At 63.4% G+C, this 57,671-nt stretch carries 38 protein-coding genes and 1 pseudogene; 18 read left to right on the forward strand and 21 right to left on the reverse strand.

The annotated features are described in order from the left end of the window. Positions 1–451: 451 nt before the first annotated feature. Together ACWIVK_RS07545 and ACWIVK_RS07550 are read right to left on the reverse strand one after the other, a co-directional pair. Positions 452–1,198, reverse strand: coding sequence for a YebC/PmpR family DNA-binding transcriptional regulator (locus tag ACWIVK_RS07545; protein ID WP_448576035.1), 747 nt, complete (start codon positions 1,196–1,198; stop codon positions 452–454). A gap of 237 nt (positions 1,199–1,435) precedes the next feature. Continuing rightward, positions 1,436–3,016 (reverse strand): DEAD/DEAH box helicase, encoded by a 1,581-nt coding sequence (locus ACWIVK_RS07550; protein ID WP_448576095.1) that lies wholly within the window; start codon positions 3,014–3,016, stop codon positions 1,436–1,438. 330 nt (positions 3,017–3,346) lie between these two features. Here ACWIVK_RS07550 and ACWIVK_RS07555 point away from each other — a divergent pair, with 330 nt between their 5' ends. The 3 genes from ACWIVK_RS07555 (at position 3,347) to folE (ending at position 5,940) form a co-directional block, all read left to right on the forward strand. Continuing rightward, on the forward strand, positions 3,347–4,132 hold the full coding sequence (locus tag ACWIVK_RS07555; RefSeq protein WP_448576036.1) for an HpcH/HpaI aldolase family protein: 786 nt from the start codon (positions 3,347–3,349) through the stop codon (positions 4,130–4,132). Further along, positions 4,077–5,036: a CDP-alcohol phosphatidyltransferase family protein gene (locus ACWIVK_RS07560; RefSeq protein WP_448576037.1), complete on the forward strand. Its 960-nt coding sequence runs from the start codon at positions 4,077–4,079 to the stop codon at positions 5,034–5,036. Before ACWIVK_RS07555 ends, ACWIVK_RS07560 begins: the two co-directional genes overlap by 56 nt. Positions 5,037–5,316: 280 nt before the next feature. Further along, positions 5,317–5,940 carry a GTP cyclohydrolase I FolE gene (gene folE / locus ACWIVK_RS07565; protein ID WP_448576038.1) on the forward strand — a complete coding sequence of 208 codons (624 nt, stop codon included), beginning with the start codon at positions 5,317–5,319 and terminating at the stop codon, positions 5,938–5,940. Between the two features lie 13 nt (positions 5,941–5,953). On the opposite strand, the gene ACWIVK_RS07570 is transcribed toward folE, so the two are convergent. Further along, a complete protein-coding gene (locus tag ACWIVK_RS07570) occupies positions 5,954–7,129 on the reverse strand; it encodes an NAD(P)/FAD-dependent oxidoreductase (RefSeq protein ID WP_448576039.1) in 1,176 nt (391 codons plus the stop codon). Positions 7,130–7,331: 202 nt separating this feature from the next. Here ACWIVK_RS07570 and hemC point away from each other — a divergent pair, with 202 nt between their 5' ends. From hemC to ACWIVK_RS07600, 6 genes are all read left to right on the forward strand, one after another. Further along, positions 7,332–9,014 carry a hydroxymethylbilane synthase gene (gene hemC / locus ACWIVK_RS07575; protein WP_448576040.1) on the forward strand — a complete coding sequence of 561 codons (1,683 nt, stop codon included), beginning with the start codon at positions 7,332–7,334 and terminating at the stop codon, positions 9,012–9,014. Beyond that, positions 9,011–10,033, forward strand: a complete 1,023-nt coding sequence (gene hemB, locus ACWIVK_RS07580) for a porphobilinogen synthase (protein WP_448576041.1) — start codon at positions 9,011–9,013, stop codon at positions 10,031–10,033. The genes hemC and hemB overlap by 4 nt, the downstream gene beginning before the upstream one ends. A 13-nt stretch (positions 10,034–10,046) precedes the next feature. Further along, complete coding sequence (gene hemL, locus ACWIVK_RS07585) at positions 10,047–11,333, forward strand: glutamate-1-semialdehyde 2,1-aminomutase (protein ID WP_448576042.1); 1,287 nt, start codon at positions 10,047–10,049, stop codon at positions 11,331–11,333. Between the two features lie 2 nt (positions 11,334–11,335). Further along, positions 11,336–12,550, forward strand: a complete 1,215-nt coding sequence (gene hemA, locus ACWIVK_RS07590; RefSeq protein ID WP_448576096.1) for a glutamyl-tRNA reductase — start codon at positions 11,336–11,338, stop codon at positions 12,548–12,550. Between the two features lie 137 nt (positions 12,551–12,687). Then, a complete protein-coding gene (locus ACWIVK_RS07595) occupies positions 12,688–14,595 on the forward strand; it encodes a glycosyltransferase family 2 protein (RefSeq protein WP_448576043.1) in 1,908 nt (635 codons plus the stop codon). Further along, a complete protein-coding gene (locus tag ACWIVK_RS07600; protein ID WP_448576044.1) occupies positions 14,540–16,042 on the forward strand; it encodes a hypothetical protein in 1,503 nt (500 codons plus the stop codon). The genes ACWIVK_RS07595 and ACWIVK_RS07600 overlap by 56 nt, the downstream gene beginning before the upstream one ends. Positions 16,043–16,143: 101 nt before the next feature. Here the strand turns inward: ACWIVK_RS07600 and ACWIVK_RS07605 are convergent, their stop codons facing one another. Genes ACWIVK_RS07605 through ACWIVK_RS07615 form a run of 3 tightly spaced genes read right to left on the reverse strand, consistent with a single transcriptional unit; the run spans position 16,144 to position 21,420 of the window. Beyond that, positions 16,144–18,498: a penicillin acylase family protein gene (locus ACWIVK_RS07605; RefSeq protein WP_448576045.1), complete on the reverse strand. Its 2,355-nt coding sequence runs from the start codon at positions 18,496–18,498 to the stop codon at positions 16,144–16,146. Continuing rightward, the gene (locus ACWIVK_RS07610; RefSeq protein WP_448576046.1) at positions 18,495–19,478 is read right to left on the reverse strand and encodes a DMT family transporter; all 984 of its coding nucleotides are present in this window, start codon (positions 19,476–19,478) and stop codon (positions 18,495–18,497) included. The genes ACWIVK_RS07605 and ACWIVK_RS07610 overlap by 4 nt, the downstream gene beginning before the upstream one ends. Next, entirely contained in the window at positions 19,459–21,420 is a 1,962-nt protein-coding gene (locus tag ACWIVK_RS07615) for an acetate--CoA ligase (protein WP_448576047.1), read from the reverse strand. Before ACWIVK_RS07615 ends, ACWIVK_RS07610 begins: the two co-directional genes overlap by 20 nt. A gap of 96 nt (positions 21,421–21,516) precedes the next feature. Here ACWIVK_RS07615 and ACWIVK_RS07620 point away from each other — a divergent pair, with 96 nt between their 5' ends. After that, positions 21,517–23,424, forward strand: coding sequence for a putative nucleotidyltransferase substrate binding domain-containing protein (locus ACWIVK_RS07620; RefSeq protein WP_448576048.1), 1,908 nt, complete (start codon positions 21,517–21,519; stop codon positions 23,422–23,424). Further along, positions 23,421–24,107, forward strand: a complete 687-nt coding sequence (locus tag ACWIVK_RS07625) for a 3'-5' exonuclease (RefSeq protein ID WP_448576049.1) — start codon at positions 23,421–23,423, stop codon at positions 24,105–24,107. The genes ACWIVK_RS07620 and ACWIVK_RS07625 overlap by 4 nt, the downstream gene beginning before the upstream one ends. On the opposite strand, the gene ACWIVK_RS07630 is transcribed toward ACWIVK_RS07625, so the two are convergent. The 3 genes from ACWIVK_RS07630 to ACWIVK_RS07640 form a co-directional block, all read right to left on the reverse strand. Then, on the reverse strand, positions 24,094–24,354 hold the full coding sequence (locus ACWIVK_RS07630; protein ID WP_448576050.1) for a hypothetical protein: 261 nt from the start codon (positions 24,352–24,354) through the stop codon (positions 24,094–24,096). The two genes, ACWIVK_RS07625 and ACWIVK_RS07630, sit on opposite strands and share 14 nt — an antisense overlap. 87 nt (positions 24,355–24,441) lie before the next feature. After that, complete coding sequence (locus ACWIVK_RS07635; protein ID WP_448576051.1) at positions 24,442–26,358, reverse strand: sodium:solute symporter family protein; 1,917 nt, start codon at positions 26,356–26,358, stop codon at positions 24,442–24,444. Positions 26,359–26,365: 7 nt separating this feature from the next. After that, complete coding sequence (locus ACWIVK_RS07640) at positions 26,366–26,644, reverse strand: DUF4212 domain-containing protein (protein ID WP_448576052.1); 279 nt, start codon at positions 26,642–26,644, stop codon at positions 26,366–26,368. A gap of 645 nt (positions 26,645–27,289) precedes the next feature. Here ACWIVK_RS07640 and mutS point away from each other — a divergent pair. Further along, on the forward strand, positions 27,290–29,878 hold the full coding sequence (gene mutS, locus ACWIVK_RS07645) for a DNA mismatch repair protein MutS (RefSeq protein ID WP_448576053.1): 2,589 nt from the start codon (positions 27,290–27,292) through the stop codon (positions 29,876–29,878). Here mutS and ACWIVK_RS07650 read toward each other — a convergent pair. Beyond that, complete coding sequence (locus ACWIVK_RS07650; RefSeq protein ID WP_448576054.1) at positions 29,842–31,104, reverse strand: MFS transporter; 1,263 nt, start codon at positions 31,102–31,104, stop codon at positions 29,842–29,844. The two genes, mutS and ACWIVK_RS07650, sit on opposite strands and share 37 nt — an antisense overlap. 329 nt (positions 31,105–31,433) lie before the next feature. On the opposite strand from ACWIVK_RS07650, the gene ACWIVK_RS07655 reads away from it, so the two are divergent. Both ACWIVK_RS07655 and ACWIVK_RS07660 read left to right on the forward strand, forming a co-directional pair. Then, entirely contained in the window at positions 31,434–32,726 is a 1,293-nt protein-coding gene (locus ACWIVK_RS07655) for an ammonium transporter (RefSeq protein ID WP_448576055.1), read from the forward strand. After that, a complete protein-coding gene (locus ACWIVK_RS07660) occupies positions 32,723–33,073 on the forward strand; it encodes a P-II family nitrogen regulator (protein WP_448576056.1) in 351 nt (116 codons plus the stop codon). The genes ACWIVK_RS07655 and ACWIVK_RS07660 overlap by 4 nt, the downstream gene beginning before the upstream one ends. Positions 33,074–33,158: 85 nt before the next feature. On the opposite strand, the gene gltB is transcribed toward ACWIVK_RS07660, so the two are convergent. Continuing rightward, positions 33,159–37,685 (reverse strand): glutamate synthase large subunit, encoded by a 4,527-nt coding sequence (gene gltB / locus ACWIVK_RS07665; protein WP_448576057.1) that lies wholly within the window; start codon positions 37,683–37,685, stop codon positions 33,159–33,161. Positions 37,686–38,539: 854 nt separating this feature from the next. Between gltB and ACWIVK_RS07670 the strand changes: the two genes are divergently transcribed. Next, positions 38,540–39,934, forward strand: coding sequence for an aminotransferase family protein (locus ACWIVK_RS07670; RefSeq protein WP_448576058.1), 1,395 nt, complete (start codon positions 38,540–38,542; stop codon positions 39,932–39,934). 64 nt (positions 39,935–39,998) lie between these two features. On the opposite strand, the gene ACWIVK_RS07675 is transcribed toward ACWIVK_RS07670, so the two are convergent. From ACWIVK_RS07675 to ACWIVK_RS07695, 5 genes are all read right to left on the reverse strand, one after another. After that, a complete protein-coding gene (locus ACWIVK_RS07675; protein ID WP_448576059.1) occupies positions 39,999–40,619 on the reverse strand; it encodes an SCO family protein in 621 nt (206 codons plus the stop codon). Then, positions 40,616–41,179: a hypothetical protein gene (locus tag ACWIVK_RS07680; RefSeq protein ID WP_448576060.1), complete on the reverse strand. Its 564-nt coding sequence runs from the start codon at positions 41,177–41,179 to the stop codon at positions 40,616–40,618. The genes ACWIVK_RS07675 and ACWIVK_RS07680 overlap by 4 nt, the downstream gene beginning before the upstream one ends. A gap of 13 nt (positions 41,180–41,192) precedes the next feature. Beyond that, entirely contained in the window at positions 41,193–42,632 is a 1,440-nt protein-coding gene (locus ACWIVK_RS07685) for a 4Fe-4S binding protein (protein ID WP_448576061.1), read from the reverse strand. An 11-nt stretch (positions 42,633–42,643) separates the two neighbouring features. Further along, positions 42,644–43,105 (reverse strand): FixH family protein, encoded by a 462-nt coding sequence (locus ACWIVK_RS07690; RefSeq protein WP_448576062.1) that lies wholly within the window; start codon positions 43,103–43,105, stop codon positions 42,644–42,646. Positions 43,106–43,601: 496 nt separating this feature from the next. Continuing rightward, positions 43,602–44,339, reverse strand: coding sequence for an aspartate/glutamate racemase family protein (locus ACWIVK_RS07695; protein ID WP_448576063.1), 738 nt, complete (start codon positions 44,337–44,339; stop codon positions 43,602–43,604). Between the two features lie 245 nt (positions 44,340–44,584). On the opposite strand from ACWIVK_RS07695, the gene ACWIVK_RS07700 reads away from it, so the two are divergent. Beyond that, positions 44,585–44,878, forward strand: coding sequence for a putative quinol monooxygenase (locus tag ACWIVK_RS07700; RefSeq protein WP_448576064.1), 294 nt, complete (start codon positions 44,585–44,587; stop codon positions 44,876–44,878). Between the two features lie 59 nt (positions 44,879–44,937). Here ACWIVK_RS07700 and ACWIVK_RS07705 read toward each other — a convergent pair whose 3' ends face one another. The 4 genes from ACWIVK_RS07705 to ileS all read right to left on the reverse strand — a co-directional run bounded on the left by ACWIVK_RS07705 (position 44,938) and on the right by ileS (position 51,251). After that, entirely contained in the window at positions 44,938–46,128 is a 1,191-nt protein-coding gene (locus ACWIVK_RS07705; RefSeq protein WP_448576065.1) for a diphosphate--fructose-6-phosphate 1-phosphotransferase, read from the reverse strand. Between the two features lie 17 nt (positions 46,129–46,145). Continuing rightward, positions 46,146–47,132 carry an amidohydrolase family protein gene (locus ACWIVK_RS07710; RefSeq protein ID WP_448576066.1) on the reverse strand — a complete coding sequence of 329 codons (987 nt, stop codon included), beginning with the start codon at positions 47,130–47,132 and terminating at the stop codon, positions 46,146–46,148. Positions 47,133–47,313: 181 nt separating this feature from the next. Next, complete coding sequence (locus tag ACWIVK_RS07715) at positions 47,314–48,075, reverse strand: class I SAM-dependent methyltransferase (protein ID WP_448576067.1); 762 nt, start codon at positions 48,073–48,075, stop codon at positions 47,314–47,316. Beyond that, entirely contained in the window at positions 48,072–51,251 is a 3,180-nt protein-coding gene (gene ileS, locus ACWIVK_RS07720; RefSeq protein ID WP_448576068.1) for an isoleucine--tRNA ligase, read from the reverse strand. The genes ACWIVK_RS07715 and ileS overlap by 4 nt, the downstream gene beginning before the upstream one ends. Before the next feature lie 620 nt (positions 51,252–51,871). On the opposite strand from ileS, the gene ACWIVK_RS07725 reads away from it, so the two are divergent. Both ACWIVK_RS07725 and ACWIVK_RS07730 read left to right on the forward strand, forming a co-directional pair. Further along, positions 51,872–53,134, forward strand: a complete 1,263-nt coding sequence (locus ACWIVK_RS07725) for an MFS transporter (RefSeq protein WP_448576069.1) — start codon at positions 51,872–51,874, stop codon at positions 53,132–53,134. Then, a complete protein-coding gene (locus tag ACWIVK_RS07730) occupies positions 53,131–53,898 on the forward strand; it encodes a heparan-alpha-glucosaminide N-acetyltransferase (RefSeq protein ID WP_448576070.1) in 768 nt (255 codons plus the stop codon). Before ACWIVK_RS07725 ends, ACWIVK_RS07730 begins: the two co-directional genes overlap by 4 nt. Positions 53,899–53,958: 60 nt before the next feature. On the opposite strand, the pseudogene ACWIVK_RS07735 reads toward ACWIVK_RS07730, so the two are convergent. Next, positions 53,959–57,486 (reverse strand): annotated as a pseudogene (locus ACWIVK_RS07735) (HD domain-containing phosphohydrolase); the annotation flags it as partial. Between the last annotated feature and the right edge of the window lie 185 nt (positions 57,487–57,671).

A 57,671-nucleotide genomic window follows, 5' to 3' on the forward strand; every position in this document is an offset into this window, starting at 1 on the left:
AGCGGGGGAACACGGGACCAGGCCTAGCTGAGCGACGGATTGCCGAGGGAGAGGGCGCCGCTTGGAATGCTCTCGCCGGGCAGGGAGGAGCCTGTCCACGTGCATCATAGCGGGCCGGAGCTGATGAGCTGTAAGAAGCGAGAAGGCGAGATCGAACACCGTGATCTGGTAGAGTTATTCTCTACTGAGTAGTCGCAATACGAGTATGTGAAGGATGGAGATCGTCAGACCACGTAGGGTGATTTCCAGCACTGGTATTGGGCAGATTTCACATCTCAACAGGTCCCCGTCGAAGCGAAAACGGACGACGAGTACTTCTTCGTACGTTGGCAGCTGAGGCATCGTAGCGGATCAGGTGATAACGTGGCGTTGTTGTCTTTCGAGAGGCGAACAGCGCTCGGTGCAGACACCGAGCGCTGTTGCACGAGCCGGTCCCGCGAGACGGCGATGATTACACGGCGCTGCGCACTTCGGCAGGAAAACTGGCGTTGGTGTAGACCTCCTGCACGTCGTCCAAGTCCTCGAGCGCTTCGAGCAGCTTGAGGGCGCTCTGCGCCTGACTGCCCTCGAGCTCGACCGTCGTGGTCGGGATGCGTTGGATGTCAGCCTGGCGGATCTGGTAGCCGGCTGCCTCCAACTTCTCCGCCACGTCGGTCAGCTGGTCCGGATCGGTCGTGACGATGACCGAATCGTCCTCCACCTCGAAATCGCGAGCGCCTGCGTCGATAGCAGCGAGCGCGATCTCCTCAGGATCATGACCGTCAGTGGCGACGACGATCTGCCCAACGGTTTCGAACTGCCAGGCTACCGAACCGGTCTCGCCGAGCGAACCGCCGTACTTTGAGAAAATGTGTCGAACCACCGAGGCTGTCCGGTTGCGGTTGTCCGTCAAGGCGATGGCCATGATGGCGACGCCACCTGGCCCGTACCCTTCGTAAACGATCGTCTCGTATTCAGCTGCCCCGCTAGCCGCACCGCTCGCCTTGGCGATCGCGTTCTCGATCGTATCCTTTGGCATACCCTCGCGCCGTGCGCGCTCGATCGCCATGCGCAGCCGCACGTTCGTTTCCGGGTTCGGACCGCCTTCACGCACTGCCACATGGATCTCGCGCGCTAGCTTGCTGAAGATCTGCCCCTTGCGGAAGTCCGCGGCCTGCTTCTGTCGTTTGATCTGGGCCCACTTAGAGTGGCCAGCCATGGATCTCACCTTCCCCCGTCAACGTCTTTGACCATTGTGGATGACGACGGCAGTTCGATCCGCTGTGCCCCGCGATGCCGGTCATGGTTTGCTCATCGTTTGGGAAAGGAACGGGGCACCAGAGCGAATGCCCGCGGGCCAGTCACATTACCGTGTTACCGTGCGAGACCGACCGCGAAGCGTCGACTTTTCCCAATAAGTGTGCCAAGGAGCAGCCGAATCGGGCAAGGTGACAGGTCACCGGATGCTGTCGAGTCGACGAACGACGACTGCCCGGCCGCGCAGGCGCGTGCGGCTGAGGGCAGCGATGACCCGGTCGGCCACGCGATTAGGCACGTCGACGAGCGTGTACCGGTCGGCGATCTCGATCTGCCCGATTTCCTTACCAGGTATGCCGGCCTCGTTGGCGATGGCACCGACGATATCGCTCGGGCGAATACCGTCGCGTCGTCCGAGTTCGAGGCGCAGCCGAACCATACCGGGCTCCGCTCGCTCGAACTCCGTCAGGTCGCCGGCGCGTTCCGGGCTGACGTTCCGAGCTTCCAGGAGAAGCAGAACAGCGGCTGCCGCGATATCGACCGCATCGTGATCCGGGAGCAGCTGATCGACGATCCTGCGCCCGAGTTCGAGATCGCGCTGCTCGATCACTTCCGAGAGCGATGCGCCGAGAAGCTCGCGTTGGCGACGCGCGATCTCCTCGCGGGTCGGGATGCGCTTCGGGATGAGTCGCTGTCCGATCGCTCGTTCGATCGTGCGCAAGAGCCAGCGTTCCCGTGGTTCGATCAACGTGATCGCCGTGCCCGTAGCCCCTGCACGCCCGGTGCGACCGATCCGGTGCACGTAGGATTCGGGATCGCTGGGGATATCGAAGTTGATGACATGACTGACCGCAGGAATGTCCAATCCACGTGCCGCGACGTCGGTGGCGATCAGCAGGTCGACTTGTCCGGTGCGGAAGCGCTGCATAGCACGGTCGCGCATGGCCTGGCTGAGGTCGCCGTGGATCGCCTCGGCAGCGTAGCCGAGCGACTGCAGTTTATGGGCTAGTTCATCGGCACCGCTCTTGGTGCGCACGAAGATGATCGCGGAGGTTGGCGCCTCGAAGTCGAGAATCCGGCTCAGCGCCTCGAGCTTGGCGTGTGCAGCCACCTCGTACACCGCCTGTGCGATGGACGGGACAGTCACCCGTTCGGGATGGATGGCGATGGTCACCGGTGCTCGCAGATAGCGCTGAGTCAGCTGGCGGATCCGGGGCGGGATCGTGGCTGAGAAGAGGGCGGTTTGCCGCTCGCGCGGTACATGCTCGAGGATCCACTCGACGTCCTCGATGAAGCCCATATCCAGCATTTCATCGGCTTCGTCCAAGATGACGACACGAACCTCATCCAGTCGCAGCGTCTCGCGGCGCAAGTGATCCATGATACGGCCCGGAGTGCCGACGATGATGTCGACCGGGTGCCGGAGGGCACGCAGCTGCCGCTCGATCGGCTGACCACCGTAGAGTGCGAGGACGCGGGCATCGAGATAGCGGCCGAGACGGTGGATCGCTTCAGCCACTTGGATCGCGAGTTCGCGCGTCGGAGTGAGAACGAGCGCTTGCGGGCCATGCCCGTTCGGGACCAATCCCTGCAGAATCGGTAAGGCGAATGCTGCGGTTTTGCCTGTTCCCGTGTGGGCTTGCACGATAGCATCGCGCCCGCTCAAGAGAACGGGGATCGCTTCTGTTTGGACCGGCATCGGTTGCTCGAAACCGACATCGCGGAGGGCAGCGAGTAAGGCCGGAGAAAGCCCGAGTGCGGCGAATCCGCTCGGGTTCATCACTGTCAGGGTCGAGTTGTTCACGAGTACTCCTCTAGAATCGAATCGTTCATCGGTGCGACCGCGGGGTTCGACCGAGGTGCAACATCTGAACTATACCAGCTCGCCGCCGTCCACGTCGCCAGTCCATACCGTGGCGTCCCTGCGCTCGTGGCGCCGAAAGTTCGGATCTTCAGGCATCCGTGGCCCGGTCCGATGGACGCGCGACCCTGCTGGGCGATGGATCGGAATGGTTGCCGAGCGTGGAGAAAATGCTCGTGGAACTTCACGGGATCCGACGGCTCGGGTATGGTGACATGGGAGAGCGATGATGACCCGGGGGGCAGGAGCATGCGGGAGAACCACGCGAAGCGGAAGATGTTGGCTGGCCAGCCGGCCTTCGGCTATACGCTGCAGCTCGGCGCACCGCTCGTCGCAGAGGCACTGGCTAATTGTGGCATCGACTTCATCTTGATCGATACGCAGCATGGTACCTTCGGCTCGGATACGGTCATCGCCACGCTGATGGCGCTTTCCTGCGGGCGCGCGGTGCCCATGGCTCGGGTCGCGCGCAACGATTACACACTCATCGGGCGCTTACTGGACGATGGGGTGCTCGGCATCATCGTGCCGCTCGTCCACACCAGAGAAGATGCGCGAGCGGTCGCCGACGCGTGTCGCTTTCCGCCGCGCGGCATGCGCTCGTGGGGATGGGGACGCGCTCGCGTCTACGGAGCTGATTACCCAGAATGGATCGACGAGGAGCTCTTCGTCGGTGTGCAAATCGAAAGTGCCCAGGCAGTGGAGAATGCCGAGGCGATTCTCTCGGTTCCCGGTATCGACGGTTGCTGGATCGGACCGGGTGATCTTGCTCTGTCTCTCGGCATCGACCCGCGTCGAGCAGCTGGTGACGAACGGCAGGAGCGCGCGATCGAACGCGTGCTGGAAGCCTGTCGCAATACGGGCAAAATCGCAGGTTACGCCGCCTATAGTATCGAGGACGCCTTGTACCGAGCGCAGCAGGGTTTTCGATTCGTGACGGCTGGCAGCGATATCGGCTTCCTCGTGCAAGGAGCGCTGCGTGGCGTCGAACAGCTCGGTCTCACCGCACAGGTCGGGCGAGGATATGGGGAATGAGAAGGGACACGGGCGGAACCGGCCAACATTGCTCAGTGCGTTCCAGGCGAGTCTGAAGGTCCGGCCGGGTCTCGAGTATGTCAATTTGGTGATCTTCCGGCCACTCGGATTCGTCGTGGCCCGTGCCCTGTTGCCAACGCGAGTCAGACCCGAGCAGGTCGTCATCGCTCATACCGGACTCGGACTCCTGGCAGCTGGGTGCCTGGCTCGTGGCTGGGAGCGAGCGGCAGCAGCGCTCCTGCAGGTGGTGACCGTTCTCGACAATGCCGATGGTCAACTGGCTCGCTTGCGACGGCAGGAGAGCGAACTGGGCCGCTATCTCGATACCGAGCTCGATACAGTGGTCAATGCGGCGCTTTTGGCAGCGATCGGATACCGGACACGACGCTGGCGGGCGTCGCTCGCGGCACTGTTGGCCTTGACCGGTCTTCTGAGCTGGGATTTCAATCTCGAGTACCTGTACCGGCGAGCGAGGGGAGAAGTCTTCCGATCGGAAGTGCGCGATCCGGATGGTCGGGCGGTCCGGCTCGCTCGCGCCATCTATCGCTTCGTCTTCGCACCCCAGGATGCGATGATTCGCTGGCTAGAAGAACTCGGCTTGTGGCTATCCGCTGGACACCATGCCCGCGAAGAGTGTGTCGGACGCTCCTGGTGGCATCCGGTAGTCGTCACGGCGGCAGCGAACTTGGGTCGCTCGACGCAATACCTGTGGCTGGGGATCTTTGCGTGGCGCAGGCGTTTGGCTTCCTACCCGACGTTCGTCTTGAGTCAGCTTCTGATCCCTCTCCTCATGACGATCTGGCGCTGGTCCGCTGTCCGGCGTCAGGTGAGCGGTGGGCGTGAGGGGGTTGTCGGACGCAGGAGCGAGAACCGCGCGCGCTTTCCGGTCGCGGGTCATGGATAGCCGGTAGGACGTCGCGCAGACAGTCCGTGCTCCCCCGGGGCTGCCATAGGCGGCTCTGTGATGGAGCGTGCGGGGCCTTGCGATGGGTGGCGCGAAACTGCGTCGGCGCTCGTGCAACCCCAACGAGGGCCGTCATGACCAACCCGACAGGATGGTGCCAGCGCTTGATCGGTTGCGGGCCATGCGGTATCCTCTATCGCGCGCTGTGCCGGTCAGAAGGTGTACTCGAGCGCGATGGGAACAGGATCCGTAGAGCAATGATTTGGTAAGCGAGGCTGCGATGCACTATCATGAAGAACTCGTCCATCTCGAGGATACAGGCCTGGAGTTCACGACGACCTGTGATCTGGAACGTCTGCGGTCGTTGGTTTCCCAGTGGCTGGAAGTCATCGGCGAGGATCCGCACCGGGAGGGATTGGCGCGGACACCGCAGCGCGTCGCGGAGGCATGGGCATTCCTGACCCGGGGCTATCGCCAGAATCTCCACGAGATCGTCAACGGTGCGATCTTTCATGTGGAGCAGGATACTATGGTCGTCGTCAAGGGGATCGAGTTTTACTCGATGTGCGAGCACCATCTCCTCCCGTTCTTCGGTCACGTGCACATCGGGTATCTGCCACGCGGCCGCATTCTCGGTCTGAGTAAGTTCGCCCGGATCGTCGACCTCTATGCGCGACGGTTACAAGTGCAGGAGCGTTTGACGCACCAGATCGCGGAAGCGATTACCGAGCTGCTCGATCCCCAAGGTGTCGCGGTCGTGGCCGATGGCATTCACCTCTGTATGATGATGCGCGGTGTCGAGAAGCAGCACGCGCGGACAACGACCAGCGCCATGCTCGGAATCTTCCGCGAGTCGCCAGCAGCCCGCGAGGAGTTTTACCGTCTCCTCTCCTCGGGTGCCTGAGTCCAACCACGAATCAATGACGCCGTGCCGGATCTTGGGCGAGCCAGGCGGCGAGTTCCTGTTGCATCTGGGCGAAGCCTTCCGCGCTCGGCGGCTGGAAGGTGACTTTGGGCTGGGGCTCGGCGAGGAAGTCACCCTCGATCGCACCTGCGATTCCGCGACCCGCCAGGAACCAACAGCGACCGTAGGCCCGGATTTCCGGTTCGGGGGCTGTCCGACCGAGCCACCGCGCCAGATCGCGCGCAGCTACTTCCGCTTGCTGCTGGGCGAAAACTGCCGCCTTGGGAACGAGGAGCGTGTCCCGAATGCGCACTGCCGCGACATCGCCGATCGCCCAGATTCCCTCGAACCGGGTGCGCAAGCTCCGCAATTCTGCGGGAACCCAGTCGCCGTCAGCGAGGCCAGCTTCCCCGAGGAAAGACGGGGCACGATGGGGCGGGACAACGATGAGGAGATCGAAGAGTTCGCGTCGGCCAGAGGCGAACTGGGCTTCGCGGTGCCGACCGTCCACGGCAACCAGTTGTTCACCAGTGAGCACGGTGATGCCCTGCTGGTTCAAGAGCGCGACGAGTTCCCGCCCGACCTCTGGACCAGCCACCGCGAGCGGTGATTGCTCCGGTGTGATCACCGTGACCTCGACCGAGTTGCCGATCCCGCGCTCCGCTGCGAGGTCGCGCACGAGAAGAGCAGCTTCGTAGGGAGCCGGTGGACACTTGTAGGGAAGCCTCGTCACCACGATCAGGACGCGGCCTCCGGCGAGGCAGCGCAAGCGTTCGCGAAGGTGGAGTGCCGCGGGCAGCGACCAGCAGTGTCCCGCTGACCCATTTTCCAGCGCCGTCACCAGACCCGGTACCGTTTCCGGGACGAGCTCAGCGCCAGTCGCGACGATCAAAGCGTCGTACTCGAGCACTCCCGTGGTCGTCTCGACGCGTCGGTTGACCGGATCGATGCGCGTCACCTCGGCGATCACGAACTCGGCGATGCCGGCGAGGACACGCGATGGTCGAATCGTCACGTCTTCCGGTTCGTGCCAGCCGCGCATGATGGATAGCAGCGTCACCCCGAGCCGTTGCTCGTCCTGGCGGTCGATGACGATCACGCGATCCTCGGCTGCCAAATATTGCCGAACGGCACGAGCGGCAGCGACACCGCCAGGACCAGCGCCGATGATCACCACCGTGTGGCTCATAACCTCTCTCCTCAGCCGGATCGTCTCTCGCTGTCGAGCATTGTACCCAGGAGCTGGAGATCGGGGTACGAGTGTCACTCGATAGCTTGCAGTCGAGGAGTCTCGTGAGTAGAATCGCCGCGACGACAATGTGTGAGCAGATTCGATCAGATTTTGTAGAAAATGGCTGACTCGGTTCGGGTTACCGGCGGGGGCGGATTCGATGACAGAGCGAATTCGGATCGGATCGCGAGGGAGCCCGCTAGCCCTCGCCCAGACCGAGGAGGTCGTCGAGCGGCTTCGTCGCCTCGTTCCGGAGTGTTCGGTGACGGTCGTCCCCATCGTGACGACGGGTGATCGCGATCGGGCAACCTCGCTCACTGTTCTCGGCGGGAGCGGCGTGTTCGCGAAGGAACTGCACGAAGCGCTCCTCGCGGGGACGATCGATCTCGCCGTGCATAGTGCCAAGGATCTCCCGACTCGGCTTCCCCCTGGCCTGGTTCTCGTCGCCGTTTTGGCTCGAGAGGATGCTCGCGACGTGCTGGTTACCTTTCCGCCGCGGAAGCTCGGGGAGCTACCGATGGGCGCGCGGGTGGGAACGAGTTCGCGGCGACGACAAGCATTGCTTCTACGAGCACGGCCCGATCTGGTCGTCGTCGATCTTCGGGGCAATGTGGACACTCGCTTGCGCAAACTGCGTGAGGGGATCGTCGATGCCCTCGTGCTCGGAGCTGCCGGTCTGCGAAGACTCTCGCAGATCGATCTCGTGGCCGAGTATCTGGATCCGGATGAGTTCGTTCCAGCACCGGGGCAGGGAGCTTTAGCGGTCGTCGCGCGTGAAAACGATGGACGACATGAGCTTTTCCGCCAACTCGACGAAGCGGTGGTTCACGAAGCGGTCGCGGTCGAGCGCGCGTTCCTCGCAGCGTTCGGATCCGGCTGCTCTGTGCCGCTCGGTGCCTACGCGACGATCGTAGAGAACCGGTTGCGTTTTCGTATCGCCGTCCTTCTCCCCGATGGTCGATTCGTCCGTGAATGTCTGGATTGGTCGCGCGAGGAAGCGATCGAGCGCGCGCAGGAACTCGGGCTCGTGCTGGCGAGTCTGGGAACGACCCGTGTTTCGCAGCGAACGACCGATCCTCTGCGGGGCCGCCGCGTTCTTTTGGTACGCCCGGCTGGGCAGGAACAGTTTCTCGTCGAGCGGCTGCGTGCTCTCGGGGCTGAGGCAATCGTCCATCCGCTCATCCGCATTCTGCCGCCGAAGGATTGGGGCCCTTTGGACGCTGCACTGGCCGATCTGGCGCGTTTCGATTGGATCGTCTTTACCAGCGCGAACGGGGTACGAGCGACGCTCGATCGACTGCGGTTTCTCGGCGGTGGATGGGAGCTGCTGCGGGAGAGACGACTCGCTGCCATCGGTCCGGCGACTGCTCGTGCGTTGCGCGCGTTCGGATTGGAGCCAGACCTCGTACCGGACGAATTCGTCGCCGAGGCAGTCGCTGCACAGATGATCGCGCGCGGCGTGGCAGGGGCACGCGTCTTGATCGCGCGGGCGGCAGAAGCACGCGAGGTCCTGCCGCGGCGGCTCGAAGAGGCAGGGGCCACGGTCGTCGTCGTTCCGGCCTATCGGACAGAACTGCTTCCACTCGACGAGGCGATACGGGCGGCTCTCGAGGCGGGGACCATCGACTGGATCTTCTTGACTGCGAGTTCGACCGCGCGTGCGCTGGCCGTCGCGCTCGGCGACACCAGACGATTGTCAGATCGTGTCCGTATCGCCGCGATCGGTCCGGTCACGGCTGAGACCGCTCGAGAGCTCGGATTGCACGTTGATGTCGTTGCCGATACCTACACAGCTGAAGGATTGATCGAAGCGGTGGTGCGAGCGGAAAGGAGCACGGGGTGAGCGTCGAGCGAGGGCGGTTTCGTCGGTTTCGCCGGCTGCGGCAGACGGAGGGTCTCCGTCGTCTGGTCCGCGAGACGCGTTTGAGCGTGGAGGACTTCATTTATCCCTTGTTCGTCGTGCATGGTCGGGGCGTCCGGCGTGAGGTGCGGTCGATGCCGGGCGTTTACCAATTGAGTGTCGATCAGCTGGGACGAGAAGTCGAGGAGCTCCTAGAACTCGGTATCGGCGCGGTTTTAGTCTTCGGTATTCCTGCCCAGAAGGATGAACTGGCCAGTGAAGCCTACGCTCCGGATGGTATCGTGCAGCGCGCCGTCAGAGAGCTGAAACGGTGCGCACCCGATCTCGTCGTCATCACCGATGTCTGCAACTGCGAATACACCTCACACGGGCACTGCGGGATCGTTCGTGATGGATGCATCGTCAACGATCCTACACTGGAACTTTTGGCACGCACCGCGGTCTCGCATGCCGAGGCGGGAGCCGACATGGTGGCTCCGTCCGATATGATGGACGGACGAGTTCTGGCTATCCGTGACGCTCTCGATCGGGCTGGCTTCGTCGAAATTCCGATTCTCTCCTATGCGGCTAAATACGCGTCGGCCTTTTATGGACCGTTTCGTGAGGCTGCGGAGTCGGCCCCAGCGTTCGGCGATCGCCGTTCCCACCAGATGGATCCTGGCAACCGGCGGGAGGCCCTGCGCGAAATCGCGACCGACATCGAGGAGGGGGCCGATGCGATCATCGTCAAGCCGGCTCTTGCCTACCTCGATGTGATCGCCGCTGCGCGTGAACGGTTCGAGGTACCGATCGCCGCCTACAACGTGAGCGGTGAGTATGCGATGGTCAAGGCGGCTGCCCGCAACGGTTGGATCGACGAGCAGCGGGTGGTTCTCGAGCTGTTGACGGGGATCCGCCGAGCCGGTGCGCAGATGATCATTACCTATCATGCGAAGGATGTGGCGCGCTGGCTGCGGAGCGGACGGATCGGCACCGCACTCGAGCAGGCTCTCCTCGGCTGAGAAAGGGGTGATGATGGAAAAGTCTCGTTCTCTCTGGGACGCTGCTCGGCACCTCTTCCCGGGCGGGGTGAACAGCCCAGTTCGAGCTTTTCGGGCAGTCGGTGAGGAACCGGTCGTCGCAGTGCGCGGCGAGGGTGCTTACCTCATCGACGCGGACGGAGGGCGCTTCCTCGATTACATCTGCTCGTGGGGTGCTCTGCTCGCTGGGCATGCCCATCCGCATGTCGTCGAGCGTCTTTCGGAAGCCATCCAGCGGGGAACGAGCTTCGGTCTTTTGTCGCCGTACGAGGTCGAGTTGGCGCAGGCAATCGTTGCGTCTGTTCCCGCGATCGAGCTCGTGCGCTTCGTCAATTCGGGAACGGAAGCCACGATGAGCGCAATTCGCCTGGCTCGGGCGGTCACCGGTCGGAGTCTCGTCGTGAAGTTCGCTGGCTGCTATCACGGCCACGTCGACGGCTTGCTGGTCGCTGCCGGTTCAGGCGTCCTGACATTCGGGTTGCCTGGGACGCCAGGCGTGACGGAAGGGACGGCGCGTGACACCCTCGTTCTACCCTACAACGATCAGCAAGCAGTGGAAGACGCGTTCGCCCAGCTCGGTGACCGTATCGCGGCGGTCATCGTAGAGCCGGTTGCCGGGAACATGGGAGTGGTTCCACCGGCTGCTGGCTTTTTGTCTCGCCTGCGCGAGTTGACGCGGCAGGCTGGCGCACTCCTCATTTTCGATGAGGTGATCACCGGTTTTCGATTAGGACTCGGTGGAGCTCAGGAACGGTTCGGTATCAGGCCAGACCTCACCTGTTTGGGAAAGGTCATCGGCGGAGGTCTTCCGGTCGGTGCCTACGGTGGCCGGCGCGACCTGATGGAGCACGTGGCGCCGAGTGGTCCGGTGTATCAAGCAGGGACCTTAGCGGGTAATCCACTTTCCATGGTCGCAGGACTCGCGACACTCGAACTGGCTCGTGAACCAGGGGCCTACGATCGTCTGGAGACTTTGGCTGCGCGGCTCCAGCGAGGACTCGAGGAAGCGATCCAGGAGTCCGGTCTCCCGGCGCACGTCCAGCGCGTCGGCTCGATGCTCACGCTTTTCTTCAGCCAGCAGCCGGTCACTGATGCGCGAACGGCCGAGCGCTGCGATACGGCCCGCTACGCTGCGTTTCACCGGGCCATGCGCGCGCAAGGCATTCTGCTGCCGCCCTCCCAGTTCGAAGCCTGGTTCGTCTCACTCGCTCACCGGGAGGAGGATATCGATCGCACGATCGAGGCGGCGCGGAAGGCCTTGGCTGAGGTGGTGCGGGGGTGACGATGACGCTTTTCGTGGTTGCTGTGACGCATCGAACGGCGCCGGTCACGATCCGCGAGCGATTGAGCTTGCCGATAGAGCAGCAGTACCAGTGGCTCCAGCGCTGGGGAAGCCAGGTGCCTGAACTCGTGCTCCTCGTCACGTGTCACCGTACCGAGGTTTATTGGCTCGACGGTGAAGAAACTGCCCATCGCGGTGTGGAATGGTTAGCTGAACTCGGTGGACTGACGGTCGAAGAACTCCAGCGTTGGGTCTTGCAGCATCGCGGCGTGGAGGCGGTTCGTCATGCGTTCTGGGTCGCTGCTGGCCTCGACTCGCGTGTCGTCGGTGAGCCGCAGATCCTCGGACAGGTACGCCGTGCCCGGGAGCTCGCTCGGGCGGCAGGAACACTCGGTCCGGTTCTCGACCGGCTGTTTTCTTGGAGTCTGGCCACCGGACGAATGGTTCGGGTTCGCGCAGGCTGGTCGACCGGCAAGCGGTCGCTCGCACGCGTGGCGGTGCGCGAGGCAGCGCGGCTCTGCGGTGATCTCCGGGCGGCACGGGTTCTCGTGCTGGGAGCAGGCGAAACTGGTCGAGACGTCATCGCTGCATTGGGCCGTTGCCAGCCGTCAGTGGTGTGGTGGACCAATCGGTCACCAGGGAGACTCGCCCGCGTCCCATCTGGGGAGCCTGTGCGGATCGTCGACTGGAGCGAGTGGCCTCGACTCGTCAGCGAAGTGGATGTGGTTTTCGTCACGACGCATGCGCCCGAACCGGTCGTTCGACTGGAGCACGTCGCTCGCCATGCTGGCCTACCGCGCGTCCTTGTCGATCTCGCCGTGCCACGCAATATCGATCCGGCCATCAGCGACGTGCCTGGGATTCGGGTGGTGACGATCGACGATCTTCCAGCTGATCCTGCTCCTGTCGCAGCATGGCAGAGCGCAGCGGTCGAGCCATACGTCGAACGGGCTGTGCAGCGCTATCTTCGTTGGTCGGCGGCCCACTCGATAGCCGCTGAGATCCGTGCCGCACACGAAACGCTCCAGTCGATGCTGGAGCGCGAACTCGAGAAGGCGTTGCGGTTGGCTCTCCGTGATCCTGCACGGGCTGGCGAGGTGAAACGAGCGGCTGCAGCGAGCATGGCCCGCAAAGCATTGTCTCCCCTTTTCTGCGCGCTCGAGTCAGAACCTCACCGAGTCTCGCTCGCCTTGCGTCTGCTCGCTCAAAACCGCTGACTAGCCCGTCTTTCCTGTTCTCGTGTAGGATAATCGGTGAGTCACGTCGGGGACAGGGGTCTCGCGGCGACCCTCGTCGCTCTGTCGATGATTGCCGGTGAGTGAACTGTTTCTCGTGGTCGTGGCGAGGAGACTCGATGCTCGTTCGTACGTACCGAACGCACCAGCCGCAAGTGACCCGCTCGCGGGAGCGGGTCGGTGAGGCGCTGGTTTCTCGAGGTCTCTTACGTCCAGAAGACCTGGAACGAGCGCTCGAGTACCAGCGTCGAACGGGTGATCGGATCGGCCGCATTCTGATCGCACTCGGTTTGGTCAAGCGACAGCAGCTCTACCGGGTGCTGGCTGAGCTCTGGGGATATCCATACGTCGATCTTTTGCGCGAGCCGCTGGATGCTCGGCTCGCGCGACTTTTCGACCCCGAGGAACTCGTGCAACGACGGTGTTTCCCCGTGCGGCGCGTCGGAAACGAGGTATTCGTCGCCACGGCTGAGCCGCCCGGTGCCGAGCTCGAGGAGTACATCCGTTCCGTTCTGGGGCCGATAACGGTGCGACCGCTCGTGACGAGCGAGTGGGATATCGACTACGCCGTTCGAACCATCTTTCGTGACCTCGTGCTGGATCGGGCAGCCTTGGGCCTGTACTACCGGAGTCCGGACGAGAGTGCGCGGAAGGTACTCGTCCGGTGGCAAAAGATCGCGCTCGCGCTCCTGCTGATGCTGGTCTTGGCCGGTTTCTTGATCGTGCCGACACTCACGGCGGTCACCGTTTCAGCACTCGTCAATGGCGTACTCTTCGTTTTCGTGCTCTTTCATTTCGTGGTGGCCATGGCCGGAGCGAAGCACGAGCACGTGCAGGCGATCTCCCCGGAAGAGGTACAGGCACTACGCGACGACGAGCTTCCAATGTACACCGTGCTCGTGCCAGTCTATCGCGAGGCCAACGTCGTGCCGCATCTCATCGAGAATCTGCGCCGTCTTGACTATCCGGCGAGCAAACTCGAAATCTTGCTCTTGATCGAAGAGGACGACGAGGAGACACTCGCTGCGGCCAAGGCAGCACGGCCACCGGAAACGGTCACGTTCATCGTCGTCCCCAATGGACTACCGAAGACGAAGCCGAAAGCGTGCAATGTCGGCTTGCTCTTCTCTCGCGGTGAGTTTCTCACGATCTACGACGCTGAAGATCGCCCGGAACCGGATCAGCTCAAGAAGGCGATCGTGGCCTTCCGCAAAGGTTCTCCGGAACTGGTCTGCGTTCAGGCGGCGCTGAACTATTACAACGCGACCGAGAATCTGCTCACCCGCATGTTCACGCTCGAGTACTCGTATTGGTTCGACTATGTTCTGACGGGGCTGGATCGCTTGCGTTTGCCGATTCCGCTCGGTGGGACGAGCAACCATTTTCGGGTCGATCGCCTGCGGGAACTCGGTGGGTGGGATCCGTTCAACGTGACCGAGGACGCCGACCTGGGTATCCGTGCAGCGGCCCGCGGTTACCGAGTCGGGGTGATCAACTCCACCACCTGGGAGGAAGCGAACAACCACGTCGGCAATTGGATCCGCCAGCGTTCGCGCTGGATCAAAGGCTACCTGCAGACGGTTCTGGTGCACACCCGGCATCCGCTGCGCCTCGTCCGCACAGTTGGCATCCGGAATACGTTCGGCTTCGTGTTGTTGATCGGTGGGGCGCCCTTTGCCTTTCTCGCGCTCATTCCGCTTTGGTCGTTGACGCTCGTGTGGATCGTGACGCGTACCCACGCGTTCGATGTCTTGTTTCCGCCGGTCGTGCTGTACATCAGCCTGTTCAATCTCCTTATCGGGAACGGTGTGATGATCTATCTCGGCATGCTCGCCGGATTCAAGCGGCGTCGCTACCAGCTCATTCCGTTCGCGCTGCTCAACCCGTTCTATTGGATCCTGCACTCGATCGCATCCTACAAGGCGGTTTGGCAATTGATCACCAAGCCCTTCTACTGGGAGAAGACGCGTCATGGCCTCAGCCGTTATCTCGAACCCGGTTCCGCAGCCGGCGTCGCCGCCGAGTGACGAGCTCCGCCTCGTCGAGTTGAGTTGGCGCGCTCATCTCGTGCGCGTCCTCCTTTTCGGTCTTCCTTTCCTGGCGCTGGCGCTGGTGACGTATCGGTATGGGTTTTTGACGAATGCGCACGCGCATGTCACTGCCAAGGCCTTGCTGGCCGCTGACCGTTTGCGCTTGGAGGTCATCGGTTTCCTGTATCCGCCGCTCCCGTTCCTGCTGGTGCTCGCGTTCCCGCGGCCGTGGATTCCGAGCGTGCTGGCGAGTCTCGCGGCAGGGGCGACTGCCTGGCTCGTCTGGTACGACTTGGGACGCGTTGGGTTGGCTCGCCTTTGGCGGATGCTCCTGCTGGCGGTCGTCGTCGTCATTCCTTCAAATGTCTTTCTGGCTACGCAGGCGTATCCGGACATGTTGACGCTGCACTTGATCCTCGTGGCCTGGCACTACTACATCAATTTCGTGCGCTATGGACACACCTTCAGCGGTTTCGTCGCAGGCCTGATACTCGGACTCGCCTTTTACGCGAACTTCTATGCGCTCGTCTATGCGCTCGCGCTGGCGAGCCTGGTACCGCTCTTTCGCCGGTCGGAAGCAAGCACGGGACAGCGCGGGGAAGGGGCTACTCTGAGCCAAATGCTAGTGACGGCTTTCCCCGCTCTCTGGGCCGTGGCGAGCTGGACCTACATCAACTGGGTTTTCACCGGCAACCCGATAATGTATCTGACGGACCCGGCTGCTGCGGTGATCGATCCAGAGCGATGGGGAGTGCCGCTGGCCGAACGCTGGGAGTGGCTGGCAGGGTTCGGTCGCGAACTCGTCATGCAGCCGCTGCTTCTCGGGGTCTTCGCGGCCAATCTCTGGCGGACGCCCCGACGCCTCGTACCGCTCGTCGTTCTCGCGTTCGTGCCCAGTCTGTTGCGGTTTCTCGGGTTCGCTTATCCGTTGCCGCTGGTCCTGGCAACCTATACCGTCCTTGCGCTGATCGCATTGCCGGAGCGTTTACCGCGCTGGGTGGGACCGGTCGTCGTCGTGCTGGCGCTCGGACAAGTCGCGACTACGACAGCGTTGCTGAGGCATGCAGGCGAAGTTCGGCAGTGGCAGCAGGTTCTCGTCACTGGTATCCCGCGAGCGAGCGATGAGGAAGAACGGGTGCTCGGCCAGCGATTGCGAGCGGCTCCACGGTATGCGATTCTCGCCGATGATCGGAGTGCGTATCGCATCATCGCGCGTGCGGAGACAGCGCGACCGTTCCTGCTGCCAGCCGATGCGTCGTTCGGGGCGGCGCTCGCCGAGCCAGACCGCTTGGTCGGGTATATCCTCGTGACGCAGGAGCCGCTCGGCCGCGATCTGGTCAGCGAGCGGTTCGCAGACGATCCGCCGGACGGCTTCGTGGTCGATGGACAGCTGGGACCATGGATACTCTACCGGCGGATCGATCAACCGACTCTCCTGCAGTGAAGCGAGCACTGGTCGCGACGCGTTCAGCTCCGTGCTCATCGCTCCTGACGGTTGTTCTCGATCGGTGACCGAGGCGTCATGCCTGCCCAGCGACGCTTCCCTCAGCGAGCCGGCAAGAGCAGCAAGTGGTCGCGCGCGACGCGGCCGATCGCGTCGTCGCTCCAGACGAGGGGTACCGTGTCGCCGCGGAGCCAATAGGCGAGCAGATCGTCGTAGTGGGACGAGAACGGATGGCCCGATTGTCCGCCAGGCAGGGAGATGCGAGCGCGATCCCAGGAACCGACTTCCACGACGAATCGAAGCGAGGCGATGAACTGGACCGGACCGAGGGGATCGTGAGCGGAAACTCCTCCCGGATTCACGGTGTTTTCGTCACCGCCGATCGGGAATGGGCCCCGATCGAAGAGCCAGCGGAGTCCTCGGATCGTTCCCAGCGGGTGCCGGAGATGGAGCGGGCGTACCTTCCCCCACGCCCAGTCGGCGACCTCGTCGCCAGCGACACGCTCCAATTCCTCGATTGCCTCCTCGAGGACCTCAGCGACCATCTCTAGCCATGATCCGTTCGGGGGTGCGGGTGAACTGCCGGTCAAAGCTCGAACCAAGTGGGCGATGCGTCGGACACCCCAGCTGGTTCCATCGACGAGATCGTGGAATCCAGCGCCGATGACCCAGCGCCAGCTGCGAGGGGCATAGGCTCTGGCCAACTCCTGGGCGAGGCGATGGATGGCGAGTTCGAACACGGTGGCGGCGGGATTTGCGGCATCGACGGTCCCGTTCCACTCCCGCAGGAGCTCGAGCGCTCGCTCAAGGCGTGAGGTCGTCGGTTCGATAGCGAGCACGATATCCCGCAGCTCGCGCCAGGGAAGCGCAATCGTATCGAGTTGGAGGGAGAGCATATCTTCGATCGCCCAGTCGGTGCGGCTCCCCAGCATCTCGGTGATCCGTGCGATCCGGTAGGGATCGAGATAGTCAGCGCCGAGGAATGGCGCGTCGCCGGGAACCGCCGGTCGGTCGTTAGCAGTAGCCAAGAACCCCTCTGGCGGATCGATGCGGCAGGGCATCCGATCGGGGGACACGTAGCCGATCCATGGCTCGGGATTCTCCCAGCCTAGGAGAGGGAACAGCCCAGTGGAGCAACGACGCTGCGGAACAGTGCCCGCGAGTAGCCAGCCGATCTGGCCCGAACAGTCAGCGTAGACGACATTCAGGGGGAGATGCGGCCAGTCCGCGAAAAAAGCGCGACAGTCATCGAACGAGCGGGCGCGGTGCATCGACAGGAGGCCGCGAACCGGCAACGGATCGAGCCAGACGGCACGCAGGGATACCGCCCAGGGTACCCCGCGCAGGACAGGGCTGACGATCGGACCGCGGCGACTTTCCAACACGAGGTCGGTCACCATGCCGTGCTCGCGAACCGCGATCGACTCCTGGTGAACGAGGCAGGGAACGAAATCGTCTCGTTCGCGGACGGAGCGTCCGTCGGCTCCGACCATTTCGAGAGCGAGATCGGTGTTGTCGCTCAATCCGGCTGTCACGCCCCATGCGGCGTAGCCATTATGACCAGCGAGGAAAGCAGGTGTCCCGATGAGGGTCGCACCGGCGATCGACCATTCCGGAGTAGAAAGGTGCGCGAAGTACCAAAACGACGGCAGCAGGGGTGACCAGTGCGGATCGTTGGCGAGCAGTGGACGCCCGCTCCGCGTGCGCGATCCAGCGACCACCCAATTGTTGGAAGCAGCCGTGCCGACGAAGCTTCGTAATCGATCGAGTTCAGCCGAAACGAGCTCGAGCCACTCGCTGCGAAGTTCTGCAGGAAATGCCGGTAGGTCAACGAGTTCGGGAAGCGAAGGATCGAGTGCGCGCAGGGCATCTGGGCCATCGTCGAGCAGCACGCGCAGGCGAACGAGTTCGGACGTCCAGTTCGAGGCGAGGACGAAGGAGAGAAACTTGACGAAGGCGAGGACATCAGCCGCGTCCCACGGTCGCGGTTCCGTGCGCAGGAACAGGAATTCGATCGGGCGTGCTCGTAGACCGTAGTCGAGCCCAGTGCGCATGCCAGCGAGGAAGGCTTCGACCTGGTCGCGAACGTCGCCGGCAATCGTGGCAAGCTGGCGCAGTGACGCACGGCGAAACCCGACGCGACGAGCGAGACGATCGAAGGGCAGACCAGCGGGACCGATCACAGCAGCCAGTTCTCCACGCACGAGACGTCGGATGAACTCGAGTTGGAACGTTCTGTCTTGTGCCTGGCAGAATCCGAGTGCGAACCACGCATCGTGACTAGTCGAGGCTCGCACGTGCGGGATACCCCAGCGATCTCGTATGATCGTGAGTGGACCTTCGAGTCCCGGCAGTTCCAGCTGCCCGCGCGTGATAGGCGACAAATGGCTCAGGATCGGTCGGAGGAGAAGTCTGGCCAGGACGTGACGAGAAGCGACACTGCGCAGAGCCGTCATGACGTTTGCTCCTCCCGCACCTGATCGGCCGGAACAGTCGAAGTCTCTCGGGGGTGGACCGGCTCGCCGAGTGCGACGAGGCTGAGTCCAGCGACGAGACTCGCGACCCCGATGAGTTGTTGGCTCGTGAGTTCCTCCCCAATCACGAGAACAGCGAGCAACGTCGCGGTGAGCGGTTCGGCGAGCGATACTGTCGCGACAGTGGCGGAACTGGTACCGGTGACGCCGCGGGCGAAGAGTCGATAGGACACAGCGGTGGCGACGATACCCAGGTACAGTGCGGCGAGCAATCCACCCGGAGCGAGCAGCCAACCCACCGGCCGCCAGAAGAGAAGCGGAATGAGGAGAACAGCCGCAGCGACGAACGAGCAGGCGATGACCTGCTGTGCGGCCAGACCAGTGCGGACGGCGCGGCGGGTCGCGAAGACGAAGAAGGCGTAGGATGCTCCCGCGGCGAGACTCGCCAGCGATCCTATCGGCGTAAGCTGCAGCGTCCTTCCCGCATGAAGCAGCAGACCGAGCCCGAGCAGCGCGAGAGCGGTCGCGAAGAGCCAGCGCATCGATGGCGGTTGCCGATCGGAAAGCATTTCCAGTGCCGCAGCGAGGAGAGGAGCGCTCCCGAGAGCGATCAGCGTTCCGATCGCGACCCCATTGGTCCGAACGCCGAGGAAAAAGGCCGGCTGATAAGCGGCGACCGCCAGACTGGCGACTGCCAAGGGACGCCAAGCGGCGAACAACCGGACGCGCGGAAACCGGCTCGTCACGAGGAGGAGCGGGCCGCCGAGCGCGAGGCGCAGCGCACCGAGAACGAGCGGATCGGTTTCCGGCGGTGCGAGCGCCAGCGTGGTCCCGGTCGTGCCCCACAGGACGGCGGCGGCCAAAACCCAAAGAGGGGCCCCGACGAAGGCCCCTCCGCTGAAGCCACGGCGCTCTGAAGCGGCCTTGTCGTCAAAGCCCGATCTAGTCGCTACCGGCCGCATCGACGCCGGTCGGTTGGGGCTGTTCGAGATAGACGCCGACGCGGAGCATTTCCTTGAGCTGGAGCCAAGCGGCGCGGGCTTCTTCGACACTACCCTCTTCTTCGATCGTCGAGATATCACCCGGATCGCGGTCCAGGATCACCGCTTTGAGGACCCGCCGCATGATCTTACCGCTCCGCGTCTTGGGAAGTGCACGGACGAAATTGAGTTCGCCGATCACTGCGACCGGACCGAGTTCGCGACGGACCGTTTCGATGAGTTCGCGCTCGAGTTCAGGGGTCGGCTGATACCCCTGCTTGAGGGTGATGAAAGCGCTGATCACTTCACCGCGCAAAGGATCGGGGCGACCCGTCACCCCGGCCTCAGCGACAGCGGGGTGACGCAGAAAGGCACTCTCCACCTCGATGGTGCCGATCCGGTGATCGGCGATCTTGATGATCTCGTCGGCTCGCCCGGCGAACCAGACATACCCGTCCTCATCGACCGATGCGGCGTCTCCCGTGAAGTAGACGCCTGGGATGCGCTGCCAGTAGTCGCGGGCATAGCGCTCGGGCTCGCCCCAGAGGCCGGCCGTCAAACCCGGGAAAGGACGGCGGATAACGACGACGCCTCGCTCACCGGGTTGGCAGGGTGTCCCGTCCTCAGGACGAACCACCGCGACATCCATGCCGGGAAGTGGCAGACTGGCGGATCCTGGCTTGATGGGAAGCAGAGCGATGCCATAGGGATTCCCGACCACCGGCCCACCAGTTTCCGTCTGCCACCAGTGGTCGATCACCGGAATACGATTGTGGAACACATCCTTTTGGAGCCATTCCCAGGCCGGCGGATTGAGGACCTCTCCAGCGCAGACGATGCGTTCGACCGAACCGAGGTCATAGCGACGGGCTGGCTCGGTTCCGTACTTCATGAGCAGACGAACCGCTGTGGGTGAGGTGAAGATGCCGGTCACGCCGTTCTCTTCGATGATCCGGTAGGGGGTTTCCGGGGAGGGGTGATCGAGAGCTCCCTCGAAAGCGATCGTCGTCGCACCGAGCAAGAGCGGCGCGTAGACGATGTAGCTGTGACCGACGATCCAGCCGATATCGGAGGTCGCCCACCAAACGTCACCAGCGCGCAGTCCATGGCACCAGCGTCCCGTGCTGGTGATACCGACTTGATATGGTCCATGGGTGTGGATGGCCAGTTTGGGCTTGGCGGTCGTCCCGGAGGTCGCCAGAATGAACGCGGGTTCGTTGGACTCCATCACCTCGTAACCATCGTCTTGTCCGTGCCCGCGCTCCACGAAGTCGTCCCACCAGAGATCGCGCTCAGGCATCATCGGTGGCTCGCCGGATCCCCGGTGGAGGACGACGACGTGCTCGACACTGGGGATGCCGCTCGCCAATGCCTGATCGACGATCTCCTTGAGCCGCACTTCGCGCCCGCGCCTCCAGGTGACGTCAGCGGTGAACACTGCCCGGGCACCTGCCATGGAGAGACGATCGGCTAACGCTCCAGCACCGAAACCAGCGAAGACGACGATATGGATAGCCCCGATCCGGGTGGCGGCCAGCATGAGCGCGATCGCCTCCGGACAAGTGGGCATGTAAATACCGATGCGGTCGCCGCGCTGAATACCGAGGCCACGCAGTGCTGCAGCCAAGCGGCGGACGAGTCGCCACAACTGGGCATAGGTGAAGGTGCGCCGCTCGCCCCACTCGGTCTCGGCGATGAGGGCGGCTCGTCCACCCTGACCGGCCAACACGTGCCGATCCAAGGCGGCATAGCTCAGGTTCGTCAGCCCGCCGACGAACCAGCGGAAACTCGGCGGCTCCCACACGAAGGGTTCGTCCCACGTGCGGAACCAGAAAGCCTGCTCGGCTGCGCGTGCCCAGAAACTGACGGGATCTTCCAGTCCCTCTTTGCGCCACCGTGCCACGATCGGATTCACGACCTCCATAGCGGCACCTCCTCGAGCGGGGGCTTTCCGATCACCTACTGGTAAGGCCAGTATAATGCGTCCCGACGAAACCTGTCGAGACGGTGAGGTGCGCGGGTGGACGACGTCGTTCTGGGAAGTGTCGTGGAATTCTTGCGCCGTGTCCCGCCCTTCCAGTTCCTGAGCGAGGAGCGGCTTCGCCAATTGGCGAAGCGGGTGGAAGTCCATTATTTCCCCCGCGGGACGACGATCATCCGCCGTGGGGGAACTCCTCCGGAATATCTGTGGATCGTCGTGCGCGGCGGCGTGAAGAAAGCGCTGCGTTCTGCGACCGGTGAGGAAATCGTCTTCGAGGTCGCGTCGGAGGGGGACCTCGTCGGGGTTCTCTCTTCCGTCGACGGGACACATGGGCAGCTGGACGACGTGGCTATCGAGGACACCGTCTGTTATGCCATTCCCCGCTCCACGATCGAGGAGCTGATCGCGACCGAGCCAGCAGTCGCTCGGTTCTTTGTCGGTGCGCTGCGTGAGTGGGTGCAGGCAAGCCTGCGAGCGTTACAGCACCAAGAGCCAGCCGGAGACAGTGCTTTCATCCTCTCAGCCCCCTGCCGCGTGGCAGCCCGCCGGCCACTCCTCACTTGTCCACCCGACATCACGGTGCGGGAGGCAGCGCAGCGGATGAGTGCCGAACGGGTGAACTCCATCGTGGTCGTGGATGGACAGGGTAGCGGGCTGGGGATCCTCACCGATTGGGATCTCCGGGAACGCGTGGTCGCCGCAGGGCGATCGTTGGACACTCCGGTCCGTGAGGTGATGAGTTCGCCCCTGGTGACGATCGATGCGGATCGTCTGCTGTTGGAAGCCGTGCGACTCCTGATCGCTCGTCGGATCAACCATCTCGTCGTGACCGAAGAAGGCAAACCGTTCGGGATGCTGACCGCCTTCGATCTCCTCGTCCAACAAGGTACGAGCGCACTGTTCCTGGCGAGGGCGATCGAACGGGAAACGCGCACAGAACGCTTGGCGTTGGTCCTCGAGCAAGCCCAACGCCAGCTGATACCGTTTCTCTTGTCGCGCGGCATCCGTGCCTCGGAGATCGCGCAGCTGGTAAGCGAGATCAACGATCGGGTCGTTGCGCGCGTACTCGGACTGCTCGAGCAAGAGCTCGGGCCACCGCCTGTCCCGTACTGTTGGCTGGTTTACGGTAGTGAGGGGCGGCGCGAGCAGACGATTCGGACCGACCAGGATAACGGCATCCTCTACGCTGACCCTCCTGCGGGGGGAGAGGAGACGGTGCGCCGGTATTTCGAGCGTCTCGGCCAGTGGGCGGTCGAGCGACTGGTCGCGCTCGGCTTTCCACCGTGTCCGGGCCGCTTTTCAGCGGACAATCCCGAGTGGGTTCAACCCTTGAGTGCTTGGATGCGCAAGTTCCAGCGTTGGATGGCCATACCGGAGCCACAGTCGGTGCTGAACTCGCTCATCGTCTTCGATTTCCGCGGCGTGCACGGTGAGATGGGGCTGGCGGTGCGCTTGCGTGAGTTCGTGCGGCAAGAACTCGCCCATAGTCCGCGATTTCTCTTCCACGTCGCTGCCGTCTCGACGTCTCACTCGCCTCCGGTGGGCTTTCTGGGACGCTTCGTCGTCGAGCGGAGCGGCGAGCACAAGAACCAGCTCGACCTCAAACTGGGTGGTACGGGAGCGATCGTCAACCTGGTCCGTCTCTTCGCGCTCGAGCATGGCGTGGAGGAGACGAATACGCTCGCGCGGTTGATCGCGCTGCGTGAACTCCGTGCGATCGATCAGCAACTCGCTGAGGATCTCGCGCAGGCTTTCGAGTTTCTCCTCGGTCTCCGCTTGCGCGTGCAGCTCGAGCAGCTGCAGTGCGGGGAGAAGCCTTCCAACTATGTCGATCCACGCCAGCTTTCCTCGCTCGATCGGACGCTTCTCAAGGAGGCGTTCCGCGTGGTCGGGCGAGCGCTAGCGGTGGTGCGCGAGCGTTTCCATCTCGAACAGGCCGGCGAATGAGCGGGCAGGGGAACTGGTTCACGCGCCTGACGGGTACCTTGGTGGGGCGGGCTCGTCGGGAGCGCCGCGACGCGACGCTTTTCGATCTCGCGTACACCGTTCTCGATGCCGAAATGACCGGGCTCGATCCCGAGCGGGACGAGTTGCTGGCCCTCGGTGCTTTGCGCATGGTCGGTGCACGGCTTCTTCTCGGTGCATCGTTCTATCAGCTGATTCGACCGCAACGGCAGGGCTGGGGACAGAGCGTGACTGTGCACGGTATCCGGCCAGTCGATGTGGTAGGGGCTCCGCCACTGGAGCAGGTCCTGCCTGACTTTCTGCGCTTTTGCGCGAGCAGCATCCTCGTGGGACACGGCGTCGAGATCGATCGGAAGTTCTTGCAACGAGCGGCGGCGCGCTGTGGGCTTTCCTGGCCAAAGACCTATTGGATCGACACCGGTCGCGTGGCACGCTGGCTCATCTCCCATCATGGAGCGCTGCCGGAGGCAGCGGCCGACCGCGGACGGTTCAGTTTGGAGGACTTGCTGGCAGCATACGAGATCGAGCCACCAGCTCGCCATCATGCGTTGGCCGATGCATTCGTGACTGCCTTGATTTGGCAGCGGCAGTTGACGGAGCTAGCGGCCGAAGGCGTGCGGACCCTGCGCGATCTTCGCTTGGCAGGGTTGGCTACCTCGGCATAGCCACCACGAAGAGGATGATACGTACCGCAAGCAAGACGAGGACCCAGAGGAGCGACTGCGCGATCGTCGAGAGCCGTGGGAACAGCTGTGACGAAATTCGAAGCAAAGGATCCGTAGCCAAATGGAAGAGTCGACCGATGACGGTCGATTTCCCGCGAGTGAGCTGGTCCAGGAGAATGCGACCGATCAGGAGCCACATGGCGATGGCGAGAAGCCAGTTCGCAACCTCGAAGACTGGGCGGATCAAGCTTTCACCTCGCTGTCCGTGACTATCGGAGACGGAAAGCCGGGGCCCAGGCGCGCTGCCCGAGCCCCGGCTCGACCGGTAATTTCCTCAATCCTGGCCAGCGGGAGCGATACCAGGGGCGGTGCCCGGAGCGGCACCGGGGGCCGGCAGTCGCATCTCGCCGACCGGGATGCGCAGCTGGTCGACCATATCCTGAATGTACTTCGGAGACGGTGCGGTGGCGAGACTCACGACGATCGTGAGCAAGAAGTTGGCTGCCATGCCGAAGATACCGGCCGACAAGTGCGAAAGACCGAGTAGGTTGAAGCGTGGATCGACATAGTTCCAGAACATGTAGACCAAGCAGGCGAGGAGCCCACCGATCATCCCGGCGATGGCGCCATTGGCATTGGCGCGCTTCCAGAAGATGCCGAGCAGGATCACTGGGAAGAAGGTCGATGCTGCCAACGAGAAGGCCCAAGCCACCAGCTGCACGATCAAGGCGAACTGCGGAATGGCGAGTAGGGCAGCGATGACGGCCGAGATCAGGATCATCAGTCGGCTGAGGAGGAAGCGGCGGCCGTACGGTGCATTGGGGTTGATGATCTTCGCATAGATGTCGTGGGCAACAGCAGTCGAGATGACCAGAAGCAACCCGTCGGCGGTTGAGAGCGCAGCGGCCAGACCACCGGCGGCCACCAGCGCGGCGATCGTGAAGGGCAGCCCGGCGATTTCGGGTGTCGCTAAGACCACGATGTCACCGTTTATGGTGAGTTCGCTGAACTGGAGGATGCCGTCGTTATTCGCGTCACTGATCCTCAGAAGCCCGGTCTTGATCCAGTTCGCCGTCCACTCAGGCAGCGCGTTGATCGGTTGTCCGACGACGTTCTGTAGGACCTCCCAACGCGAGAAGGCCGCGTAGGCCGGAGCGGTCACGTAGAGCAACCAGATGAAGAACAGCGACCAGCCTACGCTGATGCGCGCTTCCTTCGGACTGGGTACCGTGTAGTACCGGATCAGAATGTGCGGTAAGCCGACCGTACCGGCCATCAAGCAAAGCGTCAGAGCGAGGAACTGCCAGGGAGTGCCTACCCAGTCCTTGACGGTGATCGGTTCGGGCGGCGTGATGCCGATCTGCTTGAAGGCGGAGATAGCAGCGGAGTTGGAGAGCGCTTGCTTGAACGGTTGGACATAGGCGGGCAGGTTCATCGCCTGCTCGAGCTGGCCGATCTCGCTCAGCGCCTTGCCATACATGAGCTGTGGGAAGGGAATGCCAGTCAGCTTCGCAGACAAGAAGGTCACAGGAATCAAGTATGCGACGATCAGAATGATGTACTGGGCCACCTGGGTCCAAGTGATCGACTTCATGCCACCGAGGAACGAACAGACGAGGACTCCGGCCAAGCCGACGAACACGCCGACCCGGTAGTCCAGTCCGAAGAAGCGGCTCATGATGATGCCCACGCCGGTCACCTGTGCCGTGACGTACGCGAGCGAGACGATGATGGCGCAGATGGCGGCGACGAAACGGGCCAAGCGAGCCCGCTCACCGTAGCGGGTGGCGACGAAGTCGGGAATCGTGTACTGGCCGAACTTGCGGATATAGGGGGCGAAGAGCAAGGCGAGGAGGACGTACCCACCCGTCCAGCCCATGATGTAGGCGAGCGCGTCATACCCCAGAAGCCAGAGGGTGCCAGCCATCGAGATGAAGGAGGCAGCACTCATCCAGTCGGCGCCGGTCGCCATACCGTTGAAAATGGCTGGTACACGACGACCGGCGACATAGTACTCCTCCAGGCGTCGCGTGAAATTGAGGATGCCGATGAAGGCGTAGAGGAGGAGCGTCAGGAAAATGAACGCGTATCCGATGAAGCGGGGCGGGAGACCAGCCCGCTCGAAGAGGTACAAGACCAAGGTGAACACGATCAGGAACACGAAGAACGCACCATAGTACTTGGCCAGTCGTCGCCGGAACTCGCTGAGCTGCGCACGCGTGAGAGGCGTGTATCCTGCTTCCTGGCTCATGGCTCCCCTACTCCTCTTCGAAGCCGTACTTCTTGTCGATCACTCGGTTCATGGTCAATGCATACACGAAAATCAGAATGACGTAGACCGTGATCGAGAATTGACTGGACAACCAGTAGCCGAGCGGGAAGCCGGTGAGGATTTTAATATTGTTCAGCGAGGCGGCGAATGGAGGATGAAGGTACGTCACTGCAAACCAGATCACCAGGAGCGTGATGATGAGGCGCAGCTGCTCGCGCCAGTAGGCTTCGAGTCGGCTCGTTTCTACCTGCCGGCTGCCTTCCATCATGAACCTCCTGCCCTCACCACGTCACGATCCGCGGGTCGTCACCCCAAGACTGACGTGTGTCCTCCCTGTCAAAGACGAATGGGCCGTGGCGTGATCCGATCAGTGGTTCACCTCCTCTCTGGATGATCTGCGATGCGCTGCCGCTCACCCTAGGCTCGCTCGCGACTCGCTCGTCCAGCAGACGGAGATATCAGGTAACCGACTCAGTTTATCTGCTCTATACCGGAACGACAGCGCATTGTCAAGAGGGGTCGTTTTATGGTGATCAGAAGTTCCGGTTATACGTAACGGGAAGGTTCCTCAAGAGTCGACCGGCCCAGACTGACCGGAATTCTCGAGGAAGCGTTTCGTCGAAGGAGAACGCCATCGGGCTCCCTGGACTGCGCAATGGCGGATGCCAGCGCAGGGGGTACTCTTGTTTTTCCGCAGAGGCGAACGCGTACACGAGGAGGGACGGTGTCTCGCCTCGCTCGGCGAGCACGTGATGCTCGGTACCGATCGCGCTTCTCTGCTCGCGACCGCGACCCGTGGGAGGAGAACGAATGCAGACGCTCGTTCAAACATCGACCGGTGTGGTGAGCGATCGCGGTGTGGAGTAGGCAGTAGGCGATCAGCGTCCGTACACTATCGTCAGGGGTAGCTGTGTCGACGCCGATCCGCAAGCAGTATCTGGAGATCAAAAGACAGGTGCCCGATGCGCTGCTCTTGTTCCGGTTGGGCGATTTTTACGAACTCTTCGACGACGATGCGGAAATCGCCAGCCGGATTCTCGATATCGCCTTGACGTCACGGGATCTCGGCAAGGGCCAGCGGGTGCCGATGGCTGGCATCCCAGCCCATGCTGCCGAGCCGTACATCGCCAAGTTGGTCGCTGCCGGGTACCGGGTCGCGCTCTGTGACCAGTTCGGCACACCGGACGGTCGCAACCTGGTGGAGCGTCGCATCACCCGGATCCTCACCCCGGGAACCATCACTGAGCCGGCCATGCTCGACGCGCGGCGCAACACCTACATCGCTGCTGTCTTCATCGAGTCGCAACGGGCCGGCTTGGCGTATGCGGAGCTCTCCACGGGAGAGTTCGCCGCGACCGAATGGGTTGCGGAACATCTCGAAGAACTCCAAGCAGCGGTCGGACGAGAACTGGTCCGGATCGCGCCGGCTGAACTCGTGCTGCCAGCCGGTCGTCGCGGGGCGATCCCTTACGAGGAAGCTGTCATCACCGAATTGGAGGAGCGCGCCTGGCGAGAGCACGAGGCGCGTCGCGTCTTGCACGAGCACTTCGGGGTGGAGACACTCGCGAGCTTCGGACTCACAGAGCGCCCGGCGGCGCTGCGGGCAGCGGGTGCGCTGCTCGGGTATCTCCTGGACACGCAAGTGGGACAGTTACCCCAGCTCGACGATCTCGTCGTGTACCAGACGAGTTCGTTCATGCCGCTCGACGCGGTAACGCGACGTAACCTCGAGCTGCTCGAGTCGGCACGCGGAGAGCGCGCTCGTTCGCTCGTATCGGTGCTCGATCGGACCGAAACACCGATGGGTGCACGCTTGCTCCGGCGCTGGCTCAGCCAGCCGCTTCTCGATGTGGGCGGGATTCGGCAGCGGCAGGAGCGCGTGGCGGCGCTCGTCGAGGAGACACTCGTCCGTGCCCGGTTGGGAATCCTCTTGGCCGACGTCGCCGACCTGGAACGACTGGCCAATCGTGTCTTGACCGGGCGTGTGACACCTCGCGAACTCCGGCAACTCGGGCACTCGCTCGTTCGCTTGCCAGAAATCGCCGAGCTCGCGGGCCGGCGACCAGAACTTGCACCCCTCTCGGCGCTGCCAGATCTCCTGCCGGTTGCCCGTCTCATCGAGTCAGCGATCGTCGAGGATCCGTCCCCGAGTCTCGGTCAGGGGCAGGTGATTCGTGCTGGGTTTGCGCCGGAGCTAGACGAGCTGCGGGAACGGGCACGTGCGGCGCGCGAATGGATCGTCTCGCTGGAGCAGCGCGAGCGGGAGCGCACCGGTATCCGATCCCTGAAGGTCGGATACAACAAAGTTTTCGGCTACTACATCGAGGTGAGCCATGCCAATCGGCATCTCGTTCCGCCCGAATACCAGCGTAGGCAGACGTTGGTCGGGGCCGAGCGCTACGTGACGCCGGAACTCCGCGAGTTCGAGAGCGTGGTCTTGCAGGCAGAAGAGCGGATCGCGGCACTGGAGGAGGAGGCCTATCGTCGCGTCGTCAAGGAATTGGCCAGCTGCGCCGCGCAGATCCGGCGAGCAGCGCAACTCGTGGCCGAATTGGATGTCTACCGCGCGCTCGCGGAGGTGGCGGTAGAGCGAAGGTACGTCCGCCCGATCGTCGACGAGAGTACGGTTTTGGACATCAGGGGTGGGCGCCATCCGGTGGTGGAGACGACGCTGGAAGCGGGCCGCTTCGTCCCTAACGATGCGCGCCTCGATACCGAAAGCGAACAGATCGTGATCCTCACCGGTCCCAACATGGCCGGAAAATCGACCTTTCTCCGTCAAGTAGCACTGATCGTGTTCTTGGCACAAATCGGTTCGTTCGTGCCAGCCGATTTCGCTCGGATCGGCATCGTGGATCGCATTTTCACCCGCATCGGTGCCCAGGACGATATCGCGGCCGGTCAGAGTACCTTCATGGTGGAAATGATCGAGACGGCATCGATCCTGCGCCAAGCGACTCATCGCTCGCTCGTCGTGTTGGACGAAGTCGGCCGGGGAACGAGTACGTACGACGGTTTGGCGATCGCTCGTGCGGTGGTGGAGTACTTGCACAACCATCCACGACTCGGCTGCCGAACGCTCTTCGCGACGCACTACCACGAGTTGACGGAACTGGAGCGTGTCTTGCCACGAGTCCGGAACTACCGTATGGACGTGTTGGAAGAGGGGGATCGCGTCGTCTTTCTCCACCGAGTCGTGCGGGGTGGAGCCGACAAGAGTTACGGGATTCACGTGGCCCAGCTCGCTGGCTTGCCGCAGGCGGTGGTTCGTCGGGCACGGGAAATCCTGCAGGAGCTCGAATCGGCACGGAGCGGTGAGCGTACGCGGCGACGCCAGAGTATGGCCAAGGAGGTGCCCCTCACGATCCAGCTCACGCTCTTCAGCCCGCCGCATCCTGTCTTGGAACGACTGCGCTCGCTGGAACTGGATGCAATGACGCCGCTCGAGGCGCTGACCACGCTCTACGAATTGCAGCGGTCAGCGCAGGAAGCCGAGTGATCGCTGTGCGCAGCTGTCGCGGCAGATGGCTGTGCGAGTGAGGGACGGAGAAGGCGGAGCGGCAGGAATGCGGCGAGGGCGAGCATGGCAGACAGAGCGAACATGGCGCGTGGTCCGAGGGTGCCGTAGACCGGTGTATAGAGTGCCGGCGCGAGACCCTGGACCAAGAACCGCGCTCCGAGGAAGTAGGCCGATGTCGTGCCGCGATGGGTCGGTGCCGCCTCGACCGCGAGGATGCTGAAGGTCGTCCAGGTCAGCATCGCAGCGAGACCGAGCCCCAGGTACGCGAGGGCGAACAACGCCGGATGCGGTGCGGCTGCCATCAGCACGATCGTCGTCGCGACACTCGCCAGACCGATCGCGGCACTCGGTTGCGTCCCGAGGCGCTCCAGGAGCACGCCAGTTACCGGGGCGAACAAGATCGCCCCGACACCATAGAGCGCGACGATCAGTCCGATCAACGCGTAGTCCAACTGCCACAGATCGCGCAAGGCTTGCCCGAGCAAGTACGCGGTCCCCATGATGGCGGCGTTGGCGAGAAAGGCGAGTGCGACCACGCGGGCGGTCGCTCGGTCGAGTGCCTGGACGAGGTCGCGCAGTGCAGCCCGCATCGAGGCGTAGCGTGGGCGATGTGGGACGGCACGGCCGAAGCGGGCGAACCAGCCGAGAAGCCAGAGTGCAACAACCCAGCTGAGAAACGTGGCGCTGACGAAGAAGAGACGCCATGACCAGGTCACGAGGAGACCTGCCACGAGTGGCCCGAGCAGATGGCCAGCTTGGTTGGCAGCAGAAAAGATGGTGACCGTGCGAGGGAGGCGTTGGATCGGCAAGGTGTCGCCCAGCGTTGCCAGCAAGATCGGTGTGGTGAAAGCATTAGCGATGCCGAGCAAAACACAACCCAGCAAAAAGAATGGCAGGTTCGGCGCCAGGGCACAGACGAGTGCGGCGAAACCGAAGCTGCCGAAACCTGCCAGGATAGTCGAGCGCCGCGAGGTGAGGTCGGAAATCGTGCCGGAGAAGAATTGGCACAGGCCGAACGTCGCAAGATAAGCCGGGACGATCGTGGAGAGAATCGCGCGATCGACGCCGAAGACGCTTTGTAAGAGTGGGAAGAAAACCGGGAAACTCGCACCGGTGTAGGGGCCGATGAACGATCCTAGATGAAACGGGGCGAGTCGCCACTGGTCGAGCACGCTGTCGGAGTCTTTTGTTCGATCGGTTGCCATCTGACGCTCCCGTCGAGCACAGTGTAGCGCGCGAACGATCGCGGTGTTCGCCTCGTTCTGGAGTTCGGCACGAGCTACCCTCCTCGATCACCTCATCCGAGCCTACTCGACGCGTTGTGCTGCGTGCACAAGCGACGCGGTGCACGTTGCGCACGATGCTGCGGTCAGCGCGGTCTTCCTCCCGGTATCGTGCACGAAGGGAGAGGAGCGATGATGCCGATCGGAGACATCCAGCGCCAACGCGGACCGCCGCTCGTGCCTCGTCGCCAGGAAGGAGAGGCCAGAGACGACTCAGTCGCTGCACTGAGGCAGCAGGAAGGAGCTCGACGATGAGCGAAGGTGCGATCGCCTGGATGCTCGTTGCGACAGCGTTGGTCCTCCTGATGACCCCGGCATTAGGGTTTTTCTACGGCGGGCTCGTTCGCTCCAAGAACATTCTCAACACGCTGATGATGAGTTTCGGTGCGGTCTCTGTCGTGGGACTCGCGTGGGCGCTGCTCGGCTACTCGCTCGCCTTTTCCTCTGGGTGGGCGCTGATCGGAGACCTTTCGCACGCGCTGCTCCGTGGAGTCGACCTGCAAGGGGCTGACGCGATCCCGCACGTGCTGTTCATGGCTTTCCAAGGGACCTTCGCCATCATCACCGCGGCACTCATTTCGGGAGCGCTGGTAGAACGGATGCGCTTTGGGCCCTACCTCGCGTTTCTCGCGCTCTGGGCGATCGCGATCTATGCACCGATCGCGCACTGGGTTTGGGGAGGTGGCTGGCTCGCCGACTTGGGCGCTCTCGATTTTGCTGGTGGAACAGTCGTGCATATCAATGCTGGTATCGCGGCGGTCGTCGGTGCGCTCGTCCTCGGTCGCCGACGCGATTACGGTCGTCAGGCCATCTTACCGCACAATATTCCGTTCGTCTTGCTCGGTGCGATGCTGCTGTGGCTCGGGTGGTTCGGGTTCAACGCGGGGAGTGCGCTCGGGGCGAACGAGATCGCTGGACTCGCCTTCGCGAACACCATGCTGGCGCCGATGGCGACCGCGCTGGTCTGGATGACTCTCGATCTCGTGCGGAGCGGCAAGGCGACGGCCGTGGGGCTCGCGACGGCGATCGTCGTCGGCCTGGTCGCCATCACGCCAGCTGCGGGATTCGTTTCGCCGTTGTCAGCGATCGTGCTCGGGGCGCTGGCTGCCTTTCCGAGCTATTTCGCGTTGCTGTGGCGAGCCCGGACACGGCTCGATGATGCGCTGGATGTCTTCGCAGCGCATGGCGTCGGTGGACTGACCGGAGCATTGTTGACCGGTGTCTTCGCGCAGGAGTCGTGGAACGGAGTCGCGAACGGGCTGCTCTTCGGCAACCCGCAGCAAATCCTGATTCAAGCGGTCGCGGTGCTCGCGGTCATCGGGTACAGCGCAGTCGGCACATTCGCCATCTTGCGGGCGATCGCGTTGGTGACACCGCTCCGCGTTGCGGATACCGCTGAGCGCATCGGCTTGGATGTCACTGAGCACGGTGAACAGGCCTACACCAGTGGAGAGGGGGCGGTGTTGCTCTTGCCCCTGAACCGGACGAGCGAGGTGGCCGCTCATCCCGGTCCGGTCACCGAGAAGGTGGGAGGCAGCGCATGAAGCTCATCGTCGCCATCATTCGACCAGAAAAACTCAACGAGGTTCTGGAAGCGCTCTTCCAAGCAGAGGTTCGTGGGCTGACGATTTCGGCCGCCCAAGGACACGGTGGAGAAACAGAGCAAGTAGAGACGTATCGTGGCATGACCGTGAAGATGGAGCTCTCGCCGAAGATTCGGCTCGACATCGGCGTGTCCGATCATTTCGTCGAGCCGACGGTGCGTGCCATTCTCAGCGCGGCACGCACCGGGGAGGTCGGTGACGGCAAAATCTTCGTCCTCCCGGTCGAGCGGGTCTATCGCATCCGAACGGGCGAGCGCGATGAAGCAGCCGTCACGCCTGTGGCCTGATCGAGCAGATGACCTCATCCCCACCCACCAACCGGCCCCCGGGAGCGTTCCCGGGGGCCGGTTGCGGCATGGGATGGATGGGAGGTCAGTCTGCAACGGCTTGGGCCTCGACCACGCGCTCGCGGGCGCGACGCGCTGGGCGTTCCTCGGCCGCCTCGATCGGTGGATGAGGGACGACTTTCCAGAACGCGCTGCGGAGTTCTGCCCAGCGTTCCAGGATCTCTCGCCCGCGTTGGGTCCCGGTCCAGGCGACATGCTGGCTGATGAGCGAACGAAGGAGTTCGTCGTCCTCGTCACTCAAACGCTCGAGCTGGACATAATCGCGGTTCAGTCGTGTCGGGAAGACGCCTTCCGGATCGAAAACGAACGCCAATCCGTTGGTCATACCGGCGGCGAAGTTGCGTCCCGTCGGACCGAGAACCACGACGACTCCGCCGGTCATGTATTCGCAGCCGTGGTCGCCGACACCTTCGACGACCGCTACCGCACCGGAGTTTCGAACCGCGAACCGCTCACCAGCTTGGCCGGCAACGAAGAGCTGGCCACCAGTCGCACCGTAGAGGACGGTATTGCCGACCAAGACATGGGGACGCGAAGGGTCAGCTGGTGGCTCCGGCGAGCGCACGACGATCGTTCCACCACCCATACCCTTTCCGACGTAGTCGTTCGCCTCCCCGGTCAGGATGAGAGTCAATCCGTGCCAACACCAGGCGCCGAAGCTCTGTCCAGCTTGGCCAGTAAGTTCCACGGTGATCAAGCCGTCGGGCGCATGGTCGCGGCCGAAGCGCAAGCTCAGCTCGCCAGCCAGCCGGCCGCCGACGGCCCGGTGATGATTGCGCACGGTCGCAGCGATGCGGACGGGCTGCCGCTGTTCGAGAGCTGGACGCGCTCGCTCGACCAACCACTCGTCGAGTGCGGGGCCGGTGAGATCGTGGAAGATATTGCGGTCGTAGAGACAACGTCGCGGTGCGGTCGGATCGGGTGGAGGCGCGAGCAGCGGGGTCAGATCGAGCGTCGCCGCCGGTCCATCGAGCTGGTCGAGCACCGCGAGGAGTTCGACACGCCCGACGATGTCGTCGAGACGCCGCGCACCGAGCATCGCCAAGTACTCGCGGACCTCTTCGGCCAGGAGTGTGAAGTAATTGATGACGTGTTCCGGCTTACCGGCGAACCGCTTCCGCAAATCCTCGCGCTGCGTGGCGATACCGGTCGGACACGTATTGAGGTGACATTGGCGAGCCATATCGCATCCGATGGCGACGAGTGCAGCCGAACCGAATCCGAATTCTTCCGCGCCGAGCAGGGCGGCGATGATGATGTCGCGTGCGGTCTGCAAACCGCCATCGGTCCGCAAGCGGACCCGGCTCCGCAGATCGTTGAGCACCAACGTCTGCTGCGTCTCAGCGAGCCCGAGTTCCCAGGGCACCCCAGCGAACTTGATCGACGAGAGGGGAGACGCCCCGGTTCCGCCGCTGTGCCCGCTGATCAGGATGTAATCGGCGTGCGCCTTGGCGACGCCAGCAGCGATCGTCCCGACGCCAGCCTCGGCCACCAGCTTGACGCCGACACGCGCCCGCGGATTGACCATCTTGAGGTCGTAGATGAGCTGGGCCAGGTCCTCGATGCTGTAGATATCGTGGTGTGGTGGCGGGGAAATGAGTTGGATGCCCGGAATGGCGTGACGGAATCGCGCGATGATCGCTGTGACTTTGTGGGCAGGAAGCTGACCGCCTTCGCCCGGCTTCGATCCCTGGGCGATCTTGATCTCCAGCTCCTCGGCACGAACGAGATATTCGGCGGTCACCCCGAATCGGCCACTGGCTACCTGCTTGATCTTGTTGTGCGGCACGTCGCTGCCGTTCTCGTAGTACCAGTCCGGATCCTCGCCACCTTCACCGCAGTTGGAGCGGGCGCCGATCCGGTTCATCGCGATCGCCAGCGTGCGGTGCGCCTCTGGCGAGAGGGCGCCGAGCGACATCGCCGTGACGACGAACCGCTTGCGGATCTCTTCGGCAGGCTCGACTTCCTCCAATGGAATCGGCTCGGTGGGGCGGAAGGTGAGGAGGTCGCGCAGCGTAGCTGGCCGCCGGTGCTGCACCACCTGCACGTACTGGCGGTACGCATCGCGATCGCCGGTTTGCGCCGCCTGCTGCAGCGCGCGCACGTTGGTCGGGCTGAAGGCATGGTATTCGCCGTCCTTGCGGAATCGAACGAATCCCCAGTCAGGCAGCTTGTCCAACGACGCACTGAAGGCTGCGTGGTGGCGTGCGAGTGCCCGTTCCGCGATCCCGGCGAGGTCCAGTCCACCCAGCCGCGAGGGTGTACCGGTGAAGTACCGATCGACCACGGATGGATCCAGCCCGAGGATTTCGAACAACTGGGCACCCTGGTAGCTGGCCAACGTCGAGATACCCATCTTAGACATGATCTTGAGCAGGCCGGCGTCGAGTTGCTTCAAGTAGTTCTTAGCGAGCTGGTCAGGGGAAAGCTGCTCAGCGCCACGGCTCCCCGCGAAACTGCGGGCGACGTGGAGCGCCAGATACGGATGCACGGCAGCGGCTCCGTAGCCGATGAGCACGGCTGCCTGGTGGACATCCCAAACATCGCCGGTTTCGCAGACGATGGAGGCGCGCAAGCGCTTACCGATCCGGATCAAGTGGTGATGGAGCGCACCGACCGCCAACGGCATCGGGATCGGTGCGTGCGCCTCATCGACGGCACGATCGCTCAGGATCAGGATACTCGCGCCTTCGTCGATCGCGCGTTCCGCCTCCTTCAGGAGTCGTTCGAGCGCCTGCTCGAGTCCGGCCGGTCCGTCCGCGACTGGGAAGATGGCAGCGAGCGTTCGGGCGCGTAGCACCGGGTGATGGGCCAGCGCGGCCAGCTGATCCTCCGAAAGGAATGGGCTGCTCAGATGCAGCAAGCGCGCGTGTTCGGGGAGTTCGGTCAGCAGATTCGGCCACGGCCCGAGATGGACGTCGAGCGACATCACCAGCTTTTCGCGATACGAGTCGATCGGCGGATTGGTCACCTGGGCGAAGCGCTGGCGGAAGAAATGGGCGAGCGGTCGAGGGAACTCGGACAGGACCGCCAATGGCGTGTCGTCTCCCATCGACCAGAGCGGCTCCTTGTTCTCCACGGCCATGGGATGAACGACCAACCGCTGGTCCTCGGCAGTGAAGCCGAACGCCACTTGACGACGGAGCCAGCTCTGCTCGTCGATCTCGTGACCGTTGCCATCGACTGGCGCGCTACCCAGGGAGAGACGATACTGCGTCAGCCACTCGCCATACGGTTTGCGGGTGGCCAAAAGCCGTTTGATCTCCTCGTTCCGATACACGGTGCCCGTGACCGTGTCGGCGACCAACATTTGACCCGGGCCGAGTCGTCCGCGTTCGACCACCTTCCGCCCGGAGAGGTCGATCACACCCGTCTCGCTCGCGAGAACAACCAGTCCGTCCTCGGTGATCGAGTACCGAGCTGGTCGCAGGCCGTTCCGATCCAGGACGGCGCCAGCGACGCGACCGTCCGTGAACGCGATGGCAGCTGGTCCATCCCACGGTTCCATGAGCCCGGCGTGGTAGTCGAAGAACGCGCGGATGGCCGGGTCCAGATCGGTCATGTTTTCCCAGGCTTCGGGGATGAGCATCGCCACCGCGTGGACGATGTCGCGCCCCGAGAGCTCGAGGAATTCGAGGACCTGGTCGAGACTCATCGAGTCCGAGCCGTCCGGATCGATGATCGGGAAAAGCTCGGCGAGGGAGTCACCCCACAGCGGCGAGAAGAGTTCCGGTTCGCGAGCTCGCATCCAGTTCCGGTTCCCCTGCAAGGTGTTGATCTCGCCGTTATGTGCGATACGCCGGAACGGCTGTGCCAGCTGCCAGGTGGGGAAGGTGTTCGTACTGTAGCGCTGGTGGAACAACGCCAGCGCACTCTCCATGTCCGGGTCTCGGAGATCGATGTAGAAAGCGCCGAGGTCGCGGGCGACGAAGAGGCCCTTGTAGACGATCGTCCGACAGGAGAGCGAGGGAACGAAGAAGCCGCGAGCTCCGAGCTCCTTGGCGGTCTGCTCGGCTCGCCGTCGTGCTCGGTAGAGCCGACGCTCGAACTCCATCTCGTCACAGCCGACCGGGCGCAGCGCGATCACTTGCTCGATGCGTGGCATCGTGGCTCGCGCCTGCTCGCCGAGTACCCCGGGATCGACTGGAACGAGCCGCCACCAGATCCCATCGATGCCGTGCCGCCGCAGCGCGCTGGTCAGCGCGTCCTTGCAGCGGATAGCCAGGTCGTCGTTGTCAGCTGGTAAGAAGACGAGACCCGCAGCGAGATCAGCCGGATCGACTGCCTCGACACCCAACCGCGCCAGTTCCCGCAGGAGAAGCTTGCGGGGAATCTGGACGGTGATCCCTGCTCCGTCACCGGTCTTGGCATCGGCGGAGACGGCTCCACGATGCGTCAGATTGACGACGGCTTCGAGCGCGTACTCGACGATCTGGTGACTTGGCCGACCAGCGAGATCAGCCACGAACCCAGTGCCACACGCATCGTGCTCGTAGTGCGGGCTATAGAGGGGAGCGGCTCCCGCCGACTCCTCGATGCTCAGACGCTTCATCGCGTTCGTTTCTCCTTCCCTCTGCATTGAGGTCGTCGCTCTCAGACGACGAACGACGCAGGACCTTTCCCCCGATCGACTGGAAAACAGCGAAGACGAGCCGATCCTGCAGACGCTGAAGCGCGAATCTCCGCGCAATCAGGATCGGCAGCGAGCGCGTTACCTTGTCCTCTGGCAAGGTCGTGGACGGGAGGTACCTTCGTCGAGGAGAAGAAGACGAGTCGTGCGGTCCGAATACAGTACGATGCCGGTTCGCCGCAGCGATGCAGCCATTCCGTTCCCTCCTCTACAAGCACGCGCACCGTTGCGCGGGCTCACCGTGAGGACTTCAGCTTCACACTATAGCAGGATCATGAGCGCTGCGCAAGAGGTCAGCCGCGATCGGGGCGAGCGCATCCTTCCCTTGCGTCAGCGACCGCTCAGGTGCGGTGTCAGGGGCCTGCAGCGCCAGCGGTGCGGGTGAGCGACGCCGCCGCGTCTGCGACGGGTGAGCGGAGCTGAGCCCACAGGTTCGGAATGGCGGAGCGAGCGGTGGCGTTCCGGCCACTCGTCGATGCCAGCCTCGCCTGTCTCGAGCGCGTGCTGGGTATCGCTGAAGGATGCCCTCCCGGATCCTCTTCGCTGCTCGACCGCTGAACGCTCGCTCTTTCCAAGTGCACGTTTCAGGTCTCACAGCGGTGACGATGTGCCGATAGCGTTCCCCGAAGGAACCCCCTTGCCGACTTCGGTGCAATGTGTGAGACTACAGGCGTGCGGAACGGTGGAGACAGGGTTCTCGGAATGCCCCTGTTCGTGTCCGCATCGTTGGAGACGACGGCTGCTCGGCCGTCACGAGGGATTTCAGGGGGTGTCGTATGACTGAGGTCGCAGCGGTGCATCCGGAGCCACGCACCGCACCGGATTTCGAGCAAGAAGCGCTCAAGCATGTCTGGATCCATTCCGCCGAGTGGATCCGTCTCGCGGAGGAGCGAGGTTTTCGCGTCTTCGAACGCGCCTACGGGAGCACGCTGGTCGACGTCTACGGTCGCGAATTCATCGATGGGTTGTCCGGGCTTTGGGTAGTGAACGCTGGACACGGGCGCAAGGAGATCGCCGAAGCGATGGCGGAGCAGGCGGCCAAGCTCGCCTACGTCTCTTCCGCCAACCATACGACGGTGGCGACGGTGCGCTTGGCACACGAGCTGGCGCTCCGCTTGCCTGGCGATCTGAATCGCGTCTTCTTCTGCTCCGGTGGCTCGGAGGCGGTGGAAAGCGCCATCAAGATCGCCAAGCAAGTCCAGGCAATGCGCGGATTTCCCAAGCGGTACAAGATCATCGCCCGGCGAGGCAGTTACCACGGCATGACGTACGGGGCGATGTCGTTGACGCAATCGCGCAACGAGAAGTTCTTCGGGCCCTTCATGTATGGGGTGTACTATGTCCCCTCGCCCAACCGGTACCGCAACGACTTCGGACTGGAAGGGGAAGAGGGCGATCTGATGTGCGCGAACTACGTCGAGCAGGAGATCCTCTACCAGGATCCGGAGACGGTCGCGGCGGTGATCGGCGAACCGATCTCGACCTCGAATGGCGTCCACGTGCCCTCGCCCAAGTATTGGCAGCGTTTGCGCGAAATCTGTGACAAATACGGTGTTCTCTTGATCATGGACGAGGTGATCAACGGTTTCGGCCGCACCGGTAAGCTGTTCGCGGCTGAGCACTTCGGGATCGTTCCTGATCTGATGACGATGGCCAAGGGCATCACTTCCGGCTATGCTCCGATGGGTGCGGTCGCAGTCCGCGACAGTGTGTTCCAAATTTTCCAGGAACAGAAGGAAGTACCGCTCGGTCACTTGCTCACCTTCGGTGGGCATGCCGTTGCGGCGGCGGCCGCGCTGAAGAATCTCGAAATCTTCGAGCGGGAAGGGTTAGTGCAACAGAGCGCCGAGAAGGGTGCGTATTTGCTCGAAAGGCTCAAGGAGCTGCTCCGTCACCCGACCGTCGGTGACGTGCGTGGCCTGGGCCTGATGTGCGGGATCGAACTGGTCAAGAGCAAGACGACTAAGGAGAAATGGCCGCGCAACAGTGCTTTCATCAAGGCGCTCGAACGGCGTATGAACGAGAAGGGACTGCTTACGCGCGTGTGGGAGATCGTGCACGTTGCTCCGCCGTTGGTCGTCACCTACGAGGAACTGGATCGCATCGTGACGATCATCGACGAGGCACTGACCGAGACGGAGAACGAGTTCGCCAGCGAGATTCGGGATTGACCGTTCACGCGCTCGCGGTGACCTGACCGTCGAGCGCGGTTTCCGATGGGTCTCGTGGCTCGAATCACCTGACGAGGCGCTCGAGCAGGTCGGCGAGGCGAGCTGGCTCGAGCGCCTCGTCGCGAATGAGATAGCGCAGCGATCCGTTACGGTCGAGGATGTAGGTCACGGCCGTGTGCTGGACATCGTACTGTCCGTGGGGAAGCGGTTGGCGCATGACGGCGAGACCGAAGCTACTCCAGACCGGCTCGAGTGCGGCTCGCTCGCCGGTCAAGAAGCGGAGAGAGGAATCGAAGCCGTTGACCACGACGTAGTGGCGGATCCGCTCAGGCGTATCGCGTTCGGGGTCGACGGTGATCGCGAGCAGCCGAACGCGGTCGCGCAGAGACGTGGGGAGACGCTGGTGCGCGGCGACGAGTCTGCGGAGCGTCAGTGGACAGGTGTCTGGGCAGGTGGTGTAGGCGAAGGTCACCACGAACAGGTCGCCGTCGAGGGAGTCGAGCGAGACGAGCCGACCGTCCTGGTCGAGGAGTCGGAAAGCTGGGGCTGGTCTCCCATCCAGCTCGAGGGCCCACGAGTCCGTGTGGTGCGCAGCGTACCAGCGGTACCACGCGATCCCGGCGCTGGTACCTACCGCCGAAAGGGCGAGAATCCAGAGGAGCAGGCGAAGGCGTCGGAGCGTCATCGCTTGCTCGCCGGAGTCGGCCGGGTTTTCGTCTGCCCGCGGACTTGCGTCCTGTCCCCGAATAACCACCACCAGAGCGGGATCTGCAGCAAGACGATCGCACCCCAGAGCCACCAGGAGCGCCAGAGCGAGGAGCCGGCCCGCTCCACCGTGACGTCGAATTCGACGGCTCCAGCGCCTTCGGGTGCTCGAACGTCGAGTCGCATCCGGTACGAGCCGGGCTGGTCAACCGGAAACTCGGCAGCGTAATACAGTTTGTTCGTCGCTTGCTCGCGGGTGACTGGATATTGCCGCGAAGGACTACCGCTTACTGGCTCGATCGTCAAGACGATCTGCGCATCGTCCACGATCGCCTTCGTCTCGCGATGCTGCAGGAGGACGCTGACATCGACTGTCCCCGTCCGTAAAGGCGTCGGGCTCGTGAAGACCGTGATCTCGTACGGACCGATCGGATAATTTGCGACTCGCACCTGTCCGCCATTGGCCGCGGCCGACCAGGTAGTGACCAGGACGACGAGTAATCCGGCGATGACCGCACGAGTCAACTGACTGGGAGGCATATCTCACCTGCCTTCACCCGAGCAGTGTACCCCGCATTTCCATGGGTTGCCCGAGCAGCCACACGCCGAAGAGAAAGAGCGACGCGTGTAAGACGATCCAAGGCAGGAGCGCGCCCAGCGTGAACTCTTCCTGGCGACCCAACCAAAGAGTCCATAATACGGAACCAGCTACTCCCAGCCCGAGGACGAGGACAACCAGGTCACTGGTCGTCTGGAGCGAGAAGAGGCTGGCCAACTGCCAGTTCGGTTCCCCGAGCAGTGCTCGTCCGGTCACGTCGCGGACGAAACTCTGGGCGAGCGGCAGGATGGTCAGCGCACCAGTGAAAAAGTGGAAGAGATAGTGCGCCGCCCACATGCCGAAACCGAGTGGCGCGAGCGTGTACGCGAATCGACGGGCGACCCAACCGGTCGAACCACGGCGCGCCAGTCGACTGGTGAGCCAGCTCGCTCCGATGACCGTGACCGCGAGGATCGCCAACCCACCGGCGAAGAGGATGGCGATCAGCAGCCATTCGTTCGCCGTTCCGAGGACGCGAGCGAGCCAGCTCAGAAAACGGTAGACCGGCGATACCATGCCGAAGGCGTTGAGGAAGCCGATCGCAGTTAGGCCGACCACGAGCAACAACCAATCCGTTCGACCGGTGAGTGGCCCGATTCCGGAGCGATTCCGCTCGAGATCGAGTTCGTCATGGAGCGGGAGCCGGAGCCGAATCCCGACGTTTCCGTATGGACAGGCGTGGACGCAGTCGAGACAGAACGTGCAGTCGAGGTTGCCGACCTTCCGCGGTTGGAAGAGTCCGAGTTCGCAGCCGCGTTGGAGGAGAGTCCCCTGCGGGCTGAAGCGACCGCGGATACAGTCCTTGGTGCGACAAGATGCGCAGACTGCCGGTTCGCGGATCGTCACCTGAGTGGGTGAGAGCAACGAACCAACGAAGTTGAATTGTCCGATCGGACAGACATGCTTGCAAAAAGCCGCTCCTCGGAACAATCCATCCACGACGAATGCGCCGACGAAGTAGGCGAGGGCAACCCACGCAGTCAGAAACGGGCTGGCCCACAGATCGAACGCCTCGTATGCCCAGAAGAAGACCAAGAGAAGCAGCACGGCGACCCATTTCCCGGGTAGCCTGCCTGGCCAGGCCCGCTGCGGCCGGAACCAGCGCTGAGCGAGGCGACGTGGGAGCAGGAACGGACAGGCGAAGCAGAACCAGTTGCCGAGTAGCAACAAAGTCAGGACGACGAGTCCGCGCCAGTGGACCCAGGGGAGGACACCAGCCACGTTCTTGGGGGCGAGCGGCGGGCCGAAGAATCCGTCGTACGAGAGCACGAGGGCCATGAGGAGCAACACGACTTGCGCGCTCGTCCGTGCGTGACGCCAGCGCAGATAACGCCCCACCAGCGGGATCGCGAGGAGATCCGGGGCCCTCAGAGTGCGTCGACGTTCTCGTGCCATCGCGCGGCTCCTCAGGGCGAAGGAGTCGGACGGGGCGCGTGATCGTGGGTGGGTGTCGCGGGTGCGGTGCCTGCCCGCACGCCGGCGATCCAAGCGCGCGCTTCGAACGGTCGCCCGTTCCAGGTGCCGCGGGCGATGATGATCCAGTCGCCGGCCATGGTGAAACGAAAGTCCTGCGTCACGTAGATTCCGTCATCCGCCTCCCGCGCTCGCACGATCACTGGTTCCATTCCAGCATGGGTCATGGTGCCCTCGACTTCGATCGTGCCGAGTCCAGTCAGTGGTTGGCCTCGCTGATCGCGCAGGCGCAACTGGATCTCCGCTGGGCCGACGATCGGTGGTTCTGGGCTGACGGCTAAGATGTCGAGCGTGACGAGCTCGGCTCGTGCTTCGCCCCGACGACAAGCCGCGATCGGCAGCACGACGATCAACACTGTGAGGACGAGGGCACTAGCTCGGAAGAGTCGTTGCATCTCGACCCCCTCTCGACGCGTCGACAAGCCGACCTTCGATGAGAGGCACACGACGCGGCGGGGGTGGTTCGGGCCTGACTGGACGACTGTTCCGAGCCAGCTCTCGGTCGGGACGGGGTGTCAGCGTGCCGAGACCGAGCGTGAGAGGCGTGTCCCAAAAGATCACGTGGGCGGCGAGCCAGTTCGCTAAGCTGGTCGCACCGGGCTGAGCGAGCTGGGGACCAGACAGCTCGCCAGCTGTCACGCCGGCTGTTCCTGGTGGATGGTGATGGCCTGGTAGCTCGAACAACGCGTGCGGATGTGGCTCGGTTGCTCCACAGGAGCATTCGCTCGGGAAGAGGAAAAGCGTCGCACTCGTGACGATAACGATGACAAGCGCCAGAGGCGCTCGCGAGTTTACAGGCATACTCGCAATCGTCCTCGCGAGCCTTCTTCGGCCCGCAGTGCAAGTGTAGCGATCGAGCCCATCTGGGCGCCTTCCGCACAGGTGCGGAACTCAAACGAGGAGGGGCGATGCGAGTCCAGCGAGCGGACGCTCACCGCGGGCGAGGCGGACAGCGGTTTCGGCGAGGATCCGAGTCGCATCGAGCACGGGAACGGAAACCTCGGAGATCGGAAAGACGATCGGAAGCTCGGTGCAACCGAGGATGAGCGCTGCTGCGCCCTGTGCGATGAGCTCGCGGCTTGCCCCGAGGACGAGTGAGGCTACTTCCTGATCGGTTCTTCCCGCCTTGACGAGTGCGATAGCCTCGCTGACTCGTTCCTGCGACTGGGCATCCGGGACGATACACCGAAGGCCTCGTTCCTCCAGCGCCTGCTGGTAGAGACGGCTGGCGATCGTTCCAGCAGTGGCTAAGAGGCCAACGATCGATCCCGTGGTGACGATTTCGGCGGCGCGCTCAGCGGTCGCGGCGATCATGCTCAGGATAGGGATCGAGATACTCGCTCGGACACGAGGCAAGAAGGCATGAGCAGTGTTGCAGGGAACGATGATGAAGTCTGCACCAGCCTGTTCCAAGCGCTGCGCACTGGCCAGGAGCCAAGGCGTGGGGTCCGGTCCACCGAAGAGCAAGGCTGCCGTCCGGTCGGGAATCGACGGGTCGGCGTCGATGATGACATGCAGGTGATCCTGATCGCGTTCGGCCGGCGTCGCTTCGATGATCTTTCGATAGAGGTCGACAGTCGCGAGTGGTCCCATTCCGCCCAGAATGCCGATGATCGATCGCCTCGTCACAGCTTCCCTCCTAGCCGCAACGATGCCGCACATCAGGATAGGCGATGACGCAATACCCGCCTAGGTCACTGAACGGACTCCATCGGGTCGCTCTCTGGGCATTCCAAGAGCCAGTATGGGAAGTCGTGCCTCGCCGGTCGGTTCGCATCAGGCTCGATGGTCGAGCTCGTGGGCTCAGTGGCGCGCTTGACGGGGAGCCAGGTGAAGAGCAGGATCGAGTGCGATGATGAGATCGGGGGAAAGGGATGTTCGTCGACTTGAGCTTCTTCGAAGTGGAAGAGGGGATGCAACCCGAGTTCGAACAAGCGTTTCGGGTTTTGATCGCTGCTGCCCGCGAGGCAGAGGGATGCATCTCGTCGGAGTTGGTGCGCCTCGACGAAGAATACCGCTACGTTTGGGTCGAACGGTGGGAAAGCAGGGAAGCACACAATGCGTTCAACGAGCGTCTATTCGGAGAGCTTTTGCCGCGCCTTCCGGACTTCGAACGGTACGCGCGGCGGATGGTCGATCGCGATGCGGAAGGGTACGTCGTGATCTGAGACGCGTGCCTTCACGATGCGGCTCGCCACACAAGTTTGGGGGTTCTGGCACCGATCGGTCAGAGCGACCAACCAAGGTGAGTCTCTGGCGCAGCGAGTTCCCCGACGAGTGGTCGCGCGTAGCGAGCGAACGCTGCTGTCGCTCGGCGACCGTCTTCGCTGATGAACTCGGGCGGGAGTCGGCGCTCGTGGGCGGCGACCCGCTGGAGCGGAACCGGATGGAACCGTACGCGGTACGGATCGTCGCTGAGACGTTCGATGCCGACCATGACCGCCGACTGACCAGTGGCCAGCCATTCCACTGCGGTTCGTCCGATCGCGCGAGCTTCTTCCCGATCGAGTTCGACGACCGTCTCGCGGAAGCAGCGCGCCAAGGCTCCCGGTCGGATGACGCGTGCTCGTGCGCCACAGAGGGTTTCCAGCGCGTGCGCGAGCGCTTCAGCTGGACTCGGCGGGTAGGGATGCCCGTGTGGATCGACCCAGCGAGGCGCTGCCTCGGCCAGGGGTCGTCCGTCTTGGCGACGCAAGGTTTCAGGGACGACGAGGAGGAGCCAGCCGAGCCGTTGCTGGAGCGAGACGACCTCTTCAGCGAGATCGCGGCTCGATCGTGGGGGGCGCTCGGGGAAGACCAGTTGCAGATGCGTCGCCAGTGACTCGCCGATCGCGAGCCCGCAAGCGGCGACGAGCCAGCCGGCATTCCGTCCTTGCACCTCGAGGACGGTACATGCATAGAAGGTCGCGAGGGAGCGGCAATCGAGCATGAGATCGCGCGTCGCCAGCGCGAGGAAGCGAGCAGCCGAAGGATAGCCAGGAGTGTGATCCGTTTCCGGGAGATCGTTGTCGATCGTCTTGGGGGCGAGCACGACCGCCAACGGGTAACCTGCCTGTTGGGCAGCCGTCAGGAGCGCGAGTGCGCTCGTCGCCGTATCGTTACCCCCGATCGCGACGACCGCTGTGACGCGGTGCGCGCGTAAGGTGGCGAGTACTGCTCGGCTGCTCCTGTCGTCCAGGCGTTGGCGCGAGGTACCGAGCGCCGCACCGGGAGTGCGAGCGAGGTGGTCGAGTTGAGCGGGTGAAAGGCCGGAGAGGTCGACGAGCGTTTCGGTGATCAGGCCGGTGATGCCGTACCGCGCGCCGAGCACGCGAGTGTAGCCGCACGAACGTGCTCGCTCGATGACACCGGCGAGTGTCGCGTTGATGACACCGGTGGGGCCACCGCTCTGAAAGACGAGGAGCGTCTCGCCGGGCATCGTCACACCACTGCCGCTCATATCTGGTCGAGACCGAGAAGACGACGAGCGTTCTCGGAGAGGATCTTCTGCTTGGCACGAGGTGCGATGGGGAGTTCCTCGATGACGCGCGGCGCCTTGTCGATATCGCCGACTTGGTGGGGATGATCGCTCCCCAAGAGCAGCCGATCCTCACCAACGAAGGCCAAACCGAGCAAGAGACAGGCCGGATCGAAAAGGACGGTATCCAGGTACATCTCGCGGAAGTAGTCCATGGGATCGCGCTCGAGGCGGCCACGAAGTTCCGGATAGACTCGGTAGCCGCGCTGGACACGCTCCGCGAGATAGGGAAGAACGCCACCGAGATGGGTCTGAATGAGAGTCAGCCGCGGAAAGCGATCCAGCACCCCGCCGAGAACCATGCGCACGGCTGCCAACGTCGTATCGTAGGCGAAGCCGAGTAGGGCGACCAGCCGATAGTCAAGGAGGTGATCGGCGAAAGCTGGACTGGTCGGATGGATGACCAGCGGCGCGCCCAGGGCCTCAGCAGCCTCGTAGATCGGCCAGAAGTCAGGAAGGTCGATCGGGCGCCCGTTGACGTTGGAAAACAGCATGGCACCGACGAGTCCGAGTTCGCGGACAGCGCGTTCCAATTCGCGTGCAGCGGCTTCCGGTGACTGGAGGGGTAGCGTCGCGAGACAACGAAAACGCTGTGGATAGCGGCGCTGAATGTCCGCGAACTCGTCATTGACGAGACGAGCGAGTCGTTCACCGACTTCCGCTCGCTCCCCATGCACACCGGGAGTGGTCAAGGAGAGGATCGCCATGTCGATCCCGGCACGCTCCATGTCGGCAAGGCGTGCCTCGAGCGAGTGATGAGCTGGAGCGAGAACGTTGTAGTCGCCTGCATACTGCAACACCATGCGGCCATCAGTATCTCGGTGCAGGGTCGTGCCCGCGCTCCCGGCTTCGAGCGCATGCAGATATGCCGCGGGGTAAAAATGGGTGTGGCAGTCGATGCGCACGAGATTCACTCTCCTCCCAGTCTGCTCCTCGTCGGTTGCAGGGTAGCATCGGTCGCACGGGTGGGGAAGCCTGGCCTGGCGTGGAAGCGTGCTCGGTCCGTAGCGACGAGTCTGCGACCGCCGAGCAGTGTCAGCTCTATCCTCCGGTCGGCCAGCGTCGATGGCGGAGAAGAGGCTCGAATCATCGTCTCGGTCGTCGGAGACGATGGACGGCCACGACGACTGCAGTATCACCAGCATCGGGCCAGGGACCGGACCAGGTCGCGACCTCGTCTGACCAGCCTTTCTGGCGCAGTCGCTCGATGAAGGTGGTGGCTGTCCGTCGCCCCGGCTCCGCCAGCCAGAGCAAGCCACCCGGCGCCAGCAGGTGCTCGACCAGTCGAAGCAATGGCTCGACATCGCGATCTTCGTACAGGACATCGGCGGCGAGGATAACCGGGATGCTGCTGGAACCGATCAGGCGCGCGAGCTGTTCACTCGGACGACGCCAGTTCATGCGGAAGAGATCCGGCACACGACCGGTGTTCCTCGAACAGTTCCAGCGAGTGAGCCACAGTGCCTCGGCGCTGTAGTCGGTCGCAATCAGCTGGGCACCGGCCCAGAGAGCAGCGATCGCGGTGAGACCCAACCCGCAGCCCAGTTCCAGGACACGCTGCCCGTGAATCGGGCTCGGATCGAGGAGAAGAGCGTCCGCCAACGCGATCCCGCTGGGCCACAGTTCGGCCCAATAGGGAAGGTGCTCCTCCGGATCGGCCTGAGCCAGGTCGAGGAGCCGATCGAGGTCAGCCGGCTGGACGAGCGTGCAAGAGCGCTGGCTGCGTGGCAGGATGACGAGTCGCTCGCGCAATGGCCCATAACGCGACACGTCCCACTCCGGCATATCAGGAGCCTCTGCCGCGGTATCGGTCCGGTGCCCTTCCTCGGCCATCGTATCGACTGTCACCGACGTGCCTCAGCCAGGCGCCCGACGCGGCGCAAAGCGACGACGAATCGCTCGCGACCGACCTTGACCTCCTCGACGTGACCATCCTCCCGTTCGGGTTCACCGGGACGCAGGTCGACGGCGAGCGTCTCGTGCTTGATGGAATCAGCGAAGCGTTCGACGGCCGCAGCCAAGTCGCCCTCGGCGCGGTAGACGATCGCGATCGTCTCGTCGATCTCGAACCCGGCATTCTTGCGAGCCTCCTGGACGCCGCGGATGAAGTCGCGTGCCAGCCCCTCGAGCCGGAGCTCAGGCGTGATCGTGAGATCGACAGCCACGAGCAGGTCGCGGTCCTCGAAGGCCGCGAACCCTGGCCGATCGACTGGCTCGACCGAGAAGTCGTCGGAACCGAACTCCAGTTCCTCGCCATCGAGCGTGAGCGTGACGGTTCGGCCGGCTCGGAGCTGGCGGGCCAACGCATGCTGATCGATTTCAGCCAATACCCGCTGGAGGACCGGCAGCTTGGGCCCGATCCGCGGCCCGAGGACCGGCAAGTTCGGCTTGACCCGATAGCTCAAATAGTCTTCGGGCCGGTCGGCGAACTCGACCGCTTTGACGTTGAGTTCGTCCATGAACTGGTCGACGAGTCGCTCGATCGCTCGGCGGGCTGCCGGATCGCGTGCTGCCACGACGGCTCGGGGCAGCGGTTGGCGCACTTTGATGTTCGCCTTGTTGCGAGCGGCACGACCGAGTTCGACCGCGCGCAGCAGCCAGTTCATATCCGCCACCAACTCGTGATCGAGCTTCGTGAGATCCGCTTCGGGATAGTCGGTCAAATGGACCGATTCGGGTGCCTGTGGGTCGACACGACGGACGAGGTTTTGGTACATGAGCTCGGTGGTGAAAGGAATGAATGGAGCGAGCAGCTTGGTCAAGGTGACCAGGACCTCGTACAGCGTCAGATAGGCAGCTGCCTTGTCTCGGTCGCTTTCCGTCTTCCAGAAGCGGCGTCGGTTGCGACGGATGTACCAGTTGGAGAGATCCTCGACCACGAAGTCTTGGAGTGCCCGCGCAGCGTTCATCGAGTCGTAGTCTCGGATCCGCTCGCGAACGGTGGCGATGACCTGCTGGAGACGAGCGAGAATCCAACGGTCGAGCAGGGTGCGCTCGCCGAGCGGCACATCGTGCTGAGCGGGATGGAACCCGTCGAGCCGTGCGTAGTTCGCGAAAAATGCGTACGAGTTCCAGAGTGGCAACAGGAAGGTTCGGCGAACCTCGTCCAGTAAGCGCCAACCGAAGTTCAAGTTCTGGGCTGGGTTGTGCTTCAAATAGAGCCATCGCATCACATCGACGCCGGCCCGCTCAGCGGCCTCGTCGAACCAGATGGCGTTCCCCTTGCTCTTGTGCATCTCCTCGCCCTTCTCGTCGCGGAGGAGGGCGAAACCCAAGCAGGTCTTCATCGGCGCTCGGCCGGTCAGGACAGTGCTCTGGGCGAGCAGCGAGTAGAACCAGTTGCGGAATTGGCCGGGGAACGATTCGGTGATGAAATCGACTGGGAACCATTCCTGCCAATAGGCCCGATCGTGCCGGTAGCGCAGCGTGGAGAAGGGAACGATACCGGCATCCAGCCAGGGGTTACCGACATCGGGAATGCGACTCGCGAGGGAGCCGCACTGCTCGCAGCGGATCTTGACGGCATCGATCCAGGGGCGATGCGGCGTGTGACCCTCGAAGAGTTCCCAACCCTCGACCGCGCGCTGGCGGAGTTCCTCCTCGCTTCCGATGACGTCGAACCAGCCGCACTCCCCGCACTGCCAAATCGGCAACGCAAGCCCCCAGTAGCGCTTCTTGGAGATCATCCAGTCATCCATGTTGCGCAGCCAGTCGAGTTCGCGCTCGAGGCCGAATTCGGGGATCCAGCGAACCTGGCGAGCCGCCTCCATGACCTTTTCCCGCCAGGGATCGACGGCGATGAACCACTCGTCGACGAGGCGGAAGACCAACTCGGTCCCGCAGCGCCAGCAGGTGGGGTAGCGGTGGAGATAGGGTTCGCGGCGGTAGAGGAGGCCACGCTGAGCGAGATCCTGGGCGATCGGTTCAGCAACGCTGTGCACATGCTTGCCGGTCAACCAATCGAACCCTTCGACGTAATAGCCATCCTCCGTGAGCGGGGCAATGACGGCGAGTCCATGTTCCTTCCCGAGCTGATAGTCTTCGCGTCCGCAGCCAGGTGCGATATGGACGATCCCGGTTCCCTCACTGGGATCGACTGCCTCCCAGGGGATGATCCGATGTTCGACCTGGGCATTGATCGGAAGATGATCATAGGGACCGCGGTAACGAAGACCGACGAGGTCGCTTCCTTTCAGATACCCCAGCACCTCATAGGGACCACGCAGCGCGTGCCGGGCGGCTTCTTCGGCCAGTATCAGAATCTCATCGTTTTGGCGAACGCGGACATACGTAAGGTCAGGGTGCACCGCGGCGGCGACGTTCGCGGTGAGTGTCCATGGGGTGGTGGTCCAGACGAGCAAGGCTTCTCGCTCGTGCCCCTCGAGCGGGAAGCGTACGTAGAGACTCAGATGGGTAATCTCCTTGTAGCCCTCGCTGACTTCCATCTCGGAGAGCCCGGTCGCACAGCGTGGGCACCAGGGCATGACATCGTACCCGTGATAGATCCAGCCGTTCTGGTGACAGACTTTGAGGAAATGCCAAATGGCGTAGTTGTTCTCGTCGGAGAGGGTGTAGTAGGAGTTATCCCAGTCCATGAAGTAGCCGAGCCGTTTCGATTGCTCGGTTTGAATTGCCGAGTACGTGAAGACGCGCTCCTTGCACTTCTCCACGAACCGGTCGATTCCATATGCTTCGATGTCCCGCTTGGAGGTGAACCCGAGTTCTCGTTCGACTTCGACCTCGACCCAGAGTCCCTGACAGTCGAAGCCGTTCTGATAGCGTTGACGGTATCCGAGCATGGTATAGAACCGCTGGTAAAAGTCTTTGTAGGTCCGACCCCACGCGTGATGGACGCCCATCGGGTTGTTGGCGGTGATGGGCCCGTCCATGAAGGAATAGCGCTCGGAACTCTGGGCATTGCGCGTGAGATACTTCTGCACGATGCCGTGCTCGTACCACCAACGGAGGACAGCGCGCTCGAGCGCTGGGAAGTCGATGTCTTTGGTCGGAACAGGCTCGAACATCCTGCGCACCTCCCTGAGATCTCCTCGATCTGCCTGTTCGATCAGAAAACCCCGCCCTCCACTCTGAGGGCGGGGTTCACCCGCGGTACCACCCCAGTTGGTGCAGGCGGTCGCTGCACCCACTCAGTGCTGCAGTAACGGGCAGCTCCCGGCTACGCCTACTGTGGCACGAGGACGCCAGTTCGGGTAGCAGCTCGAGAAGGATTTTCCGCCGCGTCGTTGCCGCCCGGCTCGCACCGTCCCGGACTCGCTGCTCGGCCGCCGCGACGTACTCGCTTCCGTCTTCGCTGTTCGCCAGTTCGCTTGTTACCGAACAACTACGGTACCATCGCAGCTGGAGCGGCGGCAACCCGGTCAGTCCAAAGCGCCGCGACGACCACGCGACCTCGATGATGTCCGTTCGAGCGGCGATCGCTCGCGAGCACGCACGCGTTTGGGCTCTGGCTAGTGTCGAGCACGCTGTGCGTCGGGCGGGGACCATGCAGGGGAGAAGCCGAACGCTCGACCGAGCGGAGAGCGCCCGAGCGGCTCGCGCGATCCCGCGCGGTCGGCCAAGGGAAGCGCGAGTCGTCCGACACGCATCGTGGGGAGGGTAACTCGCACCGTGGGGAGGATAAGCGGTGGCCGAGTCGGTCGGATCGCAGCGATCATCGGCCAGAACATGGATCGCGCTGATTGCCGTCACGGCAATCATGGCGACCGCTGCTGGGGGACGGTTTCTGGTCGGTCTCGTCTTTCCGGAACTCCAGCATGACTTGCACATGAGTCATGCTCGTCTCGGCTCGATCGTCTCGTTGAGTGTCCTGATCGTCGGGCTCTCCCAACCGTTCGTGGGTTGGCTCGTCGATCGGTTCTCGGCTGGCCTCGTGGCGCTCGTCGGCCTCACCACGCTCGGTGCGGGCCTCGTACTCGGTGGTCAGGCGCATGACGCGACCCTTCTCGCTCTCGGCTTGGGTGCATTGGCCGGTCTGGGTTTGGCCACGGTTTCACCGACGTTGCTGACACCGGTCGTCGCTGCCTGGTTCAGCCGCAATCGGACAACAGCGTTGTCGGTCGTCGCGACTGCGAATCCGATGGGGCAGGCACTCGTCGTACCCCTGCTGGCTGCAGTGGTGGCGGCCGTCGGGTGGCGCAGAGCACTTTTGCTGCTCGGATTGGCGCTCGTCGCGCTCGCGCCGGTGGCGTTCCGATTGCTCGCTGACCACTCTCCAGGCCGCTCGCGCGTCGAGAGCAGTCAGGGGTGCAGCGTCATCGACGCATTGCGCTCGTTGGCGTGGTGGCAGTTCGCTTTCGGCTTCTTCGTCTGTGGTTTCACCATGGGCTGGGTCATGACCTATTTCGTCGACTACGCGACCCGGATCGGGCTCGGGCACGCGGTGGCGGCGACAGGGCTGGCGCTCACCGGCTGGGCGAGTATCGCTGGCGCCTTCGCGACGGGCTGGTGGCTCGACCGCAGCGGCACGAGTCTTCCCCTGGCGGTCGTCTACGCCCTGCGTGGACTCGGCTTCCTCCTCTTGCTCTTCGTCGGTGCATCCAGCGTCGGGATCCTTCTCGCGGCGCTGGTCATCGGCTTTTCGTGGAGCGCAACGACGCCACTGACCTCGTCGCTCTGCGCAGCGCTGTATGGCCGGCATCGCCTCGGGACGATCTTCGGCTTGCTGTTCGCGGTGATGCCCATCGGTACGGCGGCCGGATCGGCGGTCGCCGGGATCCTTTTCGACTGGACTGGCCACTATACGCTTTCGCTCGTGCTGGCGGGCGCACTGGGTTTGGCGGCTGCGGCCGTGGTGTGGCCGGTTCGGGTCGTGGCGCGTCCCTGTGCGACTGGGGGCGTGGTTCAGCCGACGATGGCCCCGGGACGACCCCTCACGGAGGCGCGATGACCGCCTCGATGCCACGGCCGGTAGCCGGCCGCCGTTGGGAAGTCGACGCGTTGCGCGGCCTCGCCTTTCTCGCGATGGTCATCTACCACGGGGCGTTCGATTTGGCGGCGTTCGGGGAATGGCCCATCGCGGTGACGAGTGGGGGGTGGCGCCTCTTCGCTGATGGTATCGCTAGCACGTTCTTGTTCGTCGCCGGCATCTCGCTGGTGCTCGCGCGGTACCGATGGGCGAACCACCCTGAACGGTACTGGCGGCACGTCGTGCGGCGGACTCTCCGCTTGGGCGGGGCCGCGGGGCTGGTCACGCTGGTCACCTGGCTGGTGAGTCCGCCCGATGTCGTCCTCTTCGGTATTCTCCATCTCATCCTGCTCGCGAGTCTCCTGGCCTTGCCCCTCCTACGCTTCGGGGTCTGGAATTTCGGGTTCGCCGGGCTGGCTGCACTCCTCGGATGGCTCGTGGCACTTCTGCCCGGGAATCGGTGGTTCTTCTGGTTAGGATTGGTGCCGGAAGGGTATCGCTCCTTCGATTTCCGGCCGCTCTTTCCCTGGTTCGGGGTGGTTCTCTTGGGTGTGGGCGTGGCGAGTTGGTGGTATGGTGAAGGACGGCGTCGGTGGTCGCTACCGGATTGGAGCGATCGACTCCCGGTCCGGGCTTTGGTGTGGATCGGCCGGCACAGCCTCCTCCTGTACCTGATTCACCAGCCGCTGCTGATCGCCTCTCTCGTCGCCATCGGCCTGATCGATGTGCGACGCCTGCTTGGATGAGGCCGTGGCGGCTCGAGTCTGGTTCGACCAGATGACGCGGAAGAGCGGTCCGACATGCCGTCCGATATTAGCGAGGAGTTCCGCATCAGTATCGGAAAAGCGCCGCTGCTCCGTGCGTGAGACCGCGATCGCTCCCAGAGCACCCTGGGCGTCGAGGACGGGAGCGGCGAGCACGGTGAAGAGCTCACGGCTGCCCCAGATGACGACACTTCCTGGGGGTGCTTCCGGAACGACGACCGAGAGTGCGCGTCCCGACTCGATCGCGCGCCAGGCGAGCCCTTGGCCACGCGGGAGCCGTACCCGATGCGCGCGATCTCGATCGAATCGTGAGTAGATGACGCGCAGCGCTGTACCGTCTTCGTCGATGGCGAACAGCACGATATTGTCGGAGGTGAGGACGCCGGACAGCGCGAGATCGATCACCTCAGCGAGTCGCTCGATCGTCGTCAGTCCCGCAAGATGTTCGCCGATGGTGTGCAGAGCTTGCGTCGCGAGCGCACTCGGCTCGGAGAAGGTGTGCGCGGCGAGGGCGACGGCGATCCCATCCGGTCGGTGCCAAGCCCGGAGGAAAGCGTCGACGACGACAGGGTGGAACTGCGTCCCACGGCAGCGGCGAACTTCGGCCAGGGCCTCGGCAGGAGAGAGCGCTGGTCGGTAGGGACGATCGGTCGTCATCGTGTCGAAAGCATCGGCGAGGCCGATGATGGCCGCGCCGAGCGGGATGGCATCGCCCCGCAGGCCGTCCGGATACCCTTGCCCGTCCCACCGTTCGTGGTGTGCCCGGACCAGGGAGGCGATACGACGCAACTGGGGGTGCCCAGCGAGTAGTTGCGCACCGACGCCGGGGTGCGTGGAGACGATCGACCATTCGGCTGCATCGAGTTTCCCAGCTTTGCGGAGAATCGCATCGGGAATCGCGATCTTGCCGACGTCGTGGAGCAAGGCAGCGAGTTCGATCTCTTCGATCTCGGGCTGGGGAAGCCCCAGCTCTCGCGCGATGATACGGGCGATCGTCGCCACGCGACGAGAGTGCTGATGGGTGCTCGGGTCCTTGGCATCGACGACCGCTGCCAAGGCCTCGACGGAGGCACGATGCAGTTCTCTCTCATGTTCGGCGTTGAGCACATCGCCGAGAGCGAGCCCGATCACCCGAACGAGGTTGCGGAGACGCTGCTGCTCGACCGTCGTGAACCGCGCGGTGCCGAACCGGCCGAGAACCACCATCCCGCGTGTTTGCCCGCGGGCAACCAGTGGTGCGACCGCCAGCGAGGCAGATTGGCCTGCGGCGGCCACACGTATCGGATAGTCGAGGAAGGGAAACGTGGAAGAATCGGGCACGATGGTCACCTCATCGTGCTCGGCGAGCCGACCGAGCCAACTGGATCGACGCGGAATCGACCAGCCAGCTGGAAGCATCGCGAAGTGAGGGCTCGTCGCGAGGGGAACGAACGCGTGCTGATCGTCGTCGAGGAGCAGGATGGCCGCGAAGTCGCTGGGCACTAGACTCGGCAGGTGTTGCAACAGGCGGTGTCCGAATGTGTCGAGGTCGGGGGAGTGGCTCAGCTCTCTCGCCAACGAGGCGATCGCATCTTGCTCGCGACTAGCGATCCACCGGTCGAGCACGTGGATGAGCCGCGTTCGCAATTCGCGAAGCAGGACGGTCTCGAGCGGGTGCGTGAGCGGACGAGCGAGGAGCAAGCAACCGATCGGCACGTCGTGCGCGACGAGCGCAACGAGCGTGAGGCGAGCGTGGTCGGCCAGGAGTGTTGCAAGGGAGGGCTGGAATGGCGGTGGTACGATCTTCGTATCGGTCAGTTCCAACACGCCGTGCGCGCTGGACCGGGAGAGCCACTCGAAGAACGCAGGATCACAGAGCGGGGTGAGGTCGAGCGCCGTTCCTTCTCCGTCAAGCCTGGACGAGGCGATGACCGAAGAGTCCTCGAGCGGGAGGCGGAGCACGAGCGTGGTCGAACCACCCAGCGTTTGCGTGAGCCGAGTCACGAGCGGTCGGGCGAAGGCGTGCGGATCAGGATCATGCAACAGCAGGGTACCGACGTCTGCTAAAAACTGCTGAAGCTCGACGTTCTGGAGAATGAGCTGGCGCTGGTGAACGACCGTCAGACCAGTCGCCAGTTCTTGCGCCAGGATGTTGACCAGTTCGATTTCCAATGGGGAGAACGGCGCGACTGCGGTACGCCCGATGCCGAGAACAGCCCTAGTCGACCCGTCGTACCGGAGCGGGACGAGGAGCAACGTCCGCAAAGGGAAGGGGCGTTCCGGGAGATGATGAGTACGGGGGTCTTCCCACGTATCGGCAACATGCAACAGGCGACCGGTGCGAAAGGCGTGACCAGCCAGACTGCGGTCGATCGGGATACGGTGGCCGACTCGTGCCTCCGGTATCGGCCCGCTCCCCCAGGAAATGCGGAGCAGATCTGGGGCCGTGGTGTCCGGCTCGAGGCAAATCAGCGCATCGTAGCGGAGGAAGTCGTGGAAGCGGCGCGCGAGGTCTTCGAGGAGTTCGTAGATCGAGGTGGCAACGGCGACCCGGCGAGAGAGCTCGAGCAAGGCCCGAAGCACCTCGACCGAACGCTCGAGCTGCCGCCGCGTCGCCAGACGGGAGAGCGCTGCGCCGACTTGCATGAGTAGAAGGCGGAGAGTGGTGAGATGCCCCGAAAGTTCCGGAGCACGCCGTCCATCGTCGTTCCAGGCGAGGAGGCAGACGAGTGGTCGCTCATCCTCGCGGTAGGCCGCGACCAACACGTCGCGCACGGAAGCTGAAAGAAAAGCGAGTGCGCTGCCTAGCAGGTCGCGGGCGTCCTCCGTCGAAAGGGTCAGGACCGCCGCTCGTTCCGTGTCCGTCGCGAGGGAAGCGAGGCGCTCGAAGAGAAACGAGTCCACTTGACTCGGTGCAGAGCCGAATGCGGAAACGTGCGGAGTGCCTGTTCCGGCGTCGAGCCAGAGTAGACCCGAGCGGGTTCCGGCTATTGTCTCGACACCCTCGATGCAGGCCTGCGCGATCTCGTCGAGGTCTGCCGTCCGCTCGAGCATCTGGTCGACGATGAGGATTTTCTCGAAATCGGTGCGGAGACTCGCTTCGCGCTGGTAGAGACGGCTCGCATAGGCGACCAGTGTCGCGAGCCGGCACCATTGTTGGGCAGTACGGATCTCCCGGCGACTGTACGGGCGAGGCGCGAGATGTCGCCAGAGATAGGCGACGCCCACCAGTTCGCTTTCCCAAAGCAACGGGAGGACGAGGCCGACCAGTGCGCCACGCTCGGCGAGCGCGCGCAAACCGGGATTGACTGGGGGAAACCGATGCCAGTGCTGTGGCCGATGCAGGTGGAGCGGGCGGCGGTGACGAGCGAGCCAGCGCTCGGTTGGTACCTCCTTGGGAGGCAGACGCCGCACGCCGACCGGAGGGAGCGCTCCCGCGGGTTGCACTCCCTCGACGATGCCGAGTTCGACGGCTGTAAGTCGCTCGTCGAAGACGAAAAACCCGCCGAGATCTGCCTGGACGACGGCGACTAGTGTCTGCAAGACCTGTCGCAGGAGCGCATCGATGCGAGCGGACTTGGTTTCGCGCATGCCCGGCCGTTCCCGAGATAGACGGTTTCGATCGAAAGGCAGAAACCGTGCAGACTCCTGCCGCTTGGGAAATTATACACTTGCCAGTTTCTAAAGGGTTCCGACTGTTTCACATGCGTCGGTGGTCTGCTCGCGGAGCGACGATGGTCCTACCGCGACCCGTACCGAGAGGGGATGTGGGGAGC

Source organism: Thermomicrobium sp., assembly GCF_053493975.1.

Bases quoted from the DNA above. Each gene is read 5' to 3' on its own strand.
- ACWIVK_RS07545 (WP_448576035.1), bottom strand. From the start codon at position 1,198: ATGGCTGGCCACTCTAAGTGGGCCCAGATCAAACGACAGAAGCAGGCC.
- ACWIVK_RS07550 (WP_448576095.1), bottom strand. From the start codon at position 3,016: ATGAACCCGAGCGGATTCGCCGCACTCGGGCTTTCTCCGGCCTTACTC.
- ACWIVK_RS07555 (WP_448576036.1), top strand. From the start codon at position 3,347: ATGCGGGAGAACCACGCGAAGCGGAAGATGTTGGCTGGCCAGCCGGCC.
- folE (WP_448576038.1), top strand. From the start codon at position 5,317: ATGCACTATCATGAAGAACTCGTCCATCTCGAGGATACAGGCCTGGAG.
- ACWIVK_RS07570 (WP_448576039.1), bottom strand. From the start codon at position 7,129: ATGAGCCACACGGTGGTGATCATCGGCGCTGGTCCTGGCGGTGTCGCT.
- hemC (WP_448576040.1), top strand. From the start codon at position 7,332: ATGACAGAGCGAATTCGGATCGGATCGCGAGGGAGCCCGCTAGCCCTC.
- hemL (WP_448576042.1), top strand. From the start codon at position 10,047: ATGGAAAAGTCTCGTTCTCTCTGGGACGCTGCTCGGCACCTCTTCCCG.
- hemA (WP_448576096.1), top strand. From the start codon at position 11,336: ATGACGCTTTTCGTGGTTGCTGTGACGCATCGAACGGCGCCGGTCACG.
- ACWIVK_RS07595 (WP_448576043.1), top strand. From the start codon at position 12,688: ATGCTCGTTCGTACGTACCGAACGCACCAGCCGCAAGTGACCCGCTCG.
- ACWIVK_RS07600 (WP_448576044.1), top strand. From the start codon at position 14,540: ATGGCCTCAGCCGTTATCTCGAACCCGGTTCCGCAGCCGGCGTCGCCG.
- ACWIVK_RS07605 (WP_448576045.1), bottom strand. From the start codon at position 18,498: ATGACGGCTCTGCGCAGTGTCGCTTCTCGTCACGTCCTGGCCAGACTT.
- ACWIVK_RS07610 (WP_448576046.1), bottom strand. From the start codon at position 19,478: ATGCGGCCGGTAGCGACTAGATCGGGCTTTGACGACAAGGCCGCTTCA.
- ACWIVK_RS07615 (WP_448576047.1), bottom strand. From the start codon at position 21,420: ATGGAGGTCGTGAATCCGATCGTGGCACGGTGGCGCAAAGAGGGACTG.
- ACWIVK_RS07625 (WP_448576049.1), top strand. From the start codon at position 23,421: ATGAGCGGGCAGGGGAACTGGTTCACGCGCCTGACGGGTACCTTGGTG.
- ACWIVK_RS07635 (WP_448576051.1), bottom strand. From the start codon at position 26,358: ATGAGCCAGGAAGCAGGATACACGCCTCTCACGCGTGCGCAGCTCAGC.
- ACWIVK_RS07640 (WP_448576052.1), bottom strand. From the start codon at position 26,644: ATGGAAGGCAGCCGGCAGGTAGAAACGAGCCGACTCGAAGCCTACTGG.
- ACWIVK_RS07650 (WP_448576054.1), bottom strand. From the start codon at position 31,104: ATGGCAACCGATCGAACAAAAGACTCCGACAGCGTGCTCGACCAGTGG.
- ACWIVK_RS07655 (WP_448576055.1), top strand. From the start codon at position 31,434: ATGAGCGAAGGTGCGATCGCCTGGATGCTCGTTGCGACAGCGTTGGTC.
- ACWIVK_RS07660 (WP_448576056.1), top strand. From the start codon at position 32,723: ATGAAGCTCATCGTCGCCATCATTCGACCAGAAAAACTCAACGAGGTT.
- gltB (WP_448576057.1), bottom strand. From the start codon at position 37,685: ATGAAGCGTCTGAGCATCGAGGAGTCGGCGGGAGCCGCTCCCCTCTAT.
- ACWIVK_RS07670 (WP_448576058.1), top strand. From the start codon at position 38,540: ATGACTGAGGTCGCAGCGGTGCATCCGGAGCCACGCACCGCACCGGAT.
- ACWIVK_RS07675 (WP_448576059.1), bottom strand. From the start codon at position 40,619: ATGACGCTCCGACGCCTTCGCCTGCTCCTCTGGATTCTCGCCCTTTCG.
- ACWIVK_RS07680 (WP_448576060.1), bottom strand. From the start codon at position 41,179: ATGCCTCCCAGTCAGTTGACTCGTGCGGTCATCGCCGGATTACTCGTC.
- ACWIVK_RS07685 (WP_448576061.1), bottom strand. From the start codon at position 42,632: ATGGCACGAGAACGTCGACGCACTCTGAGGGCCCCGGATCTCCTCGCG.
- ACWIVK_RS07690 (WP_448576062.1), bottom strand. From the start codon at position 43,105: ATGCAACGACTCTTCCGAGCTAGTGCCCTCGTCCTCACAGTGTTGATC.
- ACWIVK_RS07700 (WP_448576064.1), top strand. From the start codon at position 44,585: ATGTTCGTCGACTTGAGCTTCTTCGAAGTGGAAGAGGGGATGCAACCC.
- ACWIVK_RS07705 (WP_448576065.1), bottom strand. From the start codon at position 46,128: ATGCCCGGCGAGACGCTCCTCGTCTTTCAGAGCGGTGGCCCCACCGGT.
- ileS (WP_448576068.1), bottom strand. From the start codon at position 51,251: ATGTTCGAGCCTGTTCCGACCAAAGACATCGACTTCCCAGCGCTCGAG.
- ACWIVK_RS07730 (WP_448576070.1), top strand. From the start codon at position 53,131: ATGACCGCCTCGATGCCACGGCCGGTAGCCGGCCGCCGTTGGGAAGTC.